Source organism: Aestuariivirga sp. (assembly GCF_046294715.1).
Taxonomy (GTDB): domain Bacteria; phylum Pseudomonadota; class Alphaproteobacteria; order Rhizobiales; family Aestuariivirgaceae; genus Aestuariivirga.
The window spans coordinates 1-56928 of the sequence record NZ_JBKBKI010000024.1 but is presented as its reverse complement, the minus strand read 5'-3'; the positions used below and the strand labels follow the sequence as shown (position 1 = coordinate 56928).

The window sequence follows — 56928 nt, the reverse complement described above, 5'->3', positions numbered from 1 at the left end:
CGCGCTCAAGGCGGCCAAGGGCGAGGCCGACATCCGCAACGCCGAGGCCCGCCTCAAGGCCGACGTGCTGAAGCATGTCCGGGACATCGCAGAGAAATACCTGATCGGCGGCGAGACGCATGAGACCGCCATCATGTTCGTGCCTTCGGAGTCGGTCTATGCCGAGCTCTACGAGAAATTCGAGGACGTGATCCAGAAGGCGCACCGGGCGCGCGTCATCATCGCCTCGCCCAACGTGCTGATGCTGCTGGTGCAGACGCTGCAGGCGATCTTCAAGGACGTGCGCATGCGCGAGCAGGCGGGCCTCATCAAGGCGGAGGTGACGCGGCTTCTCGAGGACGTGGCACGGCTGAAGGAGCGGGTCGGCGATCTCCAGAAGCATTTCGGCGCCGCCGCGGGCGATCTCGAGAAGCTCGCCGTCTCGGCGGAGAAGATCACGCGGCGGGGGCTGAAGATCGAAAGCCTGGAACTCGAAGAGCCTGCGATCGAACTCGCACGCCCGAAGCTGATGGAGCAGGGCTGAGAACGTTCGAGGGAAAGCTAGAGCGGGCGCCTCGCGCGGATGGCCTGGGTGAGGGTGCCCTCGTCGAGATAATCGAGTTCGCCGCCCACCGGAACCCCGTGGGCAAGCCGGGACGCGGGGATGTTGAGCGTCTTCAGGCGCTCGGTGATGTAGTGCGCGGTGGTCTGACCCTCGACCGTGGCGTTGAGCGCGATCACCACTTCCTTCACCTCGCCTCCTCCGGCGCGCTCGACGAGCGAGCCGATGGCGAGGTCCTCGGGCCTCACGCCCTCGATCGCCGAGAGCGTGCCGCCCAGCACATGATAGAGGCCGTTCCAGGCGCCCGCACGCTCGAGCGCCCAGAGATCGCCCACCTCCTCCACGACGCAGAGCGCCGTGCGGTCACGCCTCGGATCGGTGCAGAGGGTGCAGGGATCCACCGTATCCACGTTTCCACATTCGGAGCACATGGTGACCTTCTCCTGCGCCTCGGCCATGGCGGAGGCCATGGGCACCAGCAGGCGCTCGCGGTTCTTGATGAGGTAGAGGGCCGCGCGCCGGGCCGAACGGGGCCCCAGCCCCGGCAGCTTCGCCAGGAGCTGGATGAGGCGCTCGATCTCGGGTCCGGTGGTGCGGCGCGACATCAGAACGGCAGCTTGAACCCGGGCGGCAGCGGCAGTCCGCCGGTCACGGATTTCATTTCCTCCGCCATCATCGCCTCCGATTTCGCCTTGGCGTCGGTGTGGGCGGCGACGATCAGGTCTTCCACGATGTCCTTCTCTTCGGGCCTCAGCAGCGAGGGATCGATCTCGAGGCGCGTCATGGCGCCCTTGCCGCTCAGCGTGACCTTGACGAGGCCGCCGCCCGACTGGCCGGTGACGGTCGCCTGCTCGAGCTTCGCCTGCATCTCGGCCATGCGGCTCTGCATGGCCTGGACCTGCTTCATCATGTCACCGAGGTTCTTCATCGCTCTCACTCACATTGGGGGCAAGGATGGTCTGGTCGGGTTCCTTCACGTCGACGATCTCGGCACCGGGAAAACGCTTCAGCACCGCCTGAACATCGGGGTGCTCGCGCGCCGTGATGAACAGGCTGTCGCGGCTTTCCTGGCGCTGACGGGCGATCGGCTTGGCGCCGCCCTCCTTCGCCACCATCACCATCCAGCGCATGCCGGTGAAGGCCTCGAGCTTGCGCGCGATCTCGCCCGGAAGGCCCGGATGGGCCTGCGGCTCGAGCGCCAGCTCGAACTGGCCCGGAGCCACGCGAATGGGGCGAACGAGGCTTTCGAGGTCGGACTTGAGCTTGATGTCGCGTTTCTCCGCGGCAAGCGCCAGGAGGTCCTGGAGGCTGGAGAAGGCGCGCGTTTCGGTCTGGGCGGGCGGTGCCGCGGCTGCCGGATGGGGTCTGACCGCCAGCGCCGCCTGCGTCTCGGCGGGCGCATCCGCGCCGGGGCGCAGCAATTCGCGGGCGCTCAAGGGCACCACGCGCTCGCCGGAGGGCTGCGCCTGCTTCGCGAGCTTCGCCAGCTCCTCGCCGCCCGGAAGATCGGCGGCGAAGGCAAGGCGGATCAGCACCATTTCGGCAGCGATCAGAGGATCGGAATGAAGCTCCGTCTCGCGGATGCCCTTCAGCAGCATGGACCAGGCGCGCGAAAGGTGCGCGATGCCGCATTTCCGGGCATGCTCGGCCCCTCGCGTCTTTTCCGCCTCGGTGCGGGAGGTGTCGGCGAGGGCTCCCTCCTTCACCACCTTGAGGCGCGTCACCCAGTGAACGTAATCGGCGAGATCGCCGAGGATCGTCGCCGGATCGCCGCCGGCCTGGTACTGCCGCTCGATCTCCTCGAGGGCGGATTTGGGATCGCCGGCCATCACCGCCTCGAACAGGTCGATGATGCGCGAGCGGTCCATCAGGCCCAGCATGGCGGCGACGTCCGCCGCCCTCACCCTGCCTTCGCCATAGGCGATGGCCTGGTCGAGGAGCGAGAGCCCGTCGCGCACCGAGCCTTCGGCGGCGCGCGCGATCATGGCCAAGGCATCGGACTCGGCCTCCACGCCCTCCTTTTCGGCGATCCGCGCGTAATGCGAGGCCAGAAGCGCCGCATCGAGCCGCTTCAGGTCGAAGCGCTGGCAGCGCGACAGGATGGTCACGGGAACCTTGTTGATCTCGGTCGTCGCGAAGATGAACTTCACATGCGGCGGCGGCTCTTCCAGCGTCTTGAGCAGCGCGTTGAAGGCGCTCTTCGAGAGCATGTGGACTTCGTCGATGATGTAGACCTTGTAGCGCGCCTGGACGGGCGCATAGCGCACGCTGTCGATGATCTCGCGCATGTTGTCGACGCCGGTGTTGGAGGCGGCGTCCATCTCGATCACGTCCATGTGGCGCGATTCGAGGATGGCCTCGCAGTGCGGGCCATAGTCCGGCATGTCGATCGTCGGCTTGTCGCCGTAGTTGAGCGCGCGGGCGATGAGGCGGGCGGTGGTGGTCTTGCCGACCCCGCGCACGCCCGTCAGCATGAAGCCTTGCGCGATGCGGCCGGAAGCGAAGGCGTTGGTGAGCGTTCGCACCATCGCCTCCTGGCCGATAAGGTCAGGGAAGGTGCGGGGGCGGTATTTCCGGGCTAGAACGCGATACCCTGTGGCGTTCGCGCCGCTCTGAGTCTCGTCCATCGGCGGGCTTCCGCGGGGTCGCTTATGAGGTGGGAGGCTGGACGGGCAACCCGTTCCGGTCTCGTTAGGGCTGCTTCCTTCCGGACCTGACCCGGTTGGCGAGCGGCACGTCCGCCGCCAACCTCCCGGCCGGTATATGGGGGGTAAAAAAACAAAAGGCAAGCGCCACGGCTTGCCAAGGGGCTGCCGGGGTAGCATTCTGCCGAAATCGATCTTTCCGCCCCCGAACGCCACTTTCGAGGAGTGTTTGACAATGTCCAGGACCGCCCTCCCCGTGCTCGCCGCGCTCGTGGCGCTGGCCGCGATGCCCATCGCCGCCGCCGCGGCAGACCTCGACCGTGACGGGCCGCGCGGCGCCATCAAGATCTGGAAGCCCTACGTGATCGAGAAGAACTGCGTGGAGGACTTCAACTACTGCCGGGTGCGGATGGACTACGCGCCCTTTCAGCACGCCACGCTGGCGAAGCCCGGGAGCTACTGGTACCAGAAGCCCTTCCAGCACTACCACTACTACGACCACCTGCACGACACCGTGTCCACCTCGCACGAGGCCTGGTGCAGCGAGCGCTACCGCACCTATGACCCGGCGAGCGACACCTACGTGGGCAAGGGCATGAAGCGCTACCGCTGCAACAGCCCCTTTGACGGGCGCTGACGCCCGGCTCGATTGACCGCCCGCGGCAGGTTGACTAAGTGACGGCGCATGTCGATCATCCCCATCGTAACCCTGCCTGACGAAAAGACGCTCCGCGAGGTCTCCAAACCCGTCGAAACCGTGGACGCCCAGGTGCGCAAGCTCTGGGACGACATGCTGGAGACCATGTATCACGCGCCGGGGATCGGGCTCGCCGCGATCCAGATCGGCGTGCCGCGGCGGCTCCTGGTGATCGACCTGTCCAAGGAGGACGAGGAGAAGCAGCCGCTCTTCGTGGCAAATCCCGAGATCACCTGGTCGAGCGAGATACAGAGCGACTATGAGGAAGGCTGCCTCTCGATTCCCGAGTACTACGAGATGGTGACGCGCCCCGCCGAGATCAGGCTGCGCTACCTCGACCGGCAGGGCGAACCGCGCGAGATGCATGCGACGGGCCTCATGGCCACCTGCCTCCAGCACGAGATCGACCACCTCAACGGCGTCCTCTTCATCGACCACATCTCCAGGCTGAAGCGCGACCGGGTGCTCAAGAAGTTCCAGAAGGCCCAGAAGCTCGGAAAGCTCTGATGCCCATGCGCCTCGTGTTCATGGGAACGCCGGATTTCGCGGCCGTGACGCTGAAGGCCCTGCTCGCCGCCGGGCACCAGATCGCCTGCGCCTATTCCCAGCCGCCGCGCCCCGCCGGCCGCGGCATGGCGGAGCGGCCCTCGCCCGTCCATGCGCTCGCGGTCTCGCAGGGGATCGAGGTGCGCACTCCCCTCTCCTTGAAGTCGCCCGGGGAGCAGGCGCGCTTTGCAGCCCTCGCGGCGGATGCGGCCGTGGTGGTCGCCTATGGGCTGATCCTGCCGAAGCCGGTGCTGGAGGCGCCGCGGCTCGGCTGCTTCAACGTCCATGCCTCGCTGTTGCCGCGCTGGCGGGGAGCGGCCCCGATCCAGCGGGCGATCATGGCGGGAGACAGGGAAACCGGCGTCACCATCATGCGCATGGAAGAAGGCCTCGACACGGGCCCGATGTGCAAGGTGGGGCGGCTGCCGATCACGCCGGCGAGCACGGCGCAGACGCTCCATGACGAACTCGCCGCCCTGGGTGCACGGCTGATGGTGGAAGCGCTGGCAGATCCGAAACTCGACTGCATGCCGCAGCCCGCCGAGGGCGTCACCTATGCCCGAAAGATCGACAAGGCCGAGGCGCACATCGATTTCACCAGGCCTGCGCACGCGGTGCGGAACCACATCCACGGGCTTTCGCCCTTTCCGGGCGCGTGGTTCGAGGTCAACGGCACCCGCCTCAAGGCGCTCCGCTGCGAGGTGACGGAGGGCGGCGGCGCGCCGGGGACGTTCATCGACTCCCGTCTCGCCATCGCCTGCGGCACGGGAGCGATCCGTCTCCTCAAGCTGCAGCGCGAGGGCAAGGGCGCGATGGAAGCCGACGAGTTCCTGCGGGGCTTCTCCGTCGCGCCCGGCGCCGAGGCCCGCTGATGCCGCGCTACAAGCTGACCATCGAATATGACGGCGCACCCTTCACCGGATGGCAATCGCAGGCGGGCGGCACCTCGGTGCAGGACGTGATCGAGCGCGCGGTGGCGGTGATCAACGGCGCGCCGTCCATGGTCTATGGCGCGGGCCGCACCGATGCCGGGGTTCACGCGCTGGCGCAGGCGGCGCATGTCGACCTCGCGAAGCCGTGGGATGCGTTCAAGCTCCGCAACGCGCTGAACGGCAACATGCGCCAGCATCCGGTGAGCGTGCTCGAGGCGGAAGAGGTGGGGGAGGATTTCCACGCCCGCTTCTCCGCCACGCGGCGCTACTATCTCTACCGCATCCTGAACCGGCGTGCGCCGCCGGCGCTCGACCGCGGCAAGGTGTGGTGGCTTCCCGTCGATCTCGATTCCGAGGCGATGCACGAGGCCGCCCAGCATCTCGTGGGCAAGCACGACTTCACCACCTTCCGCGCCGCCCAGTGCCAGGCCAGCACGCCCGTCAAGACGCTCGACCGGTTCGAGGTGGCCCGCTACGGCGAGCTGGTCGAGATCCGCGCCGACGCGCGATCCTTCCTGCACAACCAGGTGCGGTCCATGGTGGGTTCGCTCAGGCTCGTCGGCGAAGGCAAATGGCGCCCCCTCGACATGAAGCGCGCGCTGGAGGCGGCCGACCGCGCCGCCTGCGGGCCGGTGGCCCCGCCCGAGGGCCTCTACCTGCTGCGCGTCGGCTACAGTTCCGCCGAGAAGTAATCCGCGATGATCCGGCCATAGATGGCCTGCGTGGCGCGCAGCTCCTCGATCGCCATGCGCTCGTCCGTCTGGTGGATCGTGGCGTTGACGGGGCCGAATTCCAGGACCGGGCAATAGTCCTTGACGAAACGCGCATCCGAAGTGCCGCCGCTGGTGGAGAGCTTCGGGAGAATGCCCGTCTCGCGCTCGACCGCATCCTGAACGAGGCCAACGAAGCGGCCGGGCTCGGTGATGAAGGCATCGGCACCCTCGGTGGCCGAGACCGTCCAGGCGCCGCCCATCTCGGCGGTGATCTTCGCCACCTCGTCCTCGACCCAGCCCTTCAAGGAGGCGAAGCCGTGTTCGGTCGAGAAGCGGATGTTGAACTTCGCCGTGGCGCGGGAGGGGATGACGTTGCCCGCGGGATTGCCGACGTCGAAGGTGGTGACGGCAAGCGTGGAAGGATCGAAATGCTCGTTGCCATCGTCGAGCTTCGCCGCGGCGATGCGGTCGACGAAGCGGGCGAGCTTGGGGATCGGGTTGTCCGCCTTGTGCGGATAGGCGGCATGGCCCTGCTTTCCTTCGACCGTGACGGTGAAGCTCAGCGAACCGCGGCGGCCGATCTTGATCGTGTCGCCCAGCTTCTCCGCCGAACTCGGCTCGCCGACGATGCAGTGATCCGGCACATGGCCGTTCTCGCGCATCCACTGCAGCACCTTCGCCGTGCCGTTGATGGCGGGGCCTTCCTCGTCGCCGGTGATGAGAAAGGAGATCGAGCCCTTGAACTTGCGCGTGCCGCGAATGAAGTCGATCGCCGCGGCGGCGAAGGCCGCCACCGAGCCCTTCATGTCGCAGGCGCCGCGGCCATAGACGTAGCCGTTCGAGATCTCGGCCGCGAAGGGCGGATGGGTCCAGGCCTCGGCTATGCCTTCGGGAACGACGTCGGTATGGCCGGCGAAGCAGAGATGGGGCGCACCCGAGCCGATGCGGGCGAAGAGGTTCTCGACGTCGGGCGTGCCCTCCTCGCGGAAGACCAGCCGGTGGCAGACGAAGCCGTGTTGCGAGAGGAGATTCTCGAGATAGGTCAGCGCTCCGCCCTCGGCAGGCGTCACCGACCTGCAGCGGATCAGCTCCTGCAGGACCGGCACGGGATCGGTCGGGGTGTTCTTCATGCTGACAGTCTATCCGCAAATGAAAGGCCCGGCCACTCTCGGCCGGGCACGCTGCAATAGTTCCGCGTTCAGGCCTTGAGCGGGTCCGGGCCATACTGGTTTGGCCCGTCGGTTCCCCTGAGGAAGCCGAGTTCGATCAGCATCCACAGGCCGCCGATGACCGGAATGAGGCCGATCAGGGACCACCAGCCGGACTTGCCGCGGTCGTGCCAGCGCTTGGCGTAGAGAACGATCGCGGGATAGATCATGACGAGCGCGGCGATGATGCTGATGGCGCCATAACCTTCCTCGCTGGCCGTGCCCAGCATGACATCGAGCACGCCCGCGATGATGCTGATCACCACCATCACCAGCACGCCCATCCAGTAGCTCTGCCGGCCGATGCGGCCTTCGAGGCTGGTGAAGAGATATTTCCAGTCCATGTCGCTTTCCCCCTTGATGCGCCGCACGCCCCCCGCGCCGGCCATGCGGGGGCGATCATGGACCAACGGCAAGATTCGCGAAAGGGGAGGCCGGATCAGTCCCGCAGCAGTTCGTTGATCGAGGTCTTGGACCTCGTCTTCTCATCGACGCGCTTGACGATCACCGCGCAATAGAGCGAGGGGGCGGGGGAGCCGTCGGCATAGGGCTTCTGGGGCAGCGAGCCCGAGACGACGACCGAATAGGGCGGCACCTTGCCCATGTGCACCTTGCCGGTCTCGCGCTCGATGATCTTGGTGGACTGGCCGATGAACACGCCCATGGAGATCACCGAGCCCTCGCCCACCACGACGCCCTCGACGATTTCGGAGCGCGCGCCGATGAAGCAGTTGTCCTCGATGATGGTGGGGCCCGCCTGCATCGGCTCCAGCACGCCGCCGATGCCCACGCCGCCCGAGAGGTGCACGTTCTTGCCGATCTGGGCGCAGGAGCCCACCGTCACCCAGGTATCGACCATGGTGCCGGTGTCGACATAGGCGCCGAGATTGACGAAGGAGGGCATGAGGATGGCGCCCGGCGCGACATAGGCCGACTTGCGCACGACGCAGTTCGGCACGGCGCGGAAGCCCGCCGCGCGGAATTCCCTTTCGCTCCAGCCATCGAACTTGGAGGGAACCTTGTCCCACCAGCTGGACCCAGCGGGGCCGCCGGGGATCATCGCCATGTCGTTGAGCCGGAAGGAGAGCAGCACCGCCTTCTTCAGCCACTGGTTGACGTGCCACTCGCCGCCCTGCTTCTCGGCGACCCGCGCCTTGCCGGAATCGAGAAGGCCCAGTGCCGCGTTCACCGCGTCGCGCACCGGACCCCTGGTCTCGAGGTTGATCTTGTCGCGGCCCTCCCAGGCCTCTTCGATGGTGGTCTGAAGATCGCTCATTCTGCCCTCCCGTCTGGTCCGGCGCCCGCTTTCGCCAAAAAGCCGGGCCGGGTCAAGGCTGCGTTTGGAGACTCCTCGTGAGGCCCGCCAGGAATGCGGCGAGATCGTCCGTCACGTGGTGGATGTGCTGCTGGGCGGTGCCGCCGGTGGCGCGGTTCAGGTGTTCGGCGTCGCGGTTCTCGGGGCTCACCACGAGAACGGTGGTCATGCCGAGGGCATGCGGCGCCTCGAGGTTGCGCGCGATGTCCTCGAACATGGCGGAGGTCTCGGGCCGGATGCCGGTCTGCCGGACGAACTTGCGGTAAGGCTCCATCTCGGGCTTGGGGATGAAGTCCGAATGCACGATGTCGAAGATGTCGCCGAAATGATGCGTGATGCCGATGCGGTTCAGCACCTTCTCGGCATGGCCCACGGTGCCGTTGGTGAAGACGAGCTTGCGGCCGGGGAGCGCATGGAGCGCCGTGTCGAGTGCCGCGTTCAAGGGCACCGGCGAGTGGTCGATGTCGTGCACGTAGTCGAGGAAGGCGCCGGGCGTGATGCCGTGTTCCGTCATCAGGCCGCGGAGCGTGGTTCCATACTTGTAGAACATCTCCTTCTGGCGGCGCTTGGCCTCGGCGAGCTCGACGTTCAGCAGCCTCGAGACAAATTCCCCCATCTTGACGTCGATCTGGTCGAAGAGCCGGCAGGTGGCCGGGTAGAGCGTGTTGTCGAGGTCGAAGACCCAGGTGTCGACGTGGGAGAAGCCCCTCATGCCCCGGCCCTGGAGATGCGCGTTCCCACGCCATGGGGGGTCAGCAGTTCGAGCAGCACCGAATGCGGCACCCGGCCATCGAGGATGATGACGCCTTCGACGCCCGATTCGACCACCAGGGCGGCGCTCTCCACCTTGGGAATCATGCCGCCGGTGATGGTGCCGTTGGCGATGAGGCCCGGCACCTCCTCGATGCTGAGCTCGCTGATCAGGTTCTTGTCCTTGTCGAGCACGCCCGCGACGTCGGTCAGAAGCAGCAGGCGCTTGGCGCGCGTCGCCGTGGCGATGGCACCCGCCGCCGTGTCGGCATTGACGTTGAAGGTCTCGCCATTGCGGCCCACGCCGACGGGCGCGATCACCGGGATGGCGTCGCTCCGCATGATGGTCTCGAGGATCTCGGTGTTGACCTTCACCGGCTCGCCGACGAAGCCGAAATCGATCTCGACCGTCTTGCCGGTGTCGGGGTCCACCTTCGTCTTCGTGAGCTTCTCGGCGATCATCAGGTTGCCGTCCTTGCCGGAGATGCCCACCGCACGCCCGCCCGACTGCTGGATGGAGGCGACGATCGACTTGTTGATCGAGCCCGAGAGCACCATCTCGACCACCGACATGGTCGCCTCGTCAGTAACGCGCAAGCCCTCGCGGAATTCCGGCTCGACCTCGAGCTTGTCGAGCATGCGGTTGATCTGCGGGCCGCCGCCATGCACCACGATGGGGTTCAGCCCGCAGACCTTGAGCATGACCATGTCGCGCGCGAACTGCTGCGCCAGCTTCGGGTCCACCATGGCGTGGCCGCCATATTTCACCACGATGATCTGGTCGTCGTAGCGCTGCAGGAAGGGCAGCGCCTCGGAAAGGATTCGGGCCGTGGTGCCGAGTTCGTCCATGATAGTCATCCCTGCGAGATCAGCTGAAGCGCCATACAGGACAATCGCCGCGTTTTCAAAGGGTGGTGAGCAGCCCGGCGATCTCGGCGCGGAGCTCCGGGATGCCGAGGCCCTTCTCGCTCGATGTGGCGTGGATCTCGGGGAAGGCGGCAGGGTGCTTCTTCACCGCGGTGGAAACGCTCGCCGCCATCTTCTCCAGTTCCGCCGGCTTGATCTTGTCGGCCTTGGTGAGCACGATCTGGTAGGTGACCGCCGCCTCGTCGAGGAGGTCGAACATCTCCTCGTCGGCCTTGAGGATGCCGTGGCGAGAATCGATCAGCACGAAGGCGCGGGTGAGGCCGGGCCTGCCGCGCAGATAGCCCCGCAGCACCGCCTGCCAGGCTTTCACCTCGGTCTTCGGCGCCTTGGCGAAGCCGTATCCCGGCATGTCGACGAGGGTCAACTGGCCGTTGACGTCGAAGAAATTGAGCTCGCGCGTGCGGCCCGGCGTGTTCGAGGCGCGCGCCAGGCCGTTGACGCCGGTGAGCGCGTTGATGAGCGATGACTTGCCGACGTTGGAGCGGCCCGCCAAGGCGATCTCGACGCCGCGCGCGGGCGGCAGCTGCTCGAGCCTCGCCACGCCGAGCAGGAAGCGCGACGGGCCGCCGAACAGCCGGCGGCCCGCATCGATCTCGTCGGTCGTGAAGCGCTCGCTCACCCCGCCGCCTTCTTCTTGAGGAAGGGCAGGCTGTTGCGGATGTTGCCGAAGAAGTCGATCTCGACGCCGTGGCGCTTCATGATGAAGGACTGCTGCAGGATGGAGAGCGTGTTGCTCCAGGCCCAGTAGATGACGAGGCCCACCGGGAAGGTGCCCAGCATGAAGGTGAAGATCACCGGCATCCAGTTGAACAGGCTCGCCTGCACCGGGTCTGGCGGCGTGGGATTGAGCCGCATCTGCAGCCACATGGTGATGCCCATGATGATCGGCCACACGCCGATCAGCAGCATGTGCGGCGGGTCCCACGGAATGAGGCCGAAGAGGTTGAAGAGGCTCGTCGGATCGGGCGCGGAGAGATCCTGTATCCAGCCGAAGAAGGGGGCGTGGCGAAGCTCGATCGAGGTGAGGATCACCTTGTAGAGCGCGAAGAAGATCGGGATCTGCACGACCACCGGCAGGCAGCCCGACAGCGGCGAGACCTTCTCGCGCTTGTAGAGCTCCATCATCGCCTGCTGCTGCTTCATCCGGTCGTCCGGATATTCCTGCTTCAGCTTCTCCATCTCGGGCTGGAGCTTCTTCATCTTGCTCATCGATGCGTAGGACTTGTTGGCCAGCGGGAAGACCGCGAGCTTCACGAGCACCGTGGCGATGAGGATGGCGACGCCGAAATTGCCCACCAGGCCCTTCAGCCAGTCGAGCAGGTAGAAGAAGGGCTTGGTCAGGAAGTAGAACCAGCCCCAGTCGATCATGTAGTTGAAGCCCTGGATCTGGTGCCTCGTCTCGATCGCGTTGATCGTGCGCACCACCTTGGCGCCGGCGAAGAACCGGTCGGTGTGGGTGGCGGCGGCACCGGGCTGCACGACCAGAGCCTCGCGCGCCAGGTAGTCGGTCTGGTAGAGGTCGCGGCCGCCGGCATTGGTGTGCAGGAAGCCGGCTGTCACGGGCTTCGCCTGATCGGGGATGACGGCGGCGGCCCAGTACTTGTCGGTGAAGCCAAGCCAGCCGCCTGTGGTGTCGATCTTCTGCGGCTCGGTCTGTTCGGCGACATCCGAGTAGTGGATTTCCTGCAGGCTGCCGTCGAGCCAGCCCAGCATGCCCTCGAAGAACACCCAGTAGCCGGCGACCACGGGCGTGTCCTGGCGCTGGATGCGGGCATAGGGGATGATCGCCACGGGAGCGCCCGAGGCGTTCTCAACCGTCTGGGTCACGGTGAAGAGATATTCGTCGCTGATCTCGATCTTGCGGCTGAACTTCAGGCCCTCGCCATTGTCCCAGGTGAGGGTCACGGGACTGGACTCGCTCAGCACCGCACCGGCGGGTGCCGTCCACACCGTCTTCGAATCCGGGAGCTTCGCCAGCGTGCCGGTGGCGGCGACGACGCCCTGCTCGGCGAAGAGCGCGCCCTGCGTGCCGTTGGGCGAGAGGAAGGTGATTGTGGGGCTCCTGGGATCGATCGTCTCGCGGTAGCGCAGGAGGTGGAGATCGTCGAACTGCGCGCCCTGCAGGTTGATCGAGCCGGCGACGTAGGGGGTCTCGATCTTCAGGCGCGGGGCCGCGGCCAGGACTTCATCGCGCGATTTGGGTACCGCTGCCGCGGCGACCCCGGGAACCGCACCCCCCGCGGCCTGCGTGGCCGGCGCACCAGCCCGGCCCGGAACGGCAGGCTCCGTCTCAGCCTGCTGGCTCAGCTTTTCCTGCATGGGGGCCGCATAGAAATATTGCCAGCCGAAGATGATCAGCATGGAGAGGACGATGGCAAGAATGAAATTCTTGTTGTCGTAATTCATGATGTTCCCTTGTCCGCCGCCAAATGGGCGGTGCGGTGCAGCCTTTTCAAGGCGGAAGTGAGATCCTTCTCGAGGTCGGAGAAGGGCCTCCCGGCGGTCGCGGCCCGGCCGATCAGCACGTAATCGTGCCCGGGGCGAGCCGCCTTCGCAAGCGAGAGCCGTGCCAGTTCTCGAAGGCGGCGCTTGATCCTGTTGCGGACGACGGCGTTGCCGATCTTGCGGGTAGCGGTGAAGCCCACGCGCGGCGGGGCTTCGTCATGCCGGTCGCGCATCTGCACCACCATGCCGGGGGTGGCGGCATACTGAGCCCGGGCGGCGGCAACGAAGTCCTGCCGTCGCTTCAGGCGTTCCATGTCGGGAGAGGTCCGGCGATCAGGCCGAAAGGCGCTTGCGGCCCTTGGCGCGGCGGCGGGCGAGAACCTTGCGGCCGCCAACGGTCGCCATGCGCGCGCGGAAGCCATGGCGGCGCTTGCGGACGAGCTTCGAGGGCTGGTAGGTGCGCTTCACGTTCTTAACTCCGTTCTGGGCCTTCGCGGCCAATGTTTTCAAACACATGGCCCGCAAAACCGGCCATGCCCCGAGAGAAACCCGTTCCGCTTCAGGAATTTGGACCGGGCTTATGGGGGAAAAGCGGGGAGAAGTCAACGAGCCGAACACCGGCCATGAACTCTGCTCACGAGACGGTGACACCCCCTATCGCATCGCTTCACAATGGTCCATGGCTTGGAACAGGCTGAACCTTCCTCATGACGCAGGCCACCAGACAGCAATCCTCCGACACCGGCCGGCCAGGCTGGACCCGCCTCGCCCGGCGCTGGCTGCCGGCCGCGGCGCTTCTCCTGCTGGCCGTCGCGGGCTATGGGCTGGGCCTCCACCACCATCTTTCCCTCACCGCGCTGGCGGAGAACCGCGACCTGCTGCGGAACTGGGTCGATGCGCATCTGGCTCTGGCGCTCGCCGCCTTCATGCTGGCCTACGTGGCGGTGGTGGCGCTCTCCATTCCCGGCGCGGCGGTGATGAGCATCGCCGGCGGATTTCTCTTCGGCTGGCCGCTCAGCGTGCCGGCGACGGTCGTTTCCGCGGTGGCGGGCGCGGCAATCGTGTTCCAGATCGTCAAGACTTCGTTCGGCGCGGCCTTGGCCGAGCGCTCGGGGCCTTTCCTCGAGCGCCTGTCCCGCGGCTTTGCCGCGCACGCCTTCAGCCTGCTGCTGTTCCTGAGGCTGACGCCGGTCTTCCCGTTCTGGGCGGTGAATGCCGTGGCGGGGCTCTCGCGCATTCCCTTCCGCACCTTCATCCTGGCGACGGCGGTCGGCATCCTCCCCGCCTCGCTCGCCTTCGCGCTGGTGGGGGCCGGGCTCGACCGGACGATCGAGGCACAGCTCGCCGCCTACCGCGCCTGCGTTGGCGCGCAAGGGGAGGCGCCGTGCCGCCTCGGCCTCGAGGCCTCGGCCTTGCTCTCGACCGAGCTGGTGCTGGGGCTCTCCGCCCTGGGCCTCGTGGCGCTCGTCCCCGTGGCGATCCGGCTGTGGAGGGGCGGGGGCACATGAGGGCCGAGCATTTCGACTACGCTGTGATCGGCGCGGGCTCGGGCGGGCTCACGGTGGCAGCGGCGGCCGCCCGGTTCGGCCGGAAGGTGGTGCTGTTCGAGAAGTCGGAGATGGGGGGCGACTGCCTCAACTCCGGCTGCGTTCCCTCCAAGGCGCTGCTCGCCGCGGCAAAACACGCCGAGGCCATGCGCAGGGCGGCACGCTTCGGCATCGCGCCGGTCGAGCCCCAGGTCGATTTCGCGGCGGTGATGGCGCATGTGCGACGGGCGATCGCGGCAATCGCCCCGCATGACAGCCAGGAGCGCTTCGAGAAGCTCGGCGTCAGGGTGATCCGCGCTGCCGCCACCTTCCTGGACCCCCATACTCTGGAAGCGGCGGGAAGGCGCTACACGGCGCGCCGCGTGGTGATCGCCACGGGATCGCGCCCCGCCGTGCCGCCCATTCCCGGCCTGGCGGACGCGCCGCATCTCACCAACGAGACGCTGTTCGCCAACGAGACGCTGCCCAGCCACCTCCTCGTGATCGGCGCGGGGCCGGTGGGGATCGAGATGGCCCAGGCGCACCGGAGGCTCGGTTCCGCGGTGACGGTGATCGACGCCGGCGAACCGCTCGCTGCTCAGGACCCCGAACTCGCCCGCGTGGTGCTGGCTCAGCTCGAGGCAGAGGGCGTGCGCCTCATCCGGCGGACGGCCATCGTGCAGGCATTCCACGCTGGAGGTGCGGTGGGGCTCGAGCTCGCGGACGGAGCAAGGCTCACCGGCTCGCATATCCTCGTGGCGGCGGGGCGGAGACCCAACGTCGAAGGCCTGGGCCTCGAGGCGGCGGGAATCGCCTACACCGACCGCGGCATCAGCGTGGGGCGCAATCTCAAGACCAGCAACCGGCGTGTCCATGCCGTGGGCGACGTGGCAGGCGGCAGCTTCACCCATGAGGCCGGCCACCAGGCCGGGCTCGTCATCCGCAACGCGCTGTTCGGGCTTCCGGTGCGACCAGAACGTCACGTGCCGCGGGTGATCTACGGCGACCCCGAACTCGCTCAGGCTGGCCTCACCGAGGAGGAGGCGCGGGCCGCCCATGGCGGCGCGGTGAAGGTGCTGCGCTGGCCCTTTTCCGGCAATGACCGCGCCCAGGCGGAGGGGCGCACGGACGGGCTCGTCAAGGTCGTCACCGGGCGAAGAGGGATCATTCTCGGCTGCGGCATCGTGGGGCCGGAGGCGGGCGAGCTGATCCAGCCCTGGATCCTGGCCCTGCAGCAGCGGCTCCGGATCGGCCAGATGATCTCGACCGTCCTGCCCTATCCCACGCGCGGGGAAGCCTCGCGGCGGGCGGCTCTTGAATATTTTGCAGATTTTGCATCCAATCCCCTGGTGCGGCGCGTAACCAGGCTGATCGGAGCGCTGATCCCATGAGCGGCGGAGAGACAGAACGACGAAGAAGCCCGGGCCTGCTGCGGGGGCTCTCGGGAAAGGTGCTGGCCTTGACCGTCCTCTTTGTCATGCTCGGCGAGGTGCTGATCTTCCTGCCCTCCATCGCCAATTTCCGGATCCAGTGGCTGAAGGGGCGCATCGCCCAGGCCGAGATCGCGGCACTTGCCGCCGAGGCCGCCCCCGACCGCATCCTCTCGAGCGATCTCCGCAGCGAGATCCTGAAGGGTGCCGGGGTCCTGGTGGTCTCGCTCGACCGCGGCAGCATGCGCCAGCTCATCCTGAGGAGCGAGGGCGACCACATGATCGAGGCCACCTACGACCTGCGCGAGACCAGGTGGCTTGCCGCGGTCACCGATGCCCTGGCGGTGATGGTCCGCAGCGAGCCGCGGGTGATCGGCGTCACCGACCGGCCGCCCAACATGTCGGGCGAACTGATCGAGGTCGCGCTGTTCGAGGCGCCGCTGCGCCAGGCGATGCTCGGCTACGGCGTCAACATCCTGATCCTGTCGGTCATCCTGTCCGCCATCGTCGCGGGGCTCGTCTTTGGGGCGCTCAACGTCGTGCTGGTGCGGCCGATGCAGCGGCTGACCCGCAACATGGTGGCGTTCCGCGAGAACCCGGAAGACCGCTCGCGCGTCATCGCGCCCTCGGGCCGCAACGACGAGATCGGGCTTGCCGAGCAGGAGCTGCACGACATGCAGGCCGAGCTCGCCTCCATGCTGCAGCAGAAGAGCAGGCTCGCCGCACTGGGGCTCGCCGTCTCCAAGGTCAGCCACGACCTGCGCAACATGCTCTCCTCCGCCCACGTGATCTCCGACCGCCTCGCCGTGGCGGAGGACCCGACGGTGAAGCGCTTCGCGCCGAAGCTGATCGTGAGCCTCGACCGCGCCATCGCCTTCCTCACGGAGACCCTGAAGTTCGGCCGCGCCGAGGAGCCGCCGCCCGCGCGCGAGAGGCTCGCGCTGCGCGCCATCGCCGAGGAGGTGATCGAGGCCGCCGTGCTGCAGGCGACACACCGCGTGGTGCTGTTCAACCAGGTGCCCGACGACACCGTGATCGATGCCGACCGGGAGCAGCTGAACCGGGTGCTGACCAATCTCCTGCGCAACGCCATCCAGGCGGTGGAGGCCATGCTCGACGAGGCCGGTTCCTTGCGCGAGGGCCATGTCGGGCTGCGCGCCTGGCGGCAGGGCAGCGTCGTCACCATCGAGGTGAAGGACAATGGCGCGGGCATTCCGGAGCGCGTCAGGCCGCGCCTCTTCGAGGCGTTCCAGAGCGCGGCCAGGCCGGGCGGGGTGGGGCTCGGCCTCGCCATCGCCGCGGAGCTGATCCGCGCCCATGGCGGCGAGATCCGGCTCGCGGGAACCGGACCCGAGGGCACTGTCTTTCACATCGTCGTGCCGGATGCCGTGGTCGAGCTTCGCCCCGGCCGGCGCGGCGAGCGGCTGAGGGCCGGACGGGACTTGGGTCCTCCCCGGATCGGCGCTTGACGCGGACGCCTCAATCAATGTCTATAGCGGACGCAACCCGAAACCCCCGGGGCCTTTCCCGCCTGGGACGCCCCGAACACAGGAGCTGAAGCCCACTTGAGCATTCCACCCAGGAGGCCATTAAGCCGCGGAGCCGCCCCCCCGCAGAAGGAAGAAGGACACAGGATCAATCACCGCATCGACGCCCGCGAGGTCCGCCTCATCGGCGCGGATGGCCAGAATGTCGGGGTCGTGCCGATCCGCCAGGCGATGATGATGGCCGAGGAGGCCAATCTCGACCTGGTCGAGATCTCGCCCGACGCCAAGCCCCCGGTGTGCAAGATCCTCGATTACGGGAAGTTCAAGTTCCAGGAACAGAAGAAGGCCGCCGAGGCGCGCAAGAAGCAGAAGGTCATCGAGATCAAGGAGATCAAGATGCGCCCGATGATCGACGACCACGACTATGACGTGAAGATGCGGGCGATCAAGCGCTTCTTCGAGGAAGGCGACAAGGTGAAGATCACGCTCCGCTTCCGCGGCCGCGAGATGGCGCACCAGGAGCTCGGCCAGCAGCTTCTCGACCGGGTGAAGAAGGACACGCTCGACATCGCCAAGGTCGAATCGGAGCCCCGTTTCGAGGGGCGGCAGATCGTCATGGTGCTGGCCCCGCGCTGAGCCAGCCGGAAAAAGGCAGCAATTCCCTCGTCCAGACAGGCGCCCTGCGGCGCCTGTTTGACATTTGCAGCAAAATTCAATCTTATGGCGAATGTCCAGCCGAAACCGGCGAGAGGAGTCTTGGATGGTCGACCGCAAAGCATTTCTGGGGCTGGTCACGCTTGGATATCTGGTCCCGGCCATCACGGTCATGCCGGCGGGCGCCGCCGCGGGCACCGGGGAGCCGGACGGCGGATTCGGATCGCAGCACGGCGGAGGCATGAGCGGGCCGGTTGCGCGGCCCTTGCCTTCGGGTCCGCAAGAGGCCGGTGGGGGCGGGGAAAACGGGAAGCCCAAACCCGGCGCCGAGGGCTTCGAGCCCCCGAAAAACAAAGGGACCAGGCACGGCGGCGGCCTCGGCAGGCAAAGGAATCCCACCGGGCAGGAGTCCGTCCGCGCCAAGGAGGGAGGCAGTGACACCCCCTCCCGGCGGGCCGTCCAGGGCGGACGTGACCGGGACGACTGGCAGATCCGCGCCGCGGTCCGCCGCGGCGATGCCGAACCGCTGCGCAAGATCCTGTCGGTGGTGCGCAAGCGCTATGACGGCAAGGTCGTGCGGATCACGCTCGGCGGCAGGGGAAGCGGCCTGCATTACAGGATCCGCATCCTGGCCTCCGACGACCGGCTGATCGAGGTCAAGGTAAACGCCAGGACAGCTAGCATCCTCAGCGTCGCCGGGCTCTGATGCGGATCCTCATCGTCGAGGACGAGCCGCGCATCGCAACCGATCTCGCCGAGGCCGTGAACGGCGCCGGCTATGTCGCCGAGGTGGCCTCGAACGGCGAGGAGGCCTGGTTCAAAGGCGGCACGGAGGCCTATTCGGCCATCATCCTCGATCTCGGTCTGCCGGTGATGGACGGGCTCACCATCCTCAAGCGCTGGCGCCAGGAGGGCGTCGCGACGCCCGTTCTGGTGCTCACCGCGCGGGGCGCCTGGACCGACCGGGTGGATGGCATCGACGCAGGCGCGGACGACTATCTTCCTAAGCCGTTCCGCATGGAAGAGCTGATGGCGCGGCTCCGCGCCCTGATCCGGCGGGCGGCGGGGCGGGCCGAACCGGCGATCTCGATCGGTCCCGTAAGGCTCGATCCGCGCAGCCGCCTCGTCACGGTGGAGGGCGTGCCCGCCAATCTCACGCCGCTCGAATTCCGCCTGCTGAATTTCCTCTTCCATCATCGCGGCAGGGTCGTCTCCCAGGCGGAGCTGAGCGAGAACCTCTACTCCCATGACAGCGAGCGCGAGTCCAACGCGATCGAGGCGCTGGTCGGCAGGCTGCGCCGCAAGCTCAAGGCCGACATCATCGAAACGCGCCGGGGTTTCGGCTACATCGTCCAGCCGCCGGAGCCATGAGCAAGGGCTCGCTGCGGCTCAGGCTGCTGCTCGCCGCCGCCATCTCGATCGCGCTCGCCCTGTCGCTCACCGGCTTCGCCCTCGTCCGCCTGTTCGAGCAGCAGGTGCGCGAGCGGGTGATGGCGGGGCTGGAGAACGACCTCATGCAATTGGCAGGCTCGGTCGAGGTCAAGTCGGACGGCACGCTCGCCACCGGCCAGTCGCTGGCCGACCCGCGCTATCAAGAACCCTATGGCGGGCGGTACTGGCGGATCGAGCTGCTCGCAGGCCCAGGCGAAAGGCCCGTCGAACCGCTCCAGTCCCGGTCGCTGTGGGACACGGAAATCGATCCCTCGAAACCCGTGGATCCCGAGGGCGAGCCGCTCATCCTGCTGCAGCGGGAACTCGGCGTTCCCTATTTCGGCAGGACGCTGCGGCTCAGGCTCACCACCGCCACGCGGGAGGAGGAGCTGAACCGCCCGCTCGAGGAGCTGCGCGACCAGCTCGTGGTCTCGCTCGCCATCATCGGCACGGTACTGATCTTCGGCGCATGGCTTCAGGTCTCCGTGGGGCTCCGGCCGCTGCAGCAGCTGCGCGAGCAGGTCGCCGCCATCCGCGCGGGCGCGGCGCGGCGGCTCGCCGGCCGGTTCCCCGACGAGGTCGCCCCCCTTGTCGACGAGCTCAACGACGTACTCGACATGCGCGATGCGTCTCTCGAGCGCGCCAGGCGGCGCGCGGGAGACCTGGCGCATGGACTCAAGACGCCGCTGACGGTGCTCTCCACCATCTCTCGCGAACTGCGCAAGGAGAACCGCGAGAAGCAGGCCGAAGACATCGACGAGCAGACCGGGGCCATGGTCCGCCACGTGGAGCGCGCACTCGCCCGCTCCCGGCTGTCGAGCGGCATGGGGCATGTGGCGACCGGGCTCGCGGGCACGCTGGAGCGCGTGCTCGCCGCCGTCGAGCGGCTGCCCGGCGCGGACAGGCTCACCTTCGTGGTCGAGGTCGAGCCCGAGGCGCGGGTGCCAATCGAGCAGGGCGACCTCACCGAACTCCTCGGCAATCTGCTCGACAATGCCCGGAAATGGGCGAGGACCACGGTGCGCGTGCGCCATTCCCCGCCGCGCCTGCTGATCGAGGACGACGGGCCGGGCGTTCCCGAGGGCGAGATGTCCCGGATCGGCGAGCGCGGCCGCCGCCTCGACGAGTCGAAACAGGGCTCCGGCCTCGGGCTCTCGATCGTCGAGGACATCGCCGACATCTACGGATTTGCGGTCAGTTACGGCTGTTCGGAGCTCGGCGGACTGAAGGTCGAAATCCGCCTCTGACTTGCTTTTCCCGGGCAATTTTGCTTAATCAGGCCCGTTCAAGCCGCCTGGCCTGTAAAGGGCATGCCATGGCGGCTTTCTAACGCTTTGAAAGGATGAAGCAAAATGCCCAAGATGAAGACCAAGTCCTCGGCCAAGAAGCGGTTCAAGGTCACCGCTTCCGGCAAGATCAAGGCGGGTCAGGCCGGCAAGCGCCATGGCATGATCAAGCGCACCAACAAGCAGATCCGCAATCAGCGCGGCACGATGATCCTGGCGGCGGGCGATGAGCGCCTCGTCAAGATCCACATGCCCTACATCGCCAAGTAAGACCGAGGAGTCCGAACAATGCCACGTTCAAAGGGCGGCGTCGTCGCCCGCAAGTCTCACAAGAAGGTGATGAAGCAGGCGAAGGGCTATTTCTCCCGCCGCAAGAACATCTTCCGCGTCGCCGTGCAGGCCGTCGAGAAGGCCGAGCAATATGCCTATCGCGACCGGCGCACCAAGAAGCGCAATTTCCGCGCCCTGTGGATCCAGCGCATCAACGCCGCGACGCGCGAACTCGGCCTCACCTACGGCCGATTTATCCACGGCCTGGCCAAGGCCGGGATCGAGGTGGACCGCAAGGTCCTCGCCGATCTCGCCGTGCATGATCAGGCCGCCTTCGCCGCTCTCGTCGAGAAGGCCAAGGCTGCGCAGGCTTAAGTCCAAGCTTCGCAGATCTTCACGTCGATTTCCGATTGCCTTGACCGGGCCACATGGTGTCTTTGACGGCACCTGTGCCCGGTCATGCCGTTTCCAGAGGAACATTTTCCATGAGTCTCGCACCCCTCGAACAATCGATCCTGGCGGAGATCGAGGCCGCAGCCGACGAGGCGGCCCTCGAAGCCGTGCGCGTTTCCGCGTTGGGCAAGAAGGGCTCGATCTCCGAGCGCATGAAGGGCCTGGGGGCCATGAGCGCGGAGGAGCGGCGCGAGGCGGGGCAGGCGCTGAACGTGCTGAAGGACAGGGTGGCCGAGGCCATCGCCGCAAGAAAGGCGTTCCTCCAGGAGCAGGCGCTCGAAGCGCGGCTCGCCTCCGAGCGGGTGGACGTCACGCTGCCGGTCAGGCCGCAGGTTTCCGGCACGGTGCACCCCGTCTCCCAGGTGTGGGAAGAGGTGGTGCAGATCTTCGGCGACCTCGGCTTCTCGGTGGCCGAAGGCCCGCACATCGAGGACGACTTCCACAATTTCGATGCGCTGAACATTCCGCCCGAGCACCCGGCGCGCCAGGAGCACGACACCTTCTTCTTCAACGAGAAACCCGACGGCTCGCGCATGCTGCTCCGCACGCACACGAGCCCGGTGCAGATCCGCACCATGCTGGCCTCGAAGCCGCCGATCCGCATCATCGCCCCGGGGCGCACCTTCCGCTGCGACTCGGACATGACGCACACGCCGATGTTCAACCAGGTCGAGGGCCTCGTCCTCGACGAGACGACGACGCTCGCGAATCTCAAGTGGGTGCTCGCCGAGTTCTGCAAGGCCTTCTTCGAGGTTGACGACGTGAAGATGCGCTTCCGTGCCTCGCACTTCCCCTTCACCGAGCCTTCGATGGAGGTGGACATCCAGTATGCGCGCGAGGGCAACCAGATCAGGATCGGCACCGGCGACAAATGGCTCGAGATCCTGGGCTCAGGCATGGTGCACCCGAACGTGATACGGGCCGGCGGCATGGACCCCGAGAGGGTGCAGGGCTGGGCCTTCGGCATGGGGCTCGACCGCATCGCCATGCTGAAATACGGGATCCCCGATCTCCGCGCCTTCTTCGAGGCCGACCTGCGCTGGCTCCGCCACTATGGATTCAAGGCACTGCAGGTGCCGACGCTCGCCGGAGGACTGTCATGAAATTCACCCTTTCCTGGCTGAAGGAACATCTCGACACCACCGCATCGCTGGACGAGATCTGCGAGGGGCTGATCGGCGTCGGGCTCGAGGTGGAAGAGGTCTCCGACATGACGGCAGCACTCGCCCCGTTCAAGGTGGGCTACGTGCAGCATGCCGAAAAGCATCCGAATGCCGACAAGCTCCGGCTCTGCAATGTCGAGACCGATTCTGGCGTGATCCAGGTCGTGTGTGGGGCGCCCAATGCCCGCACCGGCATCAAGGGCATCATCGCGCTCCCCGGTTCTTACATTCCGGGCACCAAGATCACGCTGGAGAAGGGCGTGATCCGCGGCGAGGCCTCGGAGGGCATGTTGTGCTCGGAGCGCGAGCTTCTCATTTCCGACGAGCACAACGGCATCATCGAAGTCCCGGGCGACTGGCCCATCGGCACGCCGGCGGCGAAGGCCTTGGGGCTCGACGACCCGATGATCTACGTGAAGGTGACGCCCAACCGGCCGGATGCGCTGGGCGTCCATGGCATCGCGCGGGACCTTGCCGCGAAGGGGCTCGGAACCCTGAAGCCCGTCGATACGCGCAAGGTGGAAGGCACGTTCGAGTCCCCCATCAAGGTCTCGCTCGATTTCCCCGATGGCGACACCACGCCCTGCCCGCTGTTCGTCGGCCGCTACATTCGCGGCGTGAAGAACGGCCCCTCGCCTGAATGGCTGCAGCGCCGCCTCAGGGCCATCGGGCTTCGCCCCATTTCGGCGCTGGTCGACATCACCAACTTCATCACCTTCGCCTATGGCCGGCCGCTCCACGTGTTCGACGCCGACAAGGTGAAGGGATCGATCCGCGCTCGGCTCGCCAAGGATGGCGAGGCGATCGAGGCGCTCGACAACAAGAGCTACACGCTCTCCTCCGCCATGACGGTAATCGCGGACGATGCGGGGCCGGAAGCGATCGCCGGCATCATCGGCGGCAGCGCCTCGGGCTGCACGGAGAAGACGGTGAACGTGTTCCTCGAGGCGGCCTATTTCGATCCGCTCAGGACTGCCGCCACGGGGCGCAAGCTCGGCATCACATCGGACGCGCGCTACCGCTTCGAGCGCGGCGTCGACCCGGCCTTCACGCCGGTGGGTTCCGAGATCGCCACGCGCATGATCCTCGAGCTTTGCGGCGGAGAAGCCTCATATGCGGTGGTGGCGGGTGCGGTGCCCGACACGGCGCGAAGCTACGCCTTGCGCAAGTCGCGCGTCTCCTCGCTGGCGGGCGCGGAGATTCCCGTGGAGCGGCAGAAGGAGATTCTCTCCGCCCTCGGCTATGGCGTCACCGAAACGGCGGAGGCGCTCGTCTGCGCGGTGCCTTCCTGGCGGCCCGACATCCATGGCGAGGCCGATCTCGTGGAGGAGGTCTGCCGAATTCACGGGCTCGACAACATCCCGCCGCAGCCCATGGCGCGCACGAGCGCCATCGCCAAGCCCGTGCTCAACCCGCTGCAGAAGCGCATGCTGGCGGCGCGGCGCATGCTGGCCTCCCGCGGCTTCAACGAGGCGATCACCTGGGCCTTCCTGCCCGAGGATCATGCAAGGCTGTTCGGCGGCGGCCAGCCGGAACTGAAGCTCGCCAACCCGATCTCCTCCGAGCTTTCGGACATGCGGCCCTCGCTGCTGCCCAACCTCCTCGCGGCGGCTGGCCGCAATCTCGACCGCGGCTTCGCCGACATGATGCTCTCGGAAGTGGGCCATGCCTATGCGGGCGACAGGCCCGAGGACGAGACGCTGCGCGCGGCCGGCATCCGGCGCGGCGCCTTCACGGGCCGCAACGTCCATGGCGGGCAGCGCAACGTCGACGTCTTCGATGCGAAGGCGGATGCGCTGGCGGTGCTCGAGGCGGCGGGGGCGGCGGTCGCCACGGTGCAGGTCGTGCAGGGTGCACCCTCCTGGTATCACCCTGGCCGCTCCGGCACCATCCAGATGGGTCCGCAGAACAAGCTCGGCTGGTTCGGCGAGATTCATCCGCGCGTGCTGGCGGTTATGGACGTGAAGGGCCCGCTTGTCGGTTTCGAACTGGTGCTGAACGCCATTCCCGCCTCCAAGGCGAAGGGCGCCACGCGCCCGCCGCTCAACGCCTCCGACCTCATGCCGCTCACCCGCGACTTCGCCTTCGTGGTGGACGAGAAGGTGGAGGCGGAGAAGCTCGTCAAGGCGGCGCGCGGCGCGGACAAGGCGCTGATCGGCGACGTCAGCGTGTTCGACGTCTACCGGCTCGAGGGCGGCAAGACATCGCTCGCCATCGAGGTGAGCCTGCAGCCGCGCGAAAGGACGCTCACCGAAGCCGAAATCGAGGCGGTCTCCCAGAAGATCGTGCAGGCGGTGAACAAGGCGACGGGCGGAACGTTACGGAGCTGACGGCCAGCGGGAGACAGTGATGGCGGAGAGCGACACGCGCGCAGTCCTGAGCGAACTCGAGGCGCATCTGGCGCAGGATGCGCCGCGGGACATGCGCCACGCCTTCGGGCAGGAACCAGGTCGTTTCTCCCGCTTCTCGGCGCGGGCCGAAGACCTGCTGCTCGACTACTCGAAATGCGCGGTGAATGCGCGGACGATGGAGCTCCTGTGCCGGCTCGCCGGCGCCGCCGGGGTCGAGGCGCAGCGCAACGCGATGTTCGCTGGCGAGCCCATCAACTCCACGGAGGGCCGGGCGGTGCTGCACACGGCGCTCCGCAACCGCCTGAACACCCCCGTCGTGGTGGCGGGACGCGACGTGATGCCGGACGTCAACGCGGTGTTCGCGGCGATGACGGTCTTCGCCGACGAGGTGCGTGACTCCGACGTCACCGACGTCGTCAACATCGGCATCGGCGGCTCGGACCTTGGCCCCGCGATGACGACGCTGGCGCTGGCGCCCTATCACGACGGGCCGAGGCTGCATTACGTCTCGAACGTCGATGGCGCGCACATCGCCGACACGCTCGAGGGGCTGAACCCGGAAACGACGCTGTTCCTCATCGCGTCCAAGACCTTCACCACCATCGAGACGATGACCAACGCCCGCACGGCGCGGAAGTGGATCGCGGAGAAGCTCGGCGAAGAGAAGGTCGCCCGGCATTTCGCGGCGATCTCGACGGCGATCGACAGGGTGAAGGCCTTCGGCATTCCGGAGAACCGCATCTTCGGCTTCTGGGACTGGGTGGGCGGGCGCTATTCGATCTGGTCGGCGATCGGCCTGCCGCTGATGATCGCCATCGGGCACAAGAGCTTCATCCATTTCCTCGAGGGCGGGCATGCCATGGACCGGCATTTCCGCGAGGCGCCGGTGCCGGGAAACCTGCCCGTTCTCATGGGGCTTCTCGGGGTGTGGCACCGCAATGTCTGCGGCTATCCTTCCCGCGCCGTCATTCCCTACGACCAGCGGCTTTCGCGCCTACCCGCCTATCTGCAGCAGCTCGACATGGAATCGAACGGCAAGCGGGTGAGGAAAGACGGCAGCGCGGTGGAGGGTGCGACGGGGCCCATCGTGTGGGGCGAGCCCGGCACCAACGGCCAGCACGCCTTCTTCCAGCTCCTGCACCAGGGCACGGACGTGATTCCCGTCGAATTCCTCATCGCCGCCGAGCCGCACGAACAGGGAATGGCGGAGCATCATGCGCTGCTGGTGGCCAATTGCCTGGCGCAGTCGCAAGCGCTGATGCTGGGCCGCACGCTGGCGGAAGCGAAAGCGCAGCTGCTGGCGATGGGCAGGAGCGAGGAAGAAGCAATGGCGCTGGCGCCGCACCGCGTGTTCCCCGGCAACCGCCCCTCGCTCACGCTCGCCTACCGCAAGCTCGATCCCTACACGCTGGGCCGCCTCATCGCCCTCTACGAGCACCGCGTCTTCGTGGAGGCCTGCATCTGGGGCATCAACGCCTTCGACCAGTGGGGGGTGGAACTCGGCAAGGAACTCGCCACCGGGCTCCAGGCGGTGATGGAAGGAAAGAAGGGAACCGAAGGCCTCGATTCCTCGACGGCGGGGCTGGCTGCGTATTTGCGCGGGCTCGGCTGATCTGGACCCTCAGAACATCGCCTCGTCCATCTCCATCACCACTCCCGCTCCGGCGGCGATCCTGGCGTGGAGGGCCGCGGCATCGGGCAGGATCCGCTGCATGAAGAAGCGGGCGGTGGCGAGCTTGGCGCGGTAGAAGCTCTCGTTGGATCTCGGCAGCGAAGCCTTGGCGGCGCGCGCCCAGAGATAGGCCACCGCCGTGAGCGCAAAGAGGCGGAGATAATCGGCCGCTGCCGCACCGGGTTCCTCGGGGTGTACCGCGGCAGCCTCCCGGATGAGGCTCGTCGAATCCTCCAGCAGGTCGAAGGCGGCGGCGAGCGGGCGCAGGATATCCGCGAGCTGCTCGTCCTCCTCATGCGCGGTCACGAAGGCGCGCACGGGTGCTGCGAAGCTGCCGAAGAGCCCGAGATGGAGGATCTTGCGTGACAGGAGATCGGCGGACTGGATGCCGTTGGTGCCCTCGTAGATCTGGGTGATGCGCACGTCGCGCACATATTGCTCCTGGCCGTTGGCGCGGATGAAGCCGTGGCCCCCCAGCACCTGGACGCCGAGATTGGCGACGTCCGAGCCCGCATCTGTCAGGAAGGCCTTCACTACCGGCGTCATCAGCGCCACGAGATCGTCAGCCTGCCTGCGCTTAGCCGGCTCGGGATGGCGCTCGGAGACATCCAGCGCCTGCGCCGTCCACAGGGCCAGCATGCGGCAGCCCTCCGTCAGGGCGCGCTGGGTCATCAGCATGCGCCGCACGTCGGGGTGGACGATGATCGGGTCGGCGGGCTTGCCAGGCTCCCGCGCACCCGAAGGCGCGCGCCCCTGCAGCCGCTCCCGCGCATAGGCCACGGCGTTCTGGTAGGAGGCCTCGGCAATGGCGAGACCGTGGATGCCGACGGCGATCCGCTCGGCGTTCATCATGGCGAACATGGCCTTGAGGCCCTGGTGCGGCTCGCCCATCAGCCAGCCCGTGGCGCCGTCGAAGTTCAGCACGCAGGTGGGGCAGCCGTGAATGCCCATCTTGTGCTCGACGGCGCCGCAGGAAACGGCGTTACGCTGCCCGAGCGTGCCATCCGCGTTCACCAGGAACTTCGGCACGAGGAACAGGCTGATGCCCCTGGAGCCCTTCGGCGCATGGGGAAGGCGCGCCAGCACGAAATAGACGATGTTGGGGGTGAGGTCGTGCTCTCCCGCCGATATGAAGATCTTGGTGCCGGTCAGTGCATGGCTGCCGTCGGGCCTCGGCACGGCTTCGGTCTTGAGGAGGCCGAGGTCGGTGCCGCAATGGGCCTCGGTCAGGCACATGGAGCCCGCCCATTCACCGCTGGCGAGCTTTTGCGCATAAAGCGCCTTCTGTTCGGCGCTGCCGTGCTGGGAGAGCAGAACGTAGCCGCCGCGCGTCAGGCCCGGGAACAGGCCGAAGGCGAGGCTGGCGCCGTTCAGCATCTCCTCGAACAGCACGTTCACCATGTGCGGCATGCCCTGCCCGCCATGTTCGGGTGACGCGGTGAGGCCGGGCCAGCCGCCCGCGACGAGCGCTTCATAGGCTTCGCGGAAGCCGCGGGGCGTTCGAACCTCTCCCTGGCTGAAATGAACGCCTTCCTCGTCCGCCGCACGGTTGAGGGGAAAGATCACATCGGTGGCGAAGCGGGCGGATTGCCCGAGCACCGCCTCGACCACGTCGCGCGAGAGCCCCTCGAAGCCGGGGAGTTCCGTGTGGGCCTCGAAGTCGAGAAGCTCGTAGAGGCAGAAGAGATGATCTCGGAGCGGCGGCGCAAAGACTGGCATGCGCCCGAATTCAGCACTCCACGACGTTCACCGCAAGGCCGCCGGTGGAGGTCTCCTTGTAGCGCTCGCTCATGTCGAGGCCCGTCTGGCGCATGGTTTCGACACATGTGTCGAGCGGCACGAAATGCGTGCCATCGCCCCTGAGCGCGAGCGAGGCGGCCGTCACCGCCTTCACCGCGCCGAAGGCATTGCGCTCGATGCAGGGAACCTGCACGAGGCCACCCACCGGATCACACGTCATGCCGAGGTGATGCTCGAGCGCGATCTCGGCGGCATTCTCCACCTGCTCGTTGGTTCCCCCCAGCGCGGCGCAGAGGCCCGCCGCCGCCATGGCGGAGGCCGAGCCCACCTCGCCCTGGCAGCCCACTTCGGCACCCGAGATCGAGGCGTTGTGCTTGATGAGCCCGCCGATCGCCGCGGCGGCGAGCAGGAAGGTGCGGATGCCCTTCTCGTCGGCTCCGAGGCAATGGTCGAGATAGTAGCGGATGGTGGCGGGGATGACGCCCGCCGCGCCGTTGGTGGGCGCGGTGACGACGCGGCCCCCCGCGGCGTTCTCCTCGTTCACCGCCATGGCATAGACCGAGAGCCAGTCCATCAGCCGGTGCGGCTGGATGGCGTTGTTGCCCTGCTCCTCCTTCAGCTTGCGGTGGATCTCCGCGGCGCGGCGCTTCACCTTGAGGCCGCCCGGCAGGGTGCCGGTGAGCACGAGCCCGCGGTTCATGCAGTCGCGCATGGCGGCCCAGATGCGGTCGAGGTTGGCGTCGAGGTCCTCCTCGCCCTGGCCGACGCGCTCGTTGGCCCGCTTCATCTCGGCGATGGAGAGGCCGGAGCGGCGCCCCATCTCCAGCATCTCGGCGGCGTTGCCGAAGGGATAGGGAACGTCCAGCGCCGGCTTTTCCGTTCTTGCCGCGGCGAGCGAGGCCGCGCGCTCCTCCTCGGTCTGCACGAAACCGCCGCCGATCGAGAAATAGGTCTCCTGCAGGAGCGTGTTGCTGTCGTCGTCGAGGATGCGGAACACCATGCCGTTGGCGTGGCCCTTCAGCGCCGGGCCAAAGTCGAAGATCACGTCCCGCACCGGGTTGAAGGCCACGGCATGATCGCCTGAAATCGTCACGCTGCCGCGCTCGGCCATCTGCCGAAGCACGTCCTCCACCCGGTCCGGGTCCATGGTCTGGGGCTTCTCGCCGGCCAGTCCGAGGATCACGGCCCTGTCCGTGCCATGGCCCTTGCCCGTGAAGGCGAGCGAACCGTGCAGCGTCACGGTGAGGCGGCCCGTCCGCGGCAGGGACGCCGCGGCGGCCCTGGCGAGGAAGCGATCGGCCGCCACCATGGGACCCACGGTGTGGGAACTCGACGGGCCGATGCCGATCTTGAAGATGTCGAAGACGGAGAGAAACATGGGAGCGTCCAAGCAGGGTTTCCTGGCGCCCAGCATAGCGCCTGCTGCCGGTTTTTGGACAGGAAACGACAGCACGTCCCCGGGGTGCGGCTTTTGCAGTATCCGGAGCGCGGCCGCCATGCTCTTATGGCCGGGGCTTTTTCCGGGGAATGGGGGAATTCCACACTCATGCTTGCCGTGCTTTTCGGCGTCTTCGCCGCGCTGTGCTGGTCGCTCCATGACCTGATCGCCCGGGTCATGGCGGCCCAGATCGGCGCCTTCCGCATGGCCGCACTGGTGATGATCTCGGGCGGCATCCTGCTCTCCTTCTACATCCTCTATGACGGCGCGGTGTGGAACGCCTCGCGGGAGGGGCTGATCTCCGGGCTGGTGCTGGGGCTTGCCTATGGCTTCGGGGTCGGCGGGCTGTTCAAGGCCTTCAGCCTGGGGCCGATCTCGCTCGTCGGGCCGATCACGGCGGGCTATCCTGTGCTGGCCGTCCTGTGGGGCGTGGTGAACGGTCTTGAGCCGACACCGGTCCAGTGGGCGGCGGTGGCGGCGACGCTGGCGGGTGCCGTGATCGTGGCGCGTTCTGGCACCGCGGATGGCGGCATCAACGCCGTCGAGCCGGGCAAGATGCCCACACTCCTGCTCTTCGCGCTGATGTCGGTGCTCGGCTATTCCTCCGCCATCGTGCTCGGCCAGCAGGCGGCGGTGACGGTGGGCGAGATCGAGGCCACATGGCTGTCCCGCTTCACGGCACTGGTCACCCTCGCCCCCTTCGTTCTGACGGAAAGGAAGCACTGGCCGCTCACCTCCTGGAACTGGACAGGCATCTTCGTCATGGGCGCGCTCGATGTTCTGGGCGTCATCGCCGTCAATGCCTCGGGCCACCTGCCGGGAAAGGAATTCGCCGGCGTCGGCATCTCCGCCTACGGGGCGGTGTCGGTCGTTCTGGCCATGCTCATCCTCAAGGAGAAGGTCTCGGGCGGGCAATGGGTGGGGCTCGCCATGATCGTGGGCAGTGTCGCCACCATTTCACTGACGCAAGCGTAAACACATGCGCCTTGAACGCGGGCCCCCCTCTCCTCTAGTTTGGGGTCAGCGATGAAGGGGCCGATCTGCCACCTCCGGATGCAAGGCCCCTCTTAACTCCACCGAAGAGCACCACATGATCAAGCCAGCCCCGCGGGGCACCGATGCGGAGACGATCCGCGCCGAAATTCTCGAGAAGCTCGCCTATTCGATCGGCAAGGACCCTGCCGTGGCCAAGCGCCACGACTGGCTCAACGCCACCATCCTGGCGCTTCGCGACCGCGTCATCGACCGCTGGATGGAATCCACCAAGCGCGCCTACCAGGCGAAGGCGAAGCGCGTCTATTACCTCTCGCTCGAATTTCTCATCGGCCGCCTGCTGCGCGACGCCATGAACAATCTCGAGCTGACAGGGGCCTTCACCGAGGCGCTCCAGGCGCTCAATGTCGACATCGACCTCGTGGCGGCGCTCGAACCCGACGCAGCCCTCGGGAACGGCGGGCTGGGGAGGCTCGCCGCCTGCTTCATGGAGAGCATGGCGAGCCTCGACATTCCCGCCTACGGCTACGGCATCCGTTATGACCACGGTCTGTTCCGCCAGAAGATCAGCGACGGCTGGCAGGTGGAGCTTCCGGAGAACTGGCTCGAGAACGGCAATCCCTGGGAGTTCGGGCGGCGGGAGGCGGCCTACGAGATCGGTTTCGGCGGCCATGTGGTGCTCGGCCCCGAGACGCCGCAGGGCCAGCAGCGGCGCTGGAAGCCGGCAGAGAAGCTCGTCGCCTCCGCGCTGGACACGCCGATCGTCGGCTGGCGCGGCAAGCGCGTCAACACGCTCCGCCTGTGGACGGCGCGCGCCATGGACCCGATCCGGCTCGAAGCCTTCAACAGCGGCGACTACGCGGCGGCACTGGCCGAGAGCAACAAGGCGGAGATCATCACCCGCGTGCTCTACCCGGCGGATTCGACGCCGGCCGGCCAGGAGCTGCGGCTGAGGCAGGAGTATTTCTTCACCTCCGCATCGCTCCAGGACATCATCCGCCGCCACATGCAGCACTATGACGACGTGCGCTCGCTGGCCGACAAGGCGGCGATCCAGCTCAACGACACGCACCCCGCGGTGGCGGTGGCGGAACTCATGCGGCTCCTCACCGACAATCACGCGCTCGCGTGGGAAGAGGCATGGGAGATCACCAGGGCCGCCATCGGCTACACCAACCACACGCTCCTTCCCGAGGCGCTGGAGAGCTGGCCGGTCCATCTCTTCGAGCATGTGCTGCCGCGGCACATGCAGATCGTCTACCAGATCAACGCCCGGCTCATCGCCGACGCCCAGAGGCGGCAGGACTGCACGCCGGATTTCCTCGCCTCCGTCTCGCTCATCGACGAGCACAATGGCAGGCGGGTGCGCATGGGCCAGCTCGCCTATGCGGGATCGCATTCGGTGAACGGTGTATCGGCACTGCACACCTCGCTCATGAAGAAGAGCGTGTTCCGCGACCTCAATGCGCTCTATCCCGGCCGCATCAACAACAAGACCAACGGCATCACGCCCAGGCGGTGGCTGCTCGGCGCCAATCCGAAGCTTGCCGCACTTCTCGAGGAGAGCATCGGCCACCCGGTGATGGACGACGCGGAACGGCTCGTCGAGGCGAGGCGGTTTGCCGCCGATCCCGCCTTCCAGCAGCGCTTCGCCGCCATCAAGCGGCACAACAAGGAAGAACTCGCCAATCTCGTGGCCGCTCGGCTCGGCGTCAGCCTCGATCCCGCCGCGCTGTTCGACGTGCAGGTGAAGCGCATCCATGAATACAAGCGCCAGCTTCTGAACATCCTCGAAACCATCGCGCTCTACAATTCCATGCGCGCCCATCCGGACCGCCCCTGGGTGCCGCGGGTGAAGATCTTCGCGGGCAAGGCGGCGGCGAGCTATGCGCAGGCCAAGCTCATCATCAAGCTCATCAACGATGTCGCACAGGTGGTGAACAACGACGCCGACATCCGCGGCCTGCTGAAGGTCGTGTTCATCCCCAACTACAATGTGAGCCTCGCCGAGGTGATCGTTCCGGCGGCGGATCTCTCGGAGCAGATTTCGACGGCCGGCATGGAGGCTTCCGGCACCGGCAACATGAAGTTCGCCCTCAACGGTGCGCTCACCATCGGCACGCTGGACGGCGCCAATGTCGAGATCATGGAGCATGTCGGGCGCGAGAACATCGTGATCTTCGGCCTCACGGCGGAAGAGGTGGAGGCGAAGCGCCGCGACGGCTACGACCCAGGCCACGCGATCGCGGCCTCGCCGGATCTCGAGGGCGTTCTCGACGCGCTCGCCTCGGGCGTGTTCTCGCCCGGCGACGCCGACCGCTACCGTCCCCTGATCGACTCGCTGCGCCATGGCGACTGGTTCATGGTGGCCGCCGATTTCGACGCCTATGCGGCAGCCCAGCGCGAGGTGGCCAGCCTGTGGCGGCGTGGGCAGGACTGGACGGAGAAGACGATCCTCAATACGGTGAACATGGGCTGGTTCTCGTCGGACCGCACGATCCGGGACTATGCCCGGGAGATCTGGAACGTCCCCGTTGCCTAGGAGTTGACGCCCCATGGCGGAACCGGACTGGAGAACGAGCGGCGCCGAGATGGAGGCGATCGTATCCGGCCGGCACGGCGATCCGTTCCGGGTGCTTGGCCTTCACCGTTGCGGAGACAGGTGGGTGGCGCGCGCCTTCGTTCCGGGGGCAGAGGCGCTCGAGGCGCTCGACGCGGAAAGCAGGAAGCTCGGCGACCTCGAGAGGCGCCACGCCAGCGGCTTCTTCGAAGGGCCCGTCGCAGTCGCCCAGCGCCGGATCTTCGACTACCGCGCCCGCAACGATGGCGGCAGCTGGACCTTCGCCGATCCCTATCTCTTCGGTCCGGTGCTGGGGCCGCTCGACGACTACTACATCGGCGAGGGCAACCACCTCCGCCTCCACGACCGGCTCGGCGCCCATCCGATGCGGCACGAGGAGCACGAGGGCGTTCATTTCGCGGTGTGGGCGCCCAACGCGTCACGGGTTTCGGTGGTGGGCGATTTCAACGGCTGGGACGGGCGCCGCCACGCCATGCGCAAGCGGCAAGACACCGGCGTCTGGGAGATTTTCATTCCCGGCGCGCGCGAAGGCCAGTGCTACAAGTACGAGCTGCTGGACGCCGCGGGAGAGCTCCTTCCGCTCAAGAGCGATCCCTTCGGCTTTGCCGCCGAGGTGCGCCCCAAGACGGCGTCGAAGGTGGCGCGCACCGAATGCTTCACGTGGAACGACGAGGGCTACCTCGCCGGGCGCCGGGGCTGCGATCCGCGCCGCGAGCCGATGTCGATCTACGAGGTGCATCTCGGCTCCTGGCGGCGCAAGGATGAGAACGTTTTCCTCACTTACGACGAACTGGCGGACACGCTGATCCCCTATGCTGTCGAGATGGGCTACACCCATCTCGAGCTGCTGCCCGTCTCCGAACATCCCTTCGACCCGTCCTGGGGCTACCAGCCGACGGGGCTCTTCGCCCCCACCTCGCGCTTCGGCGAGCCCGCCTCCTTCGCGCGCTTCGTCGACCGCGCGCACCATGCGGGGCTCGGCGTGATCCTCGACTGGGTGCCGGCACATTTCCCGACCGACGAGCACGGGCTTGCCCGCTTCGACGGAACGGCCCTCTACGAGCACGAGGACCCGCGCCAGGGCTTCCACCCGGACTGGAACACGGCGATCTACAATTTCGGCCGGCGCGAGGTGGCGGGCTTTCTCGTCAACAATGCGCTGTTCTGGCTCGAGCGCTATCACGTGGACGGGCTCAGGGTGGATGCCGTCGCCTCGATGCTCTACCTCGACTATTCGCGCGAGGAGGGCCAGTGGATCCCCAACCGCCTCGGCGGGCGGGAGAACCTGGAGGCCATTTCCTTCCTGCAGCGCGTCAACCACGAGGCCTATGGCCAGAACCCGGGGATCGTGACGATCGCCGAGGAATCGACGGCCTTCCCGGGTGTCTCGAAGCCCACGAGCGCGGGCGGGCTTGGCTTCGGCTTCAAGTGGAACATGGGATTCATGCACGACACGCTGGGTTACCTGAAGCGCGAGCCCATCCACCGCAAGCATCACCACAACGATCTCACCTTCGGGCTTCTCTACGCCTTCTCGGAGAATTTCGTGCTGCCGCTGTCGCATGACGAGGTGGTGCACGGGAAGGGCTCGCTCCTCAACAAGATGGCAGGCGATCACTGGCAGAAGTTCGCGACGCTTCGGGCCTATTACGGCTTCATGTGGGGCTATCCCGGCAAGAAGCTCTTGTTCATGGGCCAGGAGTTCGCGCAATGGGGCGAATGGTCGGAGGCAAGAGGCCTCGACTGGCACCTCACGGAGCACAAGCCGCACCAGGGCGTGCAGGCGCTGGTGCGCGACCTCAACGCAGCCTATCGCGCCCACCCCGCCCTCCATGCCCGCGACTGCGAACCGGAAGGCTTCGAGTGGCTGGTGGTCGACGACCGCGAGAACTCGGTCTTCGCCTGGGCCCGGCATTCGGGCAGCGGCCACCCCATCGTGGTCGTTGTCAGCAACTTCACGCCGGTGCCGCGCCAGGCCTATGCGCTGCCGCTTCCCGCCGCCGGGCGCTGGCGCGAGATCATCAACACCGATTCCGCACATTACGGCGGCAGCGGCATGGGGAACATGGGGGCCATCAGCGCCATTCCGGAAGCCCTGCACGGCAAGCCGGCGCGGGCGCCGGTGAACTTGCCACCGCTCGCAACCTTGTATTTCATGCAGGACTGACGAGGCGAAGTCCGGGGAGGATCGCATGGCGCAATACCGCAAGACCGCACCGCTCGCACGCGATGCCATGGCCTATGTGCTGGCCGGCGGGCGCGGCAGCCGGCTGATGGAGCTCACCGACCGGCGTGCAAAGCCCGCCGTGCCCTTCGGCTGCAAGTCGCGCATCATCGATTTCGCCCTGTCGAACGCGCTCAATTCCGGCATCCGGCGCATCGGCGTCGCGACGCAGTACAAGGCCCACAGCCTGATCCGCCACATGCAGCGCGGCTGGAACTTCTTCCGGCCGGAGCGCAACGAGAGCTTCGACATCCTGCCCGCCTCGCAGCGCGTCTCGGAGGACCAGTGGTATGCCGGCACGGCGGACGCCGTCTACCAGAACCTCGACATCATCCTGAGCTATGGCCCGAAATACATGGTGATCCTGGCGGGCGACCACATCTACAAGATGGACTACGAATTCATGCTGCAGCAGCATGTCGACTCCGGCGCCGACGTCACGGTGGGCTGCCTCGAGGTGCCGCGCATGGAGGCGACGGGCTTCGGCGTGATGGCGATCGATCCGACGGACCGCATCACCGCCTTCGTGGAAAAGCCGAAGGACCCGCCCGCCATGCCGGGCAAGCCCGACATGGCGCTCGCCTCAATGGGCATCTACGTGTTCGAGACGGCGTTCCTCGCCGAACACCTGCGGCGCGACGCGGCCGACCCCAATTCCAGCCGGGACTTCGGCAAGGACATCGTTCCCTATCTCGTGCAGAACGGCAAGGCGGTGGCGCACCGCTTCACCGAGAGCTGCGTGCGCTCCGAACACGAGACGGAATCCTACTGGCGCGACGTGGGCACGGTCGACGCTTATTGGGAGGCCAACATCGACCTCACCGAGACGCTTCCGGCGCTCGACCTCTACGACCAGGACTGGCCGATCTGGACCTATTCGGAGGTGACGCCGCCGGCGAAATTCGTGCATGACGTCGAGGGGCGGCGCGGCACCGCCGTGGCCTCGCTCGTCTCGGGCGGCTGCATCGTCTCCGGCGCAGCGATCAATCGCACGATGCTCTCGCCCAACGTGCGGGTGAATTCCTTCTCGACACTGGAAGAGGCCGTGGTGCTTCCCTCGGTGCAGATCGAGCGCAACGTGAGGCTCAGGAAGGTCGTGATCGACACCAGCGTCGTGATTCCGGAGGGGCTGGTCGTGGGCGAGGACCCGGATCTCGACGCCAAGCGCTTCCGCCGCACGGCCAAGGGCGTGTGCCTCATCACCCAGCCGATGATCGACCGACTCTCGGCATGAAGGTCCTCTCCGCCGTCTCCGAGGTCTACCCGCTGGTGAAGACCGGCGGGCTCGCGGACGTTGCGGGGGCACTCCCGGCAGCGCTCCGGGCCCAGGGGGCGGAGACGGTGTCGATCCTGCCGGGGTATCCCGCCGTCATAGCAGCACTCAGCGAGGCCGCGCCGCTCCATGACTATGCCGACCTGTTCGGGGGCAAGGCGCGGCTGATCAGGGGCCGCGCCAAGGGCCTCGACGTCATCGCAATCGACGCACCGCATCTCTATGCCAGGCCCGGCAACCCCTATCTCGGGCCAGACGGCAAGGACTGGCCGGACAACGCCCAGCGCTACGCGGCATTGTCGCGGGCTGCGGCGGACGTGGCGGCGGGCCGGGTTTCATCCTGGCGCGCCGACATCCTCCACTGCCATGACTGGCAGGCGGGACTCGGCCCCGTCTACGTGGCGTTCCATGGCGGCCCGAAGACCGTGATGACGGTCCACAACATCGCCTTCCAGGGGCAGTTCCCGGCCTCCGTCTTCGGCACGCTCGGGCTCCCGGCCCAGGCCTTCGCGATCGAAGGGGTGGAGTATTGGGGCAATGTCGGGTTCCTCAAGGGCGGGCTCGCCACGGCCGACCTGATCACCACGGTAAGCCCCAGCTACGCCCAGGAGATCTGCACGCCGGAATTCGGCATGGGTCTCGACGGGCTCCTGCGCGCCAGGCGCTCCGCGCTCCGCGGCATCGTCAACGGCATCGACACTGCCGTGTGGGATCCGGCGCATGACCCGCACATCGCCCAGACCTATGGCGCGCGCACGCTCGGCCGGCGCAGCGCCAACAAGCGGGCCGTCGAGCAGCGCTTCGGCCTCGAACCGGGCGAGGGCATCCTGCACGGCGTGGTGAGCCGCCTCACCTGGCAGAAGGGCATGGACATCTTCGCGGCGGCACTCGACCACCTGGTGGAGACCGGTGCCAGGCTTGCGCTGATCGGCACGGGCGAGGAGGCGATCGAGCGCCAGGTGGCCGCCGCAGCCGAGCGTCATCCCGGTCGCATCGGCGCCGTCATCGGCTATGACGAGGCGTTGTCGCATCTGGTGCAGGCGGGCTGCGACACCATCCTCGTTCCCTCCCGCTTCGAGCCCTGCGGCCTCACCCAGCTCTACGGTCTGCGCTACGGCTGCGTGCCGGTCGTTGCACGCACGGGCGGTCTCAACGACACCGTGATCGACGCCAACGAGGCGGCACTCCAGGCCGGTGTTGCAACCGGCATCCAGTTCTCGCCCGTCGACCAGCCGGCCCTCGACCATGCGCTGGCGCGCGCCGCACAGCTTCATGCCGATGCGAAGGTCTGGCGCAGCATGCAGAGATGCGGCATGGCCTGCGACGTCTCCTGGGAGCGCAGCGCCTCCGCCTATGTCCGGCTCTACCGCAACCTCATGAAGGCCTGAGCAGCAAGATGATCATCACCGTCGCCACCACGCCCTTCGAAGGCCAGAAGCCGGGCACCTCCGGCCTGCGCAAGAAGGTGACAGTGTTCCAGCAGAAGCACTATGTGGAAAATTTCATTCAGTCGATCTTCGACACGCTGGAAGGATATTCCGGCCGGATGCTGGTGATCGGCGGCGATGGCCGCCACCACAATGACCGGGTGGTGCAGACGGCGATCCGCATGGCGGCAGCCAACGGCTTCGGCCGCGCTCTGGTGGGGCGGGGCGGGCTCCTCTCGACGCCTGCGGCCTCGCACCTGATCCGCAAGCATGGCGCCTTCGGGGGACTCGTGCTCTCGGCGAGCCACAACCCGGGGGGGCCCGACGGCGATTTCGGCATCAAGTACAATGCCGGAAATGGTGGGCCGGCACCCGAGAAGCTCACCGACGAGATCTACGCCAGGACGAAATCCATCGGCAGCTACAGGATCACCGGCACGCCGGATGTCGACCTCGACAGGCTGGGGGAATGCCAGGTCGGCAGCATGCTGGTGGAGGTCATCGACCCCGTGGCCGATTACGCGGAGCTGATGCAGACGCTGTTCGACTTCGACGCGATCCGCCATCTGATCCGCTCGGGCTTCACGATGAAGTTCGACGCGATGGGGGCGGTCACCGGGCCCTATGGAACGCGAATCCTCGAGGAGATGCTCGGCTTCCCGCGCGGCAGCGTGATGAACGGCACGCCCCTAACTGATTTCGGCGGCCATCACCCTGACCCCAATCTCGTCCACGCGAAGGAGCTCGTCGCGCAGGTGATGCCTGAAGGCGGGCCGGATTTCGGTGCCGCCTCCGACGGCGACGGCGACCGCAACCTCATCATCGGGCGCGGCATGTACGTGACGCCCTCGGACTCGCTGGCGATCCTCGCCGCCAACGCGACCCTCACGCCGGGCTATGCCGGGGGGCTCTCCGGCATCGCGCGCTCCATGCCGACGAGCGCCGCGGCCGACCGCGTGGCGGCGCGCCTCGGGATCCCCTGCTACGAAACGCCCACCGGCTGGAAATTCTTCGGCAATCTCCTCGATGCCGGCATGGCGACGCTGTGCGGCGAGGAGAGCTTCGGCACGGGCTCCAGCCACGTGCGCGAGAAGGACGGGCTATGGGCCGTTCTCATGTGGCTCAACATCCTGGCGAGGCGGCGGCAGAGCGTTAAGGAGATCGTCACCGGGCACTGGCGCGAGTTCGGGCGGAACTACTATTCGCGCCACGACTACGAGGAGGTGGATGCCGAGGCGGCGAACGGGCTGATGGGGGCGCTGCGCGGCAGGCTCGGCGCGCTGGTGGGCCAGCACGGCATCACGCTGGCGGACGACTTCGCCTATGACGATCCGGTGGACGGTTCGCGCAGCACGAAACAGGGCGTCAGGCTGCTGTTCGAGGACGGCTCGCGCATCGTCTATCGCCTCTCCGGAACCGGCACGGCAGGCGCGACGCTGCGGGTCTATCTCGAGCGCTACGAGCCCGATGCCAGCCGCCACGCCATCGACACCCAGGAGGCGCTCGGCAGGCTCGTCACGCTCTCGCGCAGCCTTGCGGAGATCGAGGCACGCACGGGCCGCAGCGCGCCGACGGTGATCACCTGAGCCCTCCGCCGCGAGAGCCCTCCCTGCCGCCGCCGCTGGGCGTCACACCGGTGGAGGGCGGAGCACAGGTTGCGGTGGTCTCGCGCCATGCCACGCAAATCTTCTTCTGCCGGTTCGAGGGTGACCAGGAGGTGGCCCGCATTCCGCTGAGCCAACGGCTCGGCGACGTTCATTTCGGTTTCCTGCCCGGCGTAAGGGCGGGCGACAGCTATGGCTTCCGGGCCGAGGGGCCCCGGGAGCGGGAGCACGGCCACCGCTTCGATCCGGCGAAGCTGCTGCTCGACCCCTATGCGACGCGGATCAACGCCGCCTTCTCGCATCATCCGGAGCTGATGAAGCATGGTGTGGACACCTCGGCATGGGTTCCCAAGTCGCTTGTTGGCCATGCCGCTGATGATGCCGCTCCGCTCGCGCCCAGCCGGCCGCAGTTCATCTACGAGATCGCCGTCAAGGCCTTCACCCGGCTCCATCCGGGTGTACCGCCGGAGAGGCGCGGCACGGTGGCGGCAATCTCGGAGCCCGCAGTCATCGAACATCTGGTTCGCCTCGGCGCCGACACGGTGGAACTGATGCCGCTCACCGCGGCGATCGACGAGCGGCATCTCCCGGCGCTGGGGCTGTCCAACGCCTGGGGCTATAATCCCGTGAGCTTCATGGCGCCGGACCCGCGGCTGGCGCCGGGCGGCCTCGAGGAGATCCGCGCCACGGTCGAGGCCCTGCACGGGGCCGGCATCCGCGTGGTGCTCGACATGGTGCTGAACCACACCGGCGAGAGCGACATTCATGGCGCCACACTGTCGTTTCGCGGCCTCGACCATGCGCTCTACTACCGTTACGCCGGTGGGCGGCTCGCCAATGACACGGGTTGCGGCAACACGCTGAATTTCGAAGAACCGCATGTGGTTCAGCTCGCCATGGACGCGCTGCGGAGCTGGACCTGCCGCACCGGCGCCGATGGCTTCCGCTTCGACCTCGCGACGGTGATGGGGCGCAGGGCCACGGGGTTCGACGCGTCCGCCCCGCTCCTCTCGGCGATCGAGCAGGACCCGCTGCTCTCGCGGCTGATCATGATCGCCGAGCCGTGGGACGTAGGACCGGGCGGCCACCGGCTTGGGCAGTTTCCCGCCCGCTGGCAGGAATGGAACGACCGCTACCGCGACACGGTGCGACGCTTCTGGCGGGGCGATACCGGTATGGCGGGTGAGTTCGCCACGCGCATCGCCGGTTCTTCCGACGTCTTCGCCGCGCGGCACCGGCCGCCCTCGGCCGGCATCAATTTCGTGGCCGCGCATGACGGCTTCACGCTCAGGGACGCCGTGACCTTCGCCGCCAAGAACAATCTCGCCAATGGCGAAGAAAACCGCGACGGCAGCGACCACGAGCCGACATGGCCCGGAGGCAACGTGCAGGCGCTTCTCGCCACTCTGTTCCTCTCGCGCGGCACGCCGATGCTGACGGCAGGCGACGAGTTCGGGCGCACGCAGCAGGGCAACAACAACGCCTATGCGCAGGACAACAACACGACATGGCTCGATTGGGCCGGGGCCGATCAACGGCTGGCCGGCTTCACCGCCGCGCTCGTCAATCTGCGCAAGGCGCTCGACTCCTTTTTCGCAGACCGTTTCCTCACGGGCGCGGCCCCGCCCGCAGCGCCATATCCCGATGCCGAGTGGATTGGCGCCGATGGCGGGCCGATGCAGTGGCACGATCCGCACGCGGCGGTGCTGGGGCTCATCCTCTCGGCACAGGGAAAGCGGATCGCGCTGCTGTTCAACCGCGGGCCGGCGATCGAGCCGCGGCTGCCGCGGCGTGGCGGCCATCACTGGACCAGGCTGTTCTGCTCTGCGGAGGGCGAGGACCTGCCATCGGCTTCGGTCGCGGTTTTCGCCGAGGAACGCGTGCGGAACTCGGCTGCCAGCGACGAGGAGATCGCTGGCCTGGCGGAGGCCGCGGGGATCGAGCAGGAATGGTGGGAGGTCGACGGCACGCATCATCGCGTCAGCCCCGAGAGCCTGCGGGCGCTGCTCGCGGCCATGGGGCTCTCCTACGGGAATCCGGAGGAGATCCGCCAGTCGCTGCAGCACCTCGCGGCACCAGCCCCCCTTCTCGCGATTGCAGGACAGGAGACGCCGCTGCATTCAGCCGGCGACCGGCGGCTTCGCATCAGCATCGCGGAGGAGGCGGGGACAGTGCGCGTGCACGATCTCGCGCCCGGCGCCGCGCTCAGCGTGGCGCTGCCTCCGGGCTGTCACCGCCTTTGGGCGGAGGGCGAGGAAAGCCGCGCGCGCCACATCATCGCCGCGGCCGGCCAGTGCCATGTGCCGGAGGACCTCGCCGGTGGACGGCGCGTGTTCGGCCTTGCCGCGCATCTCTACGCGCTGCGCCATGCGGCAAGCGAGGGTATCGGCGACCACGAAACGCTCGAGCGCTTCGCGGCACTCACCGAAAGCACCGGCGGCCGCTTCGCCGGACTCAACCCGCTGCATCATCTCTTTCCGTCCGATCGCAGCCGCGCAAGCCCGTACCAGCCTTCCGACCGCCACTATGTCGACCCGCTCTACATCAGCATTCCGGACCTGCTCTCGCGCTTCGCTTTGCCCGAAACGGCACGGCTGGCGGCGGAGAGCCGCGCCGGTTTCGCCGAACTCGAGCGGCTGGCGCTCGTCGACTACCCCGCGGTGTGGCAGGCCAAGCGCGTGCTTCTGGAAAGCGCCTTCCTGGAATTTCCCGGCGATCCGCTCTTCACCGACTTCGTTCGGCGCGGCGGCGAACAGCTTGCGGCACATGGAAGCTTCGAGGCCGTGCGGATGAACGAGGAACCAACACCTGACCGCATCGCCTTCCGGGCCTTCCTGCAGTGGGTGGCGGAGCTGCAGCTCGAGAAAGCGGCGCGGCACGGCAACCTCTACCGCGACCTGGCACTCGGTTGCGCCTTCGACGGTGGCGAGATCGCGGCCGATCCATCGGCCTTCGCCGCCGGCGTTTCGATCGGGGCGCCGCCGGACCCGTTCTCGGCCACAGGCCAGGTCTGGAACCTTCCGCCCTTCTCGCCGCTCGTGCTGAAGACGAGAGGCATGGAGCCGATGCGGCGAGTCATCTCCGCCAACATGCGCCACGCGGCGGCACTCCGGATCGACCATGTGCTGGGCTTTCAGCGCCAGTTCTGGGTGCCGCGCGGCGCGGAAGGGAAGGACGGGGCCTATGTGCGCTTTCCGCTCGACCAGCTTGTCGCGGTTACGGCGCTCGAAAGCCGGCGGCAGCGCTGCCTCGTGGTGGGGGAGGATCTCGGCACGGTGCCAGAGGGCCTCCGGGACAGCCTCGCCGCGGCCGCCATCTTCTCCTACAGGGTGCTGTGGTTCGAACGCGAGGGCAGTGGCTTCCGGCCTGCCGAAACCTATCCGCGCCAGGCGGTGGCCTGCCTCGCCTCCCATGATCTCCCGACCTTCGCCGGCTGGCGGGCGGGCCGCGACATCGAGATATCCCGCGCCCTCGGCCAGATCGACGACGACGCGGTGCCGCTGCGCAAGGCGGAGCGCGCCAGGGAGACGGCCTTGCTGGACCAACGCACTTCTCCTGCGGAAGCCGGCGACTGCGCGGCGAGCGTCGCCGCGCACGGCTTCCTCGCCCGTTCGCCTTCGCAGGTCATGCTGGTGCAGGCCGACGACCTAGCAGGCGAGACGGACCCGCTCAACGTGCCGGGCACAGACCGGGAATGGCCGAACTGGCGCAGGCGGGTGAGCGTTACCGTCGAACAGCTCGCCGATACGCCGCTCGCACGGGCCATTCTGGCGCGCGTCAAACAGGAGCGACCCCCATGACGGACCGCGTCATCATCGAGAAGGTGGAACCGCTCTCGCACCGCTGGGCGAAGCTCGACCGGTACACAATCCTCTACACGCGCCAGGACGGCCAGGCAGACAGGCTGGTGCGCGAGGTGCACGACCACGGCCACGGTGCGACCGTTCTGCCCTATGACGCAAGGCGGGGGACGGTGCTGCTGGTGCGGCAGTTCAGGCTGCCCGTCCATCTCGCGGAGGGCCAGGGCTTCATCATCGAAAGCTGCGCCGGGCTGCTCGACGGAGACGATCCGGCACTCTGCGCCAAGCGCGAGGCGGAGGAGGAGCTGGGATTCCGGATCACCAACTTGCGGCACATGGCGACCACCTACATGACGCCCGGCGCCGTAACCGAACGGCTTGCGATGTTCCTCGCCGATTACGACCATGAGGCGCGGATCGGCGAAGGCGGGGGGCATGCGCACGAAGGCGAGGACATCGAGGTCCTGGAGCTGCCCTTCGCCGAGATGCGTCGGATGGTGAAGGACGGCCGCATCGTGGATGCAAAGACCGTGATGCTCAGCCTGTTCCTCGAGCGTGAGCTTGGCCTTCCGCCGCCGTGACGCCATCGCTGCGGATGATGCGGGTCTTGCCGGCCTCCGCATGAGCGACGCCGAAACGTGCGCCGGCATATAGCGGCGCCAGGCAGCGGTAATCGAAGCGCGAAGGCACATGGCCGAGGCGGAGGGACGCGAGGTTCAGCATCAGCGCGGCCTGCATCGGCCCGTGCACGAGAAGTCCCGGATAGCCTTCCTCCGCGGCATGGCGGAGATCGTAATGGATGCGATGACCGTTGAAGGTGAAGGCCGAGAACCGGAAGAGCATGAGCGGCGTGGCTTCCACCGACCAGTCGGCGGCGAGGGGCTGCTCGCTGCCGGGCGCTGATGCCGGGGCACTCGCGGCTTCACGAAAGACGAGATCCTGCCTTTCCCGGATGGCGAGGCCCTGCCCGTCCGCGATCTCGTGCAGCACCGAGACGAGACAGAGTTCGCCTGAGCTGCCGCGCTTCACGCGAATGTCCGTTATCGTCGAGACGCGGGTGACAGCGGCATTCAGGCGGAGAGAACGAACGGTTTCGATTGCACCTCCCGCCCACATGCGGCGCGGCAGCGGGATGGGAGGCAGGAACAGTCCCTTGCGCTCCGCCCCGTCAGGCCCCGTATCGAGCATCGCCGGAGTGGCCGGAGCGAGCCCGAAATGAAAGCCCGGTGGACAGGTGTCGCCGTCCGGGTCGAACAGGAAGGTGGCCATGGTGGAGCGATATTCGGCGAGCAGCCGCGGCGTGACGATGTCCTCCCGCGTCAGGCTCCTGCCGATCCAGTCGCTGAAATTCGCGTCCATTCAGTAGGACCTCGGCAAGCCCAGCACATGCTCGGCGAGATGGGACAGGATGAGGTTGGTGGAGATGGGTGCGACCTGGTAGAGCCGTGTCTCGCGGAACTTGCGCTCGATGTCGAAATCCTCCGCGAAGCCGAAGCCGCCATGAGTCTGGATCGCGACGTTGGCGGCCTCGAAGCTCGCATCCGCTGCCAGCATCTTCGCCATGTTGGCCTCCGGTCCGCAGGGCTCATCCGCCTCGTAGCGGCGGAGGGCCTCCTCCACCATGAGGGACGCCGCGCGCATGTTGGCATAGGCCCGGGCGATGGGGAACTGCACGCCCTGGTTCTGGCCGATCGGCCTGCCGAAAACCACGCGCTCGCGCGCGTAGGCGCTGGCCTTGTCGATGAACCAGCGCGCATCGCCAACACATTCGGCGGCGATCAGGATGCGCTCGGCATTCATGCCCGAGAGAATGTAGCGGAAGCCCTCGCCCTCCTTGCCGATCAGGTTTTCCGCCGGCACCGGGACGTCGTCGAAGCCGATCGTCGTGGTGGCGTGGTTCATCATGGTGCGGATCGGGTCGATCGTGAGGCCGCTTCTGCGTGCATCCTCGATGTCGAGCACGAAGACGGAAAGCCCCGCGGTGCGCTTCTGGCCCTCCACTGGCTGCGAGGTCCGCGCCAGGAGGATCATGAGGTCGGAGTGTGCGGCACGGCTCGTCCAGATCTTTCGGCCGCGGATGATGTAGCGCTCGCCCTCGCGCCGGGCGGTGGTGGTGATCGAGGCCGTGTCGGTGCCGCTTCCCGGCTCCGTCACCGCGAAGGCCTGCAGGCGAAGCTCTCCGGATGCGATGCGCGGCAGCCAGCGGCGCTTCTGCTCCTCGCTGCCATGACGGAGCAGCGTTCCCATGACGTACATCTGCGCGTGGCAGCTCGCGCCGTTGCAGCCTGCGGCCTGGATCTCCTCGAGGATCGCCGCGGCGGCGCTGAGCGGCAGGCCGGAGCCGCCATGGTCCTGCGGGATCAGCGCCGCGAGATAGCCCGACCGCGTCATCTCGTCGACGAATGCTGCGGGATAACTCCGCTCCCGGTCCAGCTCGCGCCAGTAGGAGCCAGGATAGGCTTCGCACAGCTTGCGGACCGCCTGCCTTATGTCAGCATGCCTCATGACCGGAGAGGATTAGGCCGGGTGCCGCCTCCCTTCAAGAGCCGAAGGACGCGTGTTAAGGACGTGGGCAGGACAGAGGGATTGAGATGAAGAGACCGAAGAAGATCCTCAACGACCCGCGCCGGGCAACGGAGGAGATGATGGAGGGCCTGGTGCTCGCCTGTGACGGCCGGGTTGCGAAGGCGGTGGGGCATGGCGCGTTCTTCCTGAGGCAGATACCTGAGGGCAAAGTGGCCTTGCTGGTCGGCGGCGGCAGCGGCCACGAGCCGATCTTCGCGGGCTTCCTCGGCATGAACCTGGCCGACGGCGCGGCGGCGGGCGAGGTCTTCACCTCACCCTCGCCCCAGACCATCTGCGAAGCGGCGCGCGCCGTCAACCGCGGCAAGGGCGTGCTTTTCGTCTATGGCAATTACTCCGGCGACACGATGAACTTCGACATGGCGGCGGAGATGCTGGCTGCGGAAGGAATCGAGACACGCACCATCCGCGTACGCGACGACGTGGCCGTGGGCTCGCCCGATCAGCCGGACGAGCGGCGCGGCATCGCCGGCGACGTCTTCGTCATCAAGGTGGCGGGCGGCGCTGCGGCGGAACTCTCAAGCCTCGATGACGTGGCGCGCGTTGCCGCCAAGGCGGAGGCGAACACGCGTTCCATGGGTGTTGCCGTTTCGCCGGGCTCGCTGCCCGAGTCTGGCAAGCCCACCTTCGAGATCGGCGACGACGAGATCGAGATCGGCATGGGGGCGCACGGCGAGAAGGGCGTGAGGCGGCAGACGTTGAGCACGGCGGATGACATCGCCGACCAGATGATGTTGCCGATCCTCGGCGACCTGCCCTATTCGCGCGGCGACGAGGTGGCGCTGCTCATCAACAATCTGGGCGCCACGACCATGTTCGAGCTCCTGATCGTGAACCGCCGGGTGCGGCAGATCCTGGAGCGCGAGGGGATCACGGTTCACCGCACGCTCATCGGCTCGTGGCTCACCTCCCAGGAGATGGCGGGCTTCTCGATCTCGATGATGAGGCTCGACGCCGAGCTGAAGCACTACCTTGATCTGCCGAGTGCGAGCTTCGGGTTCACATCCCTTTAGCCAGCCGCCCCGGCGGCATCTTCAGCAGCTGCCATCCAGCTTGTTGATGGCCTCGACGTTGGCGGCGGAGGGGCCCTTCGGGTCGAACTCGGAGGCGAGCCAGGTGTCGACGATGGACTTGGCGAGTTCCGGCCCGATGACGCGCGCACCCATGGTGATGATCTGGGCGTTGTTCGACTTCGCCGCGCGTTCGGCCGAATAGGTGTCATGCGTCAGCGCCGCGCGGATGCCCGGCACCTTGTTGGCCGAAATGCACACCCCGATCCCCGTGCCGCACACGAGAATGCCGCGCTGGAACTCCCCGTCCTTCACCTTGTGGGCGAGGTTCGCCGAAAGGTCGGCGTAGAAGCCGGACTGGCTCAGATTGGTGATCTCGTGTTCCGGCTTCGACTTGAGATGCGCCTCGATCACGTCGAGGAGCGGCTTTCCGGCGCTGTCGGCGCCCAGTGCGATCTTCATGACTTCCCTCCCAGTGAGGCGGTGACGGCCTCGATGATGCCGATGAAACCCGGCGGGTCCCAGGCGGAGCGCCCGATGAACAGCCCGTCGATATCCGACATGGCCGCCAGCGCGCAACAGTTCTGCGGGTTGACGCTGCCGCCATAGAGGATGGGCAGTGGCTCACCCGCGATCTCCGCCGTCAGCGCCTTGAGCCTGCGGTGCTGGTCGTTGGCGAAGGCGGGGTCGGCCGGAATTCCGCCCTCGCCGATCGACCAGACGGGTTCATAGGCGATGATGACCTTGCCGGGCGCGTCACGCCCCACGTCGCGAAGCGCAAAGCGCGTCTGCGTCGCCAGAACGTCCGCCGTGGCGCCCGCCTCGTATTCGGTCCGCGTGTCGCCGATGCAGACGAGCGCGAGAAGGCCGTGCCGAACCGCCGCGGCGACCTTCCGTGACACCGTTTCGTCGGTCTCGCCGAAATGGGTGCGCCGCTCGCTGTGGCCAAGCTCGACGAGGCTCGCCCCGCAGTCCTTCACCATCAGCGGCGAGACCTCGCCGGTCCAGGCGCCGCTGTCCGCCCAGTGCATGTTCTGCGCACCGACCTTCACCCGCGTGCCCGAGAGGATCTCCGCCACCTCGGCGATATAGGGAAAGGGCGGGATGACGAAGGGCTGTGCGGCCTTGGTGCTGGCGAAGGGGGATGCCCTCAGCGCTTGTGCGAAGGCCCTCGCCTCGGACCGCGTCTTGTTCATCTTCCAGCTGGTGCCGATCCACGGCGTCTTCATCAATTGTATCCCGTCTTCGTGAAGGGGGCCCAATGGGCCACCGACTCGGCCACCGCCTTCACCACGCTGCGGTCGGTGGGCTCGCGCTCCCGGAAGGCAAGCTCGAGGCAGAGCTCATTGTCCCTGCCGCCCCCGGCCTCCACGGCGGCGATCAGCTTCTCGGGCGTGATGCGGCCGTTCTCGTTGTATTGCGCGGTGAAGGGCCAGTGCCCGCCCTTGTTCATGGTCGACTGCTTGATGTGGATGATCGGCGACTGCGTGGCGAAGTCCCTGGCCCATGCATAGGGGTCGACGTCGCGTGGCTCGGGCGAGGTCACGTCGCCATGGTCGATGTCCACCATGGGCTTGAGCGGAATGGGAAGGTCCGCCTTGTCGATCCAGTCCTGCAGCGCTTGCGTGTCCTTCAACGTGTGGCCAAGCTCGCGGCCCACCGACATCGGCTCCCAGAACAGCCAGGTGAGGCCGCGAGCCTTCGCGTGCCGGGCAACCTCGCGCCAGCAGTCGAGTGCCACCTGCATCAGATCCTGGCGGCGCTTGACGTCATCGTAATCCTTGAAGGTGAAGATGCCGAACTGCGTGCCGACCGCGGGCGCGCCGAGATCGCCGGCGATATCCGCAAGCCTCTTGAACCAGCCGACATAGTATTGCCGAACCTCCTCGTCAGGATGGGCGAAATGGTTGAGCCGGCCATAGGGGCCCGTCATGATCGAGGTAATCCTGGCACGATGCTGCACACACGCGCTGGCCATGCGCTCCGTCAGGCGCCTCACCGTCGCCGCCTTCCACGAGGGATTGATGAACTCATGCACCAGCTGGATGTGGCCGATGCCGACCTCGCCCGCCAGCGTGGCGACCAGATCCTCCGGCTCGGCGAAGCGGTTCACGAAAGGATTGGTGTTGACCGAGAGCGTGAATCCCATCTGAGGGCCTGACTTGCTGCAGTGCAGTATCGAATTTTGTTGACGGCGGAGCTTATCTGAAAAATATTGCACCTCAAGAAAAAATTTTCACAAGCAAATGGGATAGGCGTTGACGCTGCACCAGCCAGCTCCTCAACTCGACGAGGAGGCCGCCCTCGCGGCCCGCGCCGCCTGGCTGCATTTCGCCGGCGGCAAGACCCAGGGCGAGGTGGCGGAGCTCCTCGGCGTGCAGAGCACCAAGGCCCACCGGCTGATCGCCCGGGCGCGCAATGACGGGCTGATCCGAGTCTTCGTCGAGGGTCCGATCGCCGGCTGCATCGCGCTCGAGGAAAGGCTCAAGGCCGATTACGGCCTGCAGTTCTGCGAAGTGGTGCCGAACATCGACGAGGGATCGCTGCCGCTCAGGACGCTCGGCATGGCGGGCGCCCGCTATCTCCGCAACCTCATCGAGGCGGACCGCTACCGCATGATCGGCATCGGCCATGGCCGCACGCTGGCCGCCGCGGTCGACCTGATGCCGGGCGTGGCCGCGCGCAACACGAGGTTCGTCTCGCTGCTCGGCGGCCTCACCCGGCGTTTCGCGGCAAGCCCGTTCGACGTGATCCACCGGCTCGCCGAGCGGACGGCGGCCGAGGCCTACGTCATGCCGGTGCCGTTCTTCGCCAATTCGGAGCGGGACCGGCAGGTGCTCGAGGCGCAATACGGCGTCTCGGACGTGCTGGCCATGGCGCGGCAGGCGGAACTCTATATTGCCGGCATCGGCGAGGTGGACGCCCGGAGCTTCATCGCCACCGCCGGCATGGTCGACGAGGAAGACGTGGCGGAGGTGATGAAGACCGGCGCCTGCGCGGAGATCCTCGGCCACTTCTTCAGCGAGCATGGCGAGCATCTGCCGAATTCCGTCTCCGACCGGGCGCTGGCACCGCGCTTCTCGGAACTCAAGAGCCACAGGATCGTCGCCCTGGCGGGCGGCACATCGAAAACTCGGGCCATCCGCGCCATTCTCGAGCACGGACTTCTTTCTGGCCTGATCACCGACGAGGCGACTGCAAAGCGCCTCGTCTCCCTGAAACCGGGACGCGAGCCCGGCAAGAAGAACGGAAAACCCGCACCGGGCTAAGATACCCCACAACGAAACGGAGGAATGGGAATGTACGACAAGGAAAAGGGCCTCTTCGACGCCTTCGTGGCCAAGAAGATGAGCCGCCGCGAACTCATCCAGGCGACCGGCAAGCTGGGCCTCTCGGCCTCGGCCGCCGGCTTCCTGCTGACGCAGGCGCAGACCCGCGCCATGGCCGCCGACTTCGACTGGCAGAAGCACAAGGGCTCCAAGCTCAAGCTGCTGCTCAACAAGCATCCATACGCCGACGCCATGATCGCCAACATCGAGACCTTCAAGTCGATGACGGGCATGGAGATCTCCTGGGACATCTTCCCCGAGGACGTCTATTTCGACAAGGTGACGGCTGCGCTCTCTTCCGGCTCCACCGAGTACGACGCCTTCATGACCGGCGCCTACATGACCTGGACCTATGGTCCGGCGGGATGGATCACCGACCTCAACGAGTTCATCAAGGATCCGGCCAAGACCAACCCCAGCTACAACTGGGACGACGTTCTGCCGGGGCTTCGCGCCTCGACCTCGTGGAACGGCGTGCCCGGCGGCGAGCTCGGTTCGGCCGATGCCAAGCAGTGGTGCATCCCGTGGGGCTATGAGCTCAACAACATCTCCTACAACAAGGTTATGTTCGACAAGGCCGGCGTGCAGCCGCCGAAGAACCTCGGCGAGATGGTCGAGGTCTCGGCCAAGCTCACCAAGGACCTGGGCGGACCCTACGGCATCGGTGTCCGAGGCTCGCGCTCCTGGGCGACGATCCATCCGGGCTTCCTCTCGGGATATGCGAACTTCGGCGAGAAGGACTTCACCGTCACCGACGGCAAGCTGAAGGCCGCGATGAACACCGCGGGTTCCAAGGCCTTCCACAAGGACTGGGTCAAGATGATCCAGGACTCGGGGCCGAAGAACTGGTCGACCTATACCTGGTACCAGGTCGGCACGGATCTCGGCGCCGGCGCCTCCGCCATGATCTACGACGCCGACATCCTCGGCTACTTCATGAACGGCGGCGACAACAAGGAGAAGGGCAACCTCGGCTACGCGCCCTTCGCGGCGAACCCCGCCGCCTCGGCGCCGACGCCCAACGTGTGGATCTGGTCGCTGGCGATGAACAACGCCGGCACCCAGAAGGACGCCACCTGGTACTTCCTGCAGTGGGCGACTTCCGTCGAGCATGCGCTGTTCGGTGCGCGCAAGATGGACTTCGTCAACCCGGTGCGCGCCTCGGTCTGGAAGGACGAGGAGTTCCGCAAGCGCATCGACACGTCCTATCCTGGCTACCTCAACCAGCATGACGTCTCCGCGCCGGGTGCCAAGATCTACTTCACCGCCCAGCCGCTGTTCTTCGACCTCACCACGCTGTGGGCGGAGAACCTGCAGAAGATGGTGGCGAAGGAACTCCCGGTCGACGAGGGCCTGGACGCCATGGCAACCGAAATCGACAAGAAGCTGGCTGAAGCCGGCCTCGGCTAAGCCGACTGGCGCGCGGGGGGCCGTCTCCCTGCGGCACCTCGCGCGCCTCTTTCCACTTCCTCGAACTCCGGGCCCGACATGACCGCCGCCGCCACAGAGATGCGCACACCCGTGAAGCAGAGCCGCTTCATGCGCCGGGCCCTGCCCTACATCCTCTCGCTTCCCGCATTGCTGATGTGCATCGGGATCCTGATCCCGTTCTTCACCGCCGTCTATTATTCGATGCTGCGCTACCGGATGAACCTGCCCGCCATGAAGGGCTTCATCTGGTTCGACAACTACATCAACTTCTTCACCGATCCGAAGTTCTGGAACACCGTCTACATTTCCCTCGTCTATGCCTTCCTGACGGTGGGGCTCGAACTCGTCCTCGGACTCGGCATCGCGCTCCTGCTGCAGCGGCCGTCGCGCTTCAACAACATCGCCTCGATCCTGCTGCTCCTGCCGCTGATGACGGCGCCGGCGCTGGCCGCGCTGATGTGGAAGCTGATGACGCATCCGGATTTCGGCATTCTCAGCTATCTCCTGACGCTCGCCGGCATCGAGAACTTCAAGTGGGCATCCGACCCGGCGACAGCGCTGTTCACCGTCGTCCTCGTCGACATCTGGGTCTACACGCCCTTCATCATGATCCTGCTGCTGGCGGGGCTCCGCTCGCTGCCGAAGGCGCCCTTCGAGGCGGCCGCACTCGACGGCGTGCCGCGGAGCTTCGTGTTCTTCCGCATCACGCTTCCCATGCTGATGCCCTACATCATCACGGCGACGCTGTTCCGCCTGCTCGACTCCATCCAGCAGTTCGACATCATCTACGCGATGACCCAAGGCGGCCCCGGCGACAAGCTTCTGGTGTTCCAGGTGCAGGCCTATCTCGACTTCTTCCAGGCGACCAACGTGGGCCGCTCGGCGGCGCTGATGATCATCCTTTGGGCGATCACCTATGCACTGTCCAACGTCTTCATCAAGCAGTGGCTGAAGCTGCGCGAACGCGCCCACGGAGCGCATTGATCCATGGACCACACCTCGAACATCGAAAAGCTCATCCGCGGCGCGCTGATCACGCTCGTGCTGGTGTTCTTCCTCTTCCCCATCGCCTGGATCTTCCTGATGTCGCTCCAGACGAACGAGACGATCCTGCGCATTCCGCCCTCGCTCGCCTTCACGCCGATCATCGACAACTACACGGCGCTGATCACCGGCGAGCTCCGGACGGCGGCGGGCAGCCTGCAGCTGAACTTCATGCAGAACATGTTCAACTCGGTGCTGCTTTCGGTGTGCTCGGTGGCGCTGTCGCTGGTGCTGGGAGTTCCCGCCGCCTACGCCTTCGCGCGATTCAAGTTCCGCCTTGGCGAGGACATCGCCTTCACGCTGCTCTCCTTCCGCTTCGCGCCGGCCCTTCTCGTGCTGCTGCCCCTGAGCCTCTATTTCAAGTCCCTTGGCCTCACCAACACCTATATCGGCCTCATCTGGGTCTATCAGCTGATCTGCCTGCCGCTCATCCTGTGGATCGTGCGCGGCTATTTCGAGGACATCAGCCCCGACATCGAGCACGCCTACCGCATCGCCGGCAACAGCTGGTGGCGAACCTTCCGCAAGATCTCGATCCCGCTCGCCAAGCCCGGCATCGCGGCGGCGGGGCTCCTCGCCTTCATCTTCGCCTGGAACAACTTCGTCTTCGCGCTGATCCTCGCCTCGGCGGACAAGCAGCCGGTGACGGTGGGTGCGCTGGCCTTCGTCACCGCGTCGGGCATCCAGTATGGGCAGATCGCGGCGGCAATCATCATCTCCATCACGCCCACGCTGGCTCTGGCGCTCTACGCGCAGCGCTATCTCGTCGAGGGGCTCTCCATGGGCGCGGTGAAGGGATGAGCCAGCTCGCAATCAGGTCGCTCACCAAGGCCTATGGCTCGCTCAAGGTCTTCGACGGGCTCAATCTCGAGGCCGGAGCCGGCGAGATCGTGGTGATCTTCGGCGGCTCCGGCACCGGCAAGACCATCCTGCTGCGGCTCATCGCGGGCGTGGAGGAACCGAGCGCGGGGGCGATCGAGATCGGCGGTCACGACGTGTCCGACATCGCGCCCGAGCACCGTGGCGTGGGCATGGCGTTCCAGAACTTCGCGCTGTTCCCGCACATGTCCGCGGCCGAAAACATCGCAACGCCGCTGCGCGCGGCAGGTGCGGCCGAGGAAAAGGTGAAGGCGGGCGTCGCCCGGGTGGCGAGGCTCCTCAAGATCGACCACGTTCTCAGCCATTCGCCACGCGAACTCTCGAACGGGCAGAAGCAGCGCACGGCGCTGGCCCGCGCGCTCGCGGCCGAGCCCAGAATCCTGCTGCTCGATGACCCTCTGCGCAACGTCGATGCCAAGCTCCGCTTCGAGATGCGCCTCGAACTGCCGCGCCTCCTTCGGCTGAGCGGCGCCACGGTGCTCTACGTGACGCAGGACTACAAGGAGGCGATGGCTCTGGCCGACCGCATCGCCGTTCTGGCGGGCGGCCGCTTCGTTCAGACGGCGACGCCGGAAGAGATCTACATGCGCCCCGCCACGCTCGGCGTCGCGCGGCTGTTCGGCGACCCCTCGATCAACACGGCGGAGACGTCGATCGAGAAGGACGGGCAGGTGACGCTCGGCGGCGCACGGCTTCCGCTTTCCCCGGGGTTTTTGGCGCATGCCGGCCGCACCGTCACCTTCGGCGTCCGGCCCGAAGCGGTGGAGATCGGCGCGGCGGCAGGCCTCGAGGCCGAGGTCGTGGCGGTGACGCCGCTCAACGAGCGCACCGTGCTGCTCCTGCAGACGATGAGCGGATGGGAGTTCCTCGCCTCGCTGCCATCCTCGGCCGCGGGGATTCCGGAACCCGGTTCGAGGGTCCGCGCGAGCTTCGCGGCGGAAGGCACCCACATCTTCGACGGCCAGACGGGAGAGCGGCTCGATGGCTGAGCTCATCATCAGCAAGGTCGACAAGATCTACCGCTCCCGCAAGGGCGACGTCCATGCGGTGAGGTCACTGGACCTGGCGGTGAGCCCGGGCGAGATCGTGGCGCTGCTCGGCTCGTCAGGCTGCGGCAAGACCTCGACGCTGCGCATGATCGCCGGCTTCGAGGAGGTCTCGAACGGGGCGATCACGCTCGGCGGCAGGGCCATCCACACGCTGCCGCCGGCGGCGCGCGGCGTCGCCATGGCCTTCGAGGCCTACTCGCTCTATCCGCCGCTCACCATCGGCGAGAACATGTCCTTCGCGCTCAAGGCCTCGAAGCTCCCGCAATTCGAGCAGGATAAGCGCGTCAAGGCCATGGCCGAGATGCTGGAGATTGCCGACATCCTCGAGCGCTATCCCTCGTCGGTGTCGGGCGGCCAGCAGCAGCGCGCGAGCCTCGGGCGGGCGCTCGTGCGCGATGCCGGCCTCTACCTGCTCGACGAGCCCATGGGCCAGCTCGAGCCGCAGCTCCGCGCCGTGCTGCGCGGCCGCATCAAGCATTATCTGCGCGAGCACAAATGCACGACGATCCTCGTCACCCATGACCAGACCGAGGCCAATGCGCTCGCCGACCGCATCGCGGTGATGGAAGGCGGCGTGCTGCAGCAATATGCGACGCCAGCCGAACTCAAGGCGCGTCCCGCCAATCTCTTCACCGGCACCTTCATCGGCGAGCCGCCGATGAACGTGTTCGCCGCCACGGTGAAGGAAAGCGCCGACGCAGTGACCTTCATGCTGGATGGAGGTGCCCCTCTCACCTATCCGGCAACGGATTTCTCCCCGCCGCTCCGCGAGAGGCTGTCGCGCCTGGAGCGGGTGGCGCTCGGCATCAGGCCGCATGCGCTGCGCCTCGGGGGCGGGCCACTCGGCGGCAAGGTGATCGCCTGCCAGTGGCTGGGCGACCAGACCCATGTGGCCGTGGATGTGGCGGGCCGCACCGTCGTTGCCGTTTCGCAGGAGCGCGTGTCGCGCGCGCCGGGCAGCGACGCGGCGCTCGGCGTGGCGGCGCAGGACCTTCATCTCTTCGAGCCGGAGAGCGGCAGCGCCATCGCCCACGGGGGTCGCCTCGCATGAGTGAGGGGGTGCTCATCGGCATCGACGCCGGAACATCGGTCATGAAGTCCGTCGCCTTCACGGCGTCGGGCGAGCAGATCGCCGCCGCTGCAATTCCCAACCGCTACGCCACATTTCCCGACGGCGGTGCGGAACAGGACATGGGGCGCACCTGGGCTGATGCCGCTGCGACGCTGAAGGAACTGTCGGATAAGATTCCCGGCCTCGCGGACCGCGTGATCGCCATTTCGGTGACGGGCCAGGGCGACGGCATGTGGCTCATCGACGAGGCGGGAGAGCCGGTCGCCCCCGCCTGGCTGTGGCTCGACGCGCGTTCGGCCCCGATCGCCGAGGATTTCACGAGGAGCCCGGATTACCTCGCCCACTACAAGCGCACGGGCACGGGCGTGAACGCCTGCCAGATGAGCATGCAGCTCGTGTGGATGACCAGGAACCGGCCGGAGGTGCTGGGCCGCGCGGCGACCGCCTTCCATTGCAAGGACTGGCTCTACTACAAGCTCACGGGCGACAGGCGCACGGATCCCTCGGAGGCCAATTTCACCTTCGGCCAGTATGCGACGCGGACCTACGCGCCGGAGGTGCTGGACGTGCTCGGCGCTTCCGGCGCGAAGCGCCTGCTTCCCGAGATGGTGGAAGGAACGGAGACGGCGGGCCGCCTCACGCCCGAGGCGGCGGCGCTGACCGGCCTCAAGCCCGGCACCCCCATCACGCTGGGCTACGTGGACGTGCTGTGCACGGGGCTGGGCGGCGGCCTTTACGATCCAAGGGGTGAAACCGGCTGCACCATCGTCGGCTCCACCGGCATGCACATGAAGATCGCGCCGTCGGCAGCGCATGTGAAGCTCAACGCCGAGCTCTCGGGCTACACCATGCCGTTCCCGGTGCCTGGCATGTATGCGCAGATCCAGTCGAACATGGCTTCCACGCTCAACATCGACTGGCTGCTCGACGTCGGCCGCGACGTGCTTTCCTCGCAAGGCGTCGAACGCTCGCGCGGCGATCTCTTGAAGGGGCTCCACGAGCGGGTGTT

General features: G+C 67.0%; 52 protein-coding genes and 1 other RNA gene (1 of these 53 only partly in view). 33 read left to right on the top strand and 20 right to left on the bottom strand.

Annotated elements, in window-relative coordinates:
* On the top strand, positions 1–523 hold the 3' portion of the coding sequence (locus tag ACK4HL_RS15060; RefSeq protein WP_409761765.1) for a DNA recombination protein RmuC. Its footprint begins 629 nt before the window's first position; 523 of the gene's 1152 nt are visible here — the last part of the coding sequence; its start codon lies beyond the left edge, outside the window; its stop codon occupies positions 521–523.
* Positions 524–540: 17 nt separating this feature from the next.
* On the opposite strand, the gene recR is transcribed toward ACK4HL_RS15060, so the two are convergent.
* From recR to ffs, 4 genes are all read right to left on the bottom strand, one after another.
* Positions 541–1146, bottom strand: a complete 606-nt coding sequence (gene recR, locus ACK4HL_RS15055) for a recombination mediator RecR (protein ID WP_409761763.1) — start codon at positions 1144–1146, stop codon at positions 541–543.
* Complete coding sequence (locus ACK4HL_RS15050; RefSeq protein ID WP_409761761.1) at positions 1146–1469, bottom strand: YbaB/EbfC family nucleoid-associated protein; 324 nt, start codon at positions 1467–1469, stop codon at positions 1146–1148. Before ACK4HL_RS15050 ends, recR begins: the two co-directional genes overlap by 1 nt.
* Positions 1453–3168: a DNA polymerase III subunit gamma/tau gene (locus tag ACK4HL_RS15045; protein ID WP_409761759.1), complete on the bottom strand. Its 1716-nt coding sequence runs from the start codon at positions 3166–3168 to the stop codon at positions 1453–1455. The genes ACK4HL_RS15050 and ACK4HL_RS15045 overlap by 17 nt, the downstream gene beginning before the upstream one ends.
* A gap of 29 nt (positions 3169–3197) precedes the next feature.
* Positions 3198–3294: signal recognition particle sRNA small type (ffs, locus tag ACK4HL_RS15040), an RNA gene on the bottom strand.
* Positions 3295–3421: 127 nt separating this feature from the next.
* Between ffs and ACK4HL_RS15035 the strand changes: the two genes are divergently transcribed.
* Genes ACK4HL_RS15035 through truA form a run of 4 tightly spaced genes read left to right on the top strand, consistent with a single transcriptional unit; the run spans position 3422 to position 6053 of the window.
* Positions 3422–3823: a BA14K family protein gene (locus ACK4HL_RS15035; protein WP_409761757.1), complete on the top strand. Its 402-nt coding sequence runs from the start codon at positions 3422–3424 to the stop codon at positions 3821–3823.
* A 48-nt stretch (positions 3824–3871) separates the two neighbouring features.
* Positions 3872–4390 carry a peptide deformylase gene (def, locus tag ACK4HL_RS15030; protein ID WP_409761755.1) on the top strand — a complete coding sequence of 173 codons (519 nt, stop codon included), beginning with the start codon at positions 3872–3874 and terminating at the stop codon, positions 4388–4390.
* Positions 4390–5301, top strand: a complete 912-nt coding sequence (gene fmt, locus ACK4HL_RS15025) for a methionyl-tRNA formyltransferase (protein ID WP_409761753.1) — start codon at positions 4390–4392, stop codon at positions 5299–5301. Before def ends, fmt begins: the two co-directional genes overlap by 1 nt.
* A complete protein-coding gene (truA, locus tag ACK4HL_RS15020; protein ID WP_409761751.1) occupies positions 5301–6053 on the top strand; it encodes a tRNA pseudouridine(38-40) synthase TruA in 753 nt (250 codons plus the stop codon). Before fmt ends, truA begins: the two co-directional genes overlap by 1 nt.
* Here the strand turns inward: truA and dapE are convergent.
* The 9 genes from dapE to rpmH all read right to left on the bottom strand — a co-directional run bounded on the left by dapE (position 6032) and on the right by rpmH (position 13187).
* Positions 6032–7204 carry a succinyl-diaminopimelate desuccinylase gene (gene dapE, locus ACK4HL_RS15015; RefSeq protein WP_409761749.1) on the bottom strand — a complete coding sequence of 391 codons (1173 nt, stop codon included), beginning with the start codon at positions 7202–7204 and terminating at the stop codon, positions 6032–6034. The genes truA and dapE overlap by 22 nt on opposite strands.
* A gap of 68 nt (positions 7205–7272) precedes the next feature.
* Positions 7273–7671 carry a DUF805 domain-containing protein gene (locus tag ACK4HL_RS15010; RefSeq protein ID WP_409761747.1) on the bottom strand — a complete coding sequence of 133 codons (399 nt, stop codon included), beginning with the start codon at positions 7669–7671 and terminating at the stop codon, positions 7273–7275.
* A 50-nt stretch (positions 7672–7721) separates the two neighbouring features.
* Entirely contained in the window at positions 7722–8558 is an 837-nt protein-coding gene (dapD, locus tag ACK4HL_RS15005; RefSeq protein WP_409761745.1) for a 2,3,4,5-tetrahydropyridine-2,6-dicarboxylate N-succinyltransferase, read from the bottom strand.
* A 52-nt stretch (positions 8559–8610) separates the two neighbouring features.
* Complete coding sequence (locus ACK4HL_RS15000; RefSeq protein WP_409761743.1) at positions 8611–9309, bottom strand: pyrimidine 5'-nucleotidase; 699 nt, start codon at positions 9307–9309, stop codon at positions 8611–8613.
* Positions 9306–10205, bottom strand: a complete 900-nt coding sequence (argB, locus tag ACK4HL_RS14995; RefSeq protein ID WP_409761741.1) for an acetylglutamate kinase — start codon at positions 10203–10205, stop codon at positions 9306–9308. Before argB ends, ACK4HL_RS15000 begins: the two co-directional genes overlap by 4 nt.
* Before the next feature lie 46 nt (positions 10206–10251).
* Positions 10252–10893, bottom strand: a complete 642-nt coding sequence (gene yihA / locus ACK4HL_RS14990; RefSeq protein WP_409761739.1) for a ribosome biogenesis GTP-binding protein YihA/YsxC — start codon at positions 10891–10893, stop codon at positions 10252–10254.
* On the bottom strand, positions 10890–12680 hold the full coding sequence (gene yidC / locus ACK4HL_RS14985) for a membrane protein insertase YidC (protein WP_409761737.1): 1791 nt from the start codon (positions 12678–12680) through the stop codon (positions 10890–10892). The genes yihA and yidC overlap by 4 nt, the downstream gene beginning before the upstream one ends.
* Positions 12677–13033 (bottom strand): ribonuclease P protein component, encoded by a 357-nt coding sequence (rnpA, locus tag ACK4HL_RS14980; protein WP_409761735.1) that lies wholly within the window; start codon positions 13031–13033, stop codon positions 12677–12679. The genes yidC and rnpA overlap by 4 nt, the downstream gene beginning before the upstream one ends.
* A gap of 19 nt (positions 13034–13052) precedes the next feature.
* Entirely contained in the window at positions 13053–13187 is a 135-nt protein-coding gene (gene rpmH / locus ACK4HL_RS14975; RefSeq protein ID WP_409761733.1) for a 50S ribosomal protein L34, read from the bottom strand.
* Between the two features lie 239 nt (positions 13188–13426).
* On the opposite strand from rpmH, the gene ACK4HL_RS14970 reads away from it, so the two are divergent.
* From ACK4HL_RS14970 to pgi, 12 genes are all read left to right on the top strand, one after another.
* The gene (locus ACK4HL_RS14970) at positions 13427–14227 is read left to right on the top strand and encodes a TVP38/TMEM64 family protein (RefSeq protein ID WP_409761731.1); all 801 of its coding nucleotides are present in this window, start codon (positions 13427–13429) and stop codon (positions 14225–14227) included.
* Positions 14224–15636: a dihydrolipoyl dehydrogenase family protein gene (locus tag ACK4HL_RS14965; protein WP_409761729.1), complete on the top strand. Its 1413-nt coding sequence runs from the start codon at positions 14224–14226 to the stop codon at positions 15634–15636. The genes ACK4HL_RS14970 and ACK4HL_RS14965 overlap by 4 nt, the downstream gene beginning before the upstream one ends.
* 68 nt (positions 15637–15704) lie before the next feature.
* Positions 15705–17144, top strand: a complete 1440-nt coding sequence (locus tag ACK4HL_RS14960; protein WP_409761727.1) for a sensor histidine kinase — start codon at positions 15705–15707, stop codon at positions 17142–17144.
* Positions 17145–17246: 102 nt separating this feature from the next.
* Complete coding sequence (gene infC, locus ACK4HL_RS14955; RefSeq protein WP_409761777.1) at positions 17247–17798, top strand: translation initiation factor IF-3; 552 nt, start codon at positions 17247–17249, stop codon at positions 17796–17798.
* A gap of 124 nt (positions 17799–17922) precedes the next feature.
* Positions 17923–18522, top strand: coding sequence for a PepSY domain-containing protein (locus ACK4HL_RS14950; RefSeq protein WP_409761725.1), 600 nt, complete (start codon positions 17923–17925; stop codon positions 18520–18522).
* Positions 18522–19187: a response regulator gene (locus ACK4HL_RS14945; RefSeq protein ID WP_409761723.1), complete on the top strand. Its 666-nt coding sequence runs from the start codon at positions 18522–18524 to the stop codon at positions 19185–19187. Before ACK4HL_RS14950 ends, ACK4HL_RS14945 begins: the two co-directional genes overlap by 1 nt.
* Positions 19184–20494, top strand: a complete 1311-nt coding sequence (locus tag ACK4HL_RS14940) for a sensor histidine kinase (protein WP_409761721.1) — start codon at positions 19184–19186, stop codon at positions 20492–20494. Before ACK4HL_RS14945 ends, ACK4HL_RS14940 begins: the two co-directional genes overlap by 4 nt.
* Before the next feature lie 105 nt (positions 20495–20599).
* A complete protein-coding gene (gene rpmI, locus ACK4HL_RS14935) occupies positions 20600–20803 on the top strand; it encodes a 50S ribosomal protein L35 (protein ID WP_409761719.1) in 204 nt (67 codons plus the stop codon).
* A gap of 18 nt (positions 20804–20821) precedes the next feature.
* Positions 20822–21178: a 50S ribosomal protein L20 gene (gene rplT, locus ACK4HL_RS14930; RefSeq protein ID WP_409761717.1), complete on the top strand. Its 357-nt coding sequence runs from the start codon at positions 20822–20824 to the stop codon at positions 21176–21178.
* A gap of 110 nt (positions 21179–21288) precedes the next feature.
* Entirely contained in the window at positions 21289–22359 is a 1071-nt protein-coding gene (gene pheS, locus ACK4HL_RS14925) for a phenylalanine--tRNA ligase subunit alpha (RefSeq protein WP_409761715.1), read from the top strand.
* On the top strand, positions 22356–24749 hold the full coding sequence (gene pheT, locus ACK4HL_RS14920; RefSeq protein ID WP_409761713.1) for a phenylalanine--tRNA ligase subunit beta: 2394 nt from the start codon (positions 22356–22358) through the stop codon (positions 24747–24749). Before pheS ends, pheT begins: the two co-directional genes overlap by 4 nt.
* A gap of 19 nt (positions 24750–24768) precedes the next feature.
* On the top strand, positions 24769–26382 hold the full coding sequence (gene pgi, locus ACK4HL_RS14915) for a glucose-6-phosphate isomerase (RefSeq protein WP_409761711.1): 1614 nt from the start codon (positions 24769–24771) through the stop codon (positions 26380–26382).
* Between the two features lie 9 nt (positions 26383–26391).
* Here pgi and ACK4HL_RS14910 read toward each other — a convergent pair whose 3' ends face one another.
* Both ACK4HL_RS14910 and ACK4HL_RS14905 read right to left on the bottom strand, forming a co-directional pair.
* Positions 26392–28161, bottom strand: a complete 1770-nt coding sequence (locus tag ACK4HL_RS14910; protein ID WP_409761709.1) for an acyl-CoA dehydrogenase C-terminal domain-containing protein — start codon at positions 28159–28161, stop codon at positions 26392–26394.
* Between the two features lie 10 nt (positions 28162–28171).
* Positions 28172–29560: an L-serine ammonia-lyase gene (locus ACK4HL_RS14905; protein ID WP_409761775.1), complete on the bottom strand. Its 1389-nt coding sequence runs from the start codon at positions 29558–29560 to the stop codon at positions 28172–28174.
* 168 nt (positions 29561–29728) lie between these two features.
* Here ACK4HL_RS14905 and ACK4HL_RS14900 point away from each other — a divergent pair, with 168 nt between their 5' ends.
* From ACK4HL_RS14900 to ACK4HL_RS14865, 8 genes are all read left to right on the top strand, one after another.
* A complete protein-coding gene (locus tag ACK4HL_RS14900; protein WP_409761707.1) occupies positions 29729–30595 on the top strand; it encodes a DMT family transporter in 867 nt (288 codons plus the stop codon).
* 115 nt (positions 30596–30710) lie between these two features.
* Positions 30711–33155 (top strand): glycogen/starch/alpha-glucan phosphorylase, encoded by a 2445-nt coding sequence (locus tag ACK4HL_RS14895; RefSeq protein ID WP_409761705.1) that lies wholly within the window; start codon positions 30711–30713, stop codon positions 33153–33155.
* Positions 33156–33168: 13 nt separating this feature from the next.
* Entirely contained in the window at positions 33169–35361 is a 2193-nt protein-coding gene (gene glgB, locus ACK4HL_RS14890) for a 1,4-alpha-glucan branching protein GlgB (protein WP_409761703.1), read from the top strand.
* A 25-nt stretch (positions 35362–35386) separates the two neighbouring features.
* Positions 35387–36652 (top strand): glucose-1-phosphate adenylyltransferase, encoded by a 1266-nt coding sequence (glgC, locus tag ACK4HL_RS14885; protein ID WP_409761701.1) that lies wholly within the window; start codon positions 35387–35389, stop codon positions 36650–36652.
* On the top strand, positions 36649–38079 hold the full coding sequence (gene glgA / locus ACK4HL_RS14880; RefSeq protein WP_409761699.1) for a glycogen synthase GlgA: 1431 nt from the start codon (positions 36649–36651) through the stop codon (positions 38077–38079). The genes glgC and glgA overlap by 4 nt, the downstream gene beginning before the upstream one ends.
* Before the next feature lie 8 nt (positions 38080–38087).
* Positions 38088–39704, top strand: a complete 1617-nt coding sequence (locus ACK4HL_RS14875) for an alpha-D-glucose phosphate-specific phosphoglucomutase (protein WP_409761697.1) — start codon at positions 38088–38090, stop codon at positions 39702–39704.
* Complete coding sequence (gene glgX / locus ACK4HL_RS14870; protein WP_409761773.1) at positions 39701–43522, top strand: glycogen debranching protein GlgX; 3822 nt, start codon at positions 39701–39703, stop codon at positions 43520–43522. The genes ACK4HL_RS14875 and glgX overlap by 4 nt, the downstream gene beginning before the upstream one ends.
* Positions 43519–44103, top strand: a complete 585-nt coding sequence (locus tag ACK4HL_RS14865; protein ID WP_409761695.1) for an NUDIX domain-containing protein — start codon at positions 43519–43521, stop codon at positions 44101–44103. The genes glgX and ACK4HL_RS14865 overlap by 4 nt, the downstream gene beginning before the upstream one ends.
* Here the strand turns inward: ACK4HL_RS14865 and ACK4HL_RS14860 are convergent.
* Together ACK4HL_RS14860 and ACK4HL_RS14855 are read right to left on the bottom strand one after the other, a co-directional pair.
* Complete coding sequence (locus ACK4HL_RS14860) at positions 44060–44881, bottom strand: MaoC family dehydratase N-terminal domain-containing protein (protein ID WP_409761693.1); 822 nt, start codon at positions 44879–44881, stop codon at positions 44060–44062. The two genes, ACK4HL_RS14865 and ACK4HL_RS14860, sit on opposite strands and share 44 nt — an antisense overlap.
* Positions 44882–46027, bottom strand: coding sequence for an acyl-CoA dehydrogenase family protein (locus ACK4HL_RS14855; protein WP_409761691.1), 1146 nt, complete (start codon positions 46025–46027; stop codon positions 44882–44884).
* An 86-nt stretch (positions 46028–46113) separates the two neighbouring features.
* On the opposite strand from ACK4HL_RS14855, the gene ACK4HL_RS14850 reads away from it, so the two are divergent.
* Positions 46114–47118, top strand: coding sequence for a dihydroxyacetone kinase subunit DhaK (locus tag ACK4HL_RS14850; protein ID WP_409761689.1), 1005 nt, complete (start codon positions 46114–46116; stop codon positions 47116–47118).
* Positions 47119–47139: 21 nt separating this feature from the next.
* Here the strand turns inward: ACK4HL_RS14850 and ACK4HL_RS14845 are convergent, their stop codons facing one another.
* The 3 genes from ACK4HL_RS14845 to ACK4HL_RS14835 are packed head-to-tail and all read right to left on the bottom strand — an operon-like array spanning position 47140 to position 49264.
* Complete coding sequence (locus ACK4HL_RS14845; RefSeq protein WP_409761687.1) at positions 47140–47577, bottom strand: RpiB/LacA/LacB family sugar-phosphate isomerase; 438 nt, start codon at positions 47575–47577, stop codon at positions 47140–47142.
* Positions 47574–48344 (bottom strand): triose-phosphate isomerase, encoded by a 771-nt coding sequence (locus ACK4HL_RS14840; RefSeq protein WP_409761685.1) that lies wholly within the window; start codon positions 48342–48344, stop codon positions 47574–47576. The genes ACK4HL_RS14845 and ACK4HL_RS14840 overlap by 4 nt, the downstream gene beginning before the upstream one ends.
* Positions 48344–49264 (bottom strand): sugar phosphate isomerase/epimerase family protein, encoded by a 921-nt coding sequence (locus ACK4HL_RS14835; RefSeq protein WP_409761683.1) that lies wholly within the window; start codon positions 49262–49264, stop codon positions 48344–48346. The genes ACK4HL_RS14840 and ACK4HL_RS14835 overlap by 1 nt, the downstream gene beginning before the upstream one ends.
* A gap of 109 nt (positions 49265–49373) precedes the next feature.
* On the opposite strand from ACK4HL_RS14835, the gene ACK4HL_RS14830 reads away from it, so the two are divergent.
* The 7 genes from ACK4HL_RS14830 to ACK4HL_RS14800 form a co-directional block, all read left to right on the top strand.
* The gene (locus ACK4HL_RS14830; RefSeq protein ID WP_409761681.1) at positions 49374–50384 is read left to right on the top strand and encodes a sugar-binding transcriptional regulator; all 1011 of its coding nucleotides are present in this window, start codon (positions 49374–49376) and stop codon (positions 50382–50384) included.
* A gap of 30 nt (positions 50385–50414) precedes the next feature.
* Positions 50415–51854 carry an ABC transporter substrate-binding protein gene (locus ACK4HL_RS14825; RefSeq protein ID WP_409761679.1) on the top strand — a complete coding sequence of 480 codons (1440 nt, stop codon included), beginning with the start codon at positions 50415–50417 and terminating at the stop codon, positions 51852–51854.
* Between the two features lie 99 nt (positions 51855–51953).
* A complete protein-coding gene (locus ACK4HL_RS14820; protein WP_409761771.1) occupies positions 51954–52859 on the top strand; it encodes a carbohydrate ABC transporter permease in 906 nt (301 codons plus the stop codon).
* Between the two features lie 3 nt (positions 52860–52862).
* The gene (locus tag ACK4HL_RS14815) at positions 52863–53720 is read left to right on the top strand and encodes a carbohydrate ABC transporter permease (protein WP_409761677.1); all 858 of its coding nucleotides are present in this window, start codon (positions 52863–52865) and stop codon (positions 53718–53720) included.
* Positions 53717–54787, top strand: coding sequence for an ABC transporter ATP-binding protein (locus ACK4HL_RS14810; protein ID WP_409761675.1), 1071 nt, complete (start codon positions 53717–53719; stop codon positions 54785–54787). Before ACK4HL_RS14815 ends, ACK4HL_RS14810 begins: the two co-directional genes overlap by 4 nt.
* The gene (locus ACK4HL_RS14805; RefSeq protein WP_409761673.1) at positions 54780–55898 is read left to right on the top strand and encodes an ABC transporter ATP-binding protein; all 1119 of its coding nucleotides are present in this window, start codon (positions 54780–54782) and stop codon (positions 55896–55898) included. Before ACK4HL_RS14810 ends, ACK4HL_RS14805 begins: the two co-directional genes overlap by 8 nt.
* A partial coding sequence (locus ACK4HL_RS14800; protein ID WP_409761671.1) for an FGGY family carbohydrate kinase occupies positions 55895–56928 on the top strand: 1034 nt, incomplete at its 3' end. The genes ACK4HL_RS14805 and ACK4HL_RS14800, both read left to right, overlap by 4 nt.

Coding starts and splice junctions, on each gene's coding strand:
- recR (WP_409761763.1), bottom strand. CDS start 1,146: ATGTCGCGCCGCACCACCGGACCCGAGATCGAGCGCCTCATCCAGCTC.
- ACK4HL_RS15050 (WP_409761761.1), bottom strand. CDS start 1,469: ATGAAGAACCTCGGTGACATGATGAAGCAGGTCCAGGCCATGCAGAGC.
- ACK4HL_RS15045 (WP_409761759.1), bottom strand. CDS start 3,168: ATGGACGAGACTCAGAGCGGCGCGAACGCCACAGGGTATCGCGTTCTA.
- ACK4HL_RS15035 (WP_409761757.1), top strand. CDS start 3,422: ATGTCCAGGACCGCCCTCCCCGTGCTCGCCGCGCTCGTGGCGCTGGCC.
- def (WP_409761755.1), top strand. CDS start 3,872: ATGTCGATCATCCCCATCGTAACCCTGCCTGACGAAAAGACGCTCCGC.
- fmt (WP_409761753.1), top strand. CDS start 4,390: ATGCCCATGCGCCTCGTGTTCATGGGAACGCCGGATTTCGCGGCCGTG.
- truA (WP_409761751.1), top strand. CDS start 5,301: ATGCCGCGCTACAAGCTGACCATCGAATATGACGGCGCACCCTTCACC.
- dapE (WP_409761749.1), bottom strand. CDS start 7,204: ATGAAGAACACCCCGACCGATCCCGTGCCGGTCCTGCAGGAGCTGATC.
- ACK4HL_RS15010 (WP_409761747.1), bottom strand. CDS start 7,671: ATGGCCGGCGCGGGGGGCGTGCGGCGCATCAAGGGGGAAAGCGACATG.
- dapD (WP_409761745.1), bottom strand. CDS start 8,558: ATGAGCGATCTTCAGACCACCATCGAAGAGGCCTGGGAGGGCCGCGAC.
- ACK4HL_RS15000 (WP_409761743.1), bottom strand. CDS start 9,309: ATGAGGGGCTTCTCCCACGTCGACACCTGGGTCTTCGACCTCGACAAC.
- argB (WP_409761741.1), bottom strand. CDS start 10,205: ATGACTATCATGGACGAACTCGGCACCACGGCCCGAATCCTTTCCGAG.
- yidC (WP_409761737.1), bottom strand. CDS start 12,680: ATGAATTACGACAACAAGAATTTCATTCTTGCCATCGTCCTCTCCATG.
- rnpA (WP_409761735.1), bottom strand. CDS start 13,033: ATGGAACGCCTGAAGCGACGGCAGGACTTCGTTGCCGCCGCCCGGGCT.
- ACK4HL_RS14970 (WP_409761731.1), top strand. CDS start 13,427: ATGACGCAGGCCACCAGACAGCAATCCTCCGACACCGGCCGGCCAGGC.
- ACK4HL_RS14965 (WP_409761729.1), top strand. CDS start 14,224: ATGAGGGCCGAGCATTTCGACTACGCTGTGATCGGCGCGGGCTCGGGC.
- ACK4HL_RS14950 (WP_409761725.1), top strand. CDS start 17,923: ATGGTCGACCGCAAAGCATTTCTGGGGCTGGTCACGCTTGGATATCTG.
- ACK4HL_RS14945 (WP_409761723.1), top strand. CDS start 18,522: ATGCGGATCCTCATCGTCGAGGACGAGCCGCGCATCGCAACCGATCTC.
- ACK4HL_RS14940 (WP_409761721.1), top strand. CDS start 19,184: ATGAGCAAGGGCTCGCTGCGGCTCAGGCTGCTGCTCGCCGCCGCCATC.
- rpmI (WP_409761719.1), top strand. CDS start 20,600: ATGCCCAAGATGAAGACCAAGTCCTCGGCCAAGAAGCGGTTCAAGGTC.
- rplT (WP_409761717.1), top strand. CDS start 20,822: ATGCCACGTTCAAAGGGCGGCGTCGTCGCCCGCAAGTCTCACAAGAAG.
- pheS (WP_409761715.1), top strand. CDS start 21,289: ATGAGTCTCGCACCCCTCGAACAATCGATCCTGGCGGAGATCGAGGCC.
- pheT (WP_409761713.1), top strand. CDS start 22,356: ATGAAATTCACCCTTTCCTGGCTGAAGGAACATCTCGACACCACCGCA.
- pgi (WP_409761711.1), top strand. CDS start 24,769: ATGGCGGAGAGCGACACGCGCGCAGTCCTGAGCGAACTCGAGGCGCAT.
- ACK4HL_RS14910 (WP_409761709.1), bottom strand. CDS start 28,161: ATGCCAGTCTTTGCGCCGCCGCTCCGAGATCATCTCTTCTGCCTCTAC.
- ACK4HL_RS14905 (WP_409761775.1), bottom strand. CDS start 29,560: ATGTTTCTCTCCGTCTTCGACATCTTCAAGATCGGCATCGGCCCGTCG.
- ACK4HL_RS14900 (WP_409761707.1), top strand. CDS start 29,729: ATGCTTGCCGTGCTTTTCGGCGTCTTCGCCGCGCTGTGCTGGTCGCTC.
- ACK4HL_RS14895 (WP_409761705.1), top strand. CDS start 30,711: ATGATCAAGCCAGCCCCGCGGGGCACCGATGCGGAGACGATCCGCGCC.
- glgB (WP_409761703.1), top strand. CDS start 33,169: ATGGCGGAACCGGACTGGAGAACGAGCGGCGCCGAGATGGAGGCGATC.
- glgC (WP_409761701.1), top strand. CDS start 35,387: ATGGCGCAATACCGCAAGACCGCACCGCTCGCACGCGATGCCATGGCC.
- glgA (WP_409761699.1), top strand. CDS start 36,649: ATGAAGGTCCTCTCCGCCGTCTCCGAGGTCTACCCGCTGGTGAAGACC.
- ACK4HL_RS14875 (WP_409761697.1), top strand. CDS start 38,088: ATGATCATCACCGTCGCCACCACGCCCTTCGAAGGCCAGAAGCCGGGC.
- ACK4HL_RS14865 (WP_409761695.1), top strand. CDS start 43,519: ATGACGGACCGCGTCATCATCGAGAAGGTGGAACCGCTCTCGCACCGC.
- ACK4HL_RS14860 (WP_409761693.1), bottom strand. CDS start 44,881: ATGGACGCGAATTTCAGCGACTGGATCGGCAGGAGCCTGACGCGGGAG.
- ACK4HL_RS14855 (WP_409761691.1), bottom strand. CDS start 46,027: ATGAGGCATGCTGACATAAGGCAGGCGGTCCGCAAGCTGTGCGAAGCC.
- ACK4HL_RS14850 (WP_409761689.1), top strand. CDS start 46,114: ATGAAGAGACCGAAGAAGATCCTCAACGACCCGCGCCGGGCAACGGAG.
- ACK4HL_RS14845 (WP_409761687.1), bottom strand. CDS start 47,577: ATGAAGATCGCACTGGGCGCCGACAGCGCCGGAAAGCCGCTCCTCGAC.
- ACK4HL_RS14840 (WP_409761685.1), bottom strand. CDS start 48,344: ATGAAGACGCCGTGGATCGGCACCAGCTGGAAGATGAACAAGACGCGG.
- ACK4HL_RS14835 (WP_409761683.1), bottom strand. CDS start 49,264: ATGGGATTCACGCTCTCGGTCAACACCAATCCTTTCGTGAACCGCTTC.
- ACK4HL_RS14825 (WP_409761679.1), top strand. CDS start 50,415: ATGTACGACAAGGAAAAGGGCCTCTTCGACGCCTTCGTGGCCAAGAAG.
- ACK4HL_RS14820 (WP_409761771.1), top strand. CDS start 51,954: ATGCGCACACCCGTGAAGCAGAGCCGCTTCATGCGCCGGGCCCTGCCC.
- ACK4HL_RS14815 (WP_409761677.1), top strand. CDS start 52,863: ATGGACCACACCTCGAACATCGAAAAGCTCATCCGCGGCGCGCTGATC.
- ACK4HL_RS14810 (WP_409761675.1), top strand. CDS start 53,717: ATGAGCCAGCTCGCAATCAGGTCGCTCACCAAGGCCTATGGCTCGCTC.
- ACK4HL_RS14805 (WP_409761673.1), top strand. CDS start 54,780: ATGGCTGAGCTCATCATCAGCAAGGTCGACAAGATCTACCGCTCCCGC.